The sequence below is a fragment of the Bacillus sp. P14.5 genome (assembly GCF_003316765.1).
GTDB lineage: Bacteria > Bacillota > Bacilli > Bacillales > Bacillaceae_B > Rossellomorea.
This window is the reverse complement of the sequence record NZ_NIJF01000104.1, coordinates 1-57,671: the sequence shown is the minus strand read 5'-3', so window position 1 is coordinate 57,671 and position 57,671 is coordinate 1. Positions and strand designations below refer to the sequence as shown.

Annotated in this window: 54 protein-coding genes and 1 pseudogene (1 of these 55 running past the window's edge); 22 read left to right on the top strand and 33 right to left on the bottom strand. The window is 43.2% G+C overall.

What is annotated here, in order from left to right; genetic code table 11:
- On the bottom strand, nt 1-438 hold the 5' portion of the coding sequence (locus B9Z54_RS20885; protein WP_162785313.1) for a GNAT family N-acetyltransferase. The gene continues 153 nt to the left of window position 1, outside the view; the window shows 438 of its 591 coding nt (coding positions 1-438); its start codon is at nt 436-438; the stop codon falls past the left edge of the window.
- Nucleotides 439-714: 276 nt separating this feature from the next.
- Between B9Z54_RS20885 and B9Z54_RS20880 the strand changes: the two genes are divergently transcribed.
- On the top strand, nt 715-2,049 hold the full coding sequence (locus tag B9Z54_RS20880) for an MFS transporter (RefSeq protein ID WP_113930304.1): 1,335 nt from the start codon (nt 715-717) through the stop codon (nt 2,047-2,049).
- A gap of 871 nt (nt 2,050-2,920) precedes the next feature.
- On the opposite strand, the gene B9Z54_RS20875 is transcribed toward B9Z54_RS20880, so the two are convergent.
- The 3 genes from B9Z54_RS20875 to B9Z54_RS20865 all read right to left on the bottom strand — a co-directional run bounded on the left by B9Z54_RS20875 (nt 2,921) and on the right by B9Z54_RS20865 (nt 7,981).
- The gene (locus B9Z54_RS20875) at nt 2,921-4,702 is read right to left on the bottom strand and encodes an ABC transporter ATP-binding protein (protein ID WP_113930303.1); all 1,782 of its coding nucleotides are present in this window, start codon (nt 4,700-4,702) and stop codon (nt 2,921-2,923) included.
- The gene (locus B9Z54_RS20870; protein ID WP_240190046.1) at nt 4,683-6,383 is read right to left on the bottom strand and encodes an ABC transporter ATP-binding protein; all 1,701 of its coding nucleotides are present in this window, start codon (nt 6,381-6,383) and stop codon (nt 4,683-4,685) included. Before B9Z54_RS20870 ends, B9Z54_RS20875 begins: the two co-directional genes overlap by 20 nt.
- Before the next feature lie 872 nt (nt 6,384-7,255).
- Nucleotides 7,256-7,981, bottom strand: coding sequence for a hypothetical protein (locus B9Z54_RS20865; protein WP_113930301.1), 726 nt, complete (start codon nt 7,979-7,981; stop codon nt 7,256-7,258).
- A gap of 470 nt (nt 7,982-8,451) precedes the next feature.
- Here B9Z54_RS20865 and B9Z54_RS20860 point away from each other — a divergent pair, with 470 nt between their 5' ends.
- Together B9Z54_RS20860 and B9Z54_RS20855 are read left to right on the top strand one after the other, a co-directional pair.
- Nucleotides 8,452-8,757 (top strand): hypothetical protein, encoded by a 306-nt coding sequence (locus tag B9Z54_RS20860; protein WP_481747812.1) that lies wholly within the window; start codon nt 8,452-8,454, stop codon nt 8,755-8,757.
- Between the two features lie 17 nt (nt 8,758-8,774).
- Entirely contained in the window at nt 8,775-10,037 is a 1,263-nt protein-coding gene (locus tag B9Z54_RS20855) for an erythromycin esterase family protein (RefSeq protein WP_113930299.1), read from the top strand.
- Nucleotides 10,038-10,080: 43 nt separating this feature from the next.
- On the opposite strand, the gene B9Z54_RS20850 is transcribed toward B9Z54_RS20855, so the two are convergent.
- From B9Z54_RS20850 to B9Z54_RS20800, 11 genes are all read right to left on the bottom strand, one after another.
- Nucleotides 10,081-11,499 carry a sensor histidine kinase gene (locus tag B9Z54_RS20850; RefSeq protein ID WP_113930298.1) on the bottom strand — a complete coding sequence of 473 codons (1,419 nt, stop codon included), beginning with the start codon at nt 11,497-11,499 and terminating at the stop codon, nt 10,081-10,083.
- Entirely contained in the window at nt 11,489-12,193 is a 705-nt protein-coding gene (locus tag B9Z54_RS20845) for a response regulator transcription factor (protein ID WP_113930297.1), read from the bottom strand. Before B9Z54_RS20845 ends, B9Z54_RS20850 begins: the two co-directional genes overlap by 11 nt.
- Before the next feature lie 137 nt (nt 12,194-12,330).
- Nucleotides 12,331-13,203 carry a hypothetical protein gene (locus B9Z54_RS20840; protein ID WP_113930296.1) on the bottom strand — a complete coding sequence of 291 codons (873 nt, stop codon included), beginning with the start codon at nt 13,201-13,203 and terminating at the stop codon, nt 12,331-12,333.
- Nucleotides 13,204-13,339: 136 nt separating this feature from the next.
- Nucleotides 13,340-14,224 carry a foldase protein PrsA gene (locus B9Z54_RS20835; protein WP_240190037.1) on the bottom strand — a complete coding sequence of 295 codons (885 nt, stop codon included), beginning with the start codon at nt 14,222-14,224 and terminating at the stop codon, nt 13,340-13,342.
- Nucleotides 14,225-14,287: 63 nt separating this feature from the next.
- The gene (locus tag B9Z54_RS20830; protein WP_113930295.1) at nt 14,288-15,565 is read right to left on the bottom strand and encodes a S1C family serine protease; all 1,278 of its coding nucleotides are present in this window, start codon (nt 15,563-15,565) and stop codon (nt 14,288-14,290) included.
- Nucleotides 15,566-15,939: 374 nt separating this feature from the next.
- Nucleotides 15,940-16,566, bottom strand: coding sequence for an NUDIX hydrolase (locus tag B9Z54_RS20825; RefSeq protein WP_113930294.1), 627 nt, complete (start codon nt 16,564-16,566; stop codon nt 15,940-15,942).
- 19 nt (nt 16,567-16,585) lie between these two features.
- The gene (locus B9Z54_RS20820) at nt 16,586-17,032 is read right to left on the bottom strand and encodes a threonine/serine exporter family protein (protein ID WP_113930293.1); all 447 of its coding nucleotides are present in this window, start codon (nt 17,030-17,032) and stop codon (nt 16,586-16,588) included.
- Nucleotides 17,033-17,153: 121 nt separating this feature from the next.
- Complete coding sequence (locus B9Z54_RS20815; protein WP_113930292.1) at nt 17,154-17,915, bottom strand: threonine/serine exporter family protein; 762 nt, start codon at nt 17,913-17,915, stop codon at nt 17,154-17,156.
- A gap of 153 nt (nt 17,916-18,068) precedes the next feature.
- A complete protein-coding gene (locus B9Z54_RS20810) occupies nt 18,069-18,935 on the bottom strand; it encodes a carbohydrate ABC transporter permease (RefSeq protein WP_113930291.1) in 867 nt (288 codons plus the stop codon).
- Nucleotides 18,935-19,981 (bottom strand): carbohydrate ABC transporter permease, encoded by a 1,047-nt coding sequence (locus B9Z54_RS20805; RefSeq protein ID WP_316247201.1) that lies wholly within the window; start codon nt 19,979-19,981, stop codon nt 18,935-18,937. Before B9Z54_RS20805 ends, B9Z54_RS20810 begins: the two co-directional genes overlap by 1 nt.
- Nucleotides 19,982-20,089: 108 nt before the next feature.
- Nucleotides 20,090-21,388: an ABC transporter substrate-binding protein gene (locus B9Z54_RS20800; protein WP_113930290.1), complete on the bottom strand. Its 1,299-nt coding sequence runs from the start codon at nt 21,386-21,388 to the stop codon at nt 20,090-20,092.
- 338 nt (nt 21,389-21,726) lie between these two features.
- Here B9Z54_RS20800 and B9Z54_RS20795 point away from each other — a divergent pair, with 338 nt between their 5' ends.
- From B9Z54_RS20795 to B9Z54_RS26560, 3 genes are all read left to right on the top strand, one after another.
- On the top strand, nt 21,727-22,590 hold the full coding sequence (locus B9Z54_RS20795; RefSeq protein WP_113930289.1) for an STAS domain-containing protein: 864 nt from the start codon (nt 21,727-21,729) through the stop codon (nt 22,588-22,590).
- Nucleotides 22,591-22,913: 323 nt separating this feature from the next.
- The gene (locus tag B9Z54_RS20790) at nt 22,914-23,747 is read left to right on the top strand and encodes a metallophosphoesterase (protein WP_113930288.1); all 834 of its coding nucleotides are present in this window, start codon (nt 22,914-22,916) and stop codon (nt 23,745-23,747) included.
- Nucleotides 23,748-23,987: 240 nt separating this feature from the next.
- On the top strand, nt 23,988-24,785 hold the full coding sequence (locus B9Z54_RS26560; RefSeq protein WP_345840756.1) for a CAP domain-containing protein: 798 nt from the start codon (nt 23,988-23,990) through the stop codon (nt 24,783-24,785).
- A gap of 95 nt (nt 24,786-24,880) precedes the next feature.
- Here the strand turns inward: B9Z54_RS26560 and B9Z54_RS20780 are convergent, their stop codons facing one another.
- The 6 genes from B9Z54_RS20780 to B9Z54_RS20755 form a co-directional block, all read right to left on the bottom strand.
- A complete protein-coding gene (locus B9Z54_RS20780; protein ID WP_113930286.1) occupies nt 24,881-25,456 on the bottom strand; it encodes a general stress protein in 576 nt (191 codons plus the stop codon).
- Between the two features lie 309 nt (nt 25,457-25,765).
- Nucleotides 25,766-26,995, bottom strand: coding sequence for an aminopeptidase (locus B9Z54_RS20775; RefSeq protein WP_113930285.1), 1,230 nt, complete (start codon nt 26,993-26,995; stop codon nt 25,766-25,768).
- 221 nt (nt 26,996-27,216) lie between these two features.
- Nucleotides 27,217-28,410, bottom strand: coding sequence for an MFS transporter (locus B9Z54_RS20770; RefSeq protein ID WP_113930284.1), 1,194 nt, complete (start codon nt 28,408-28,410; stop codon nt 27,217-27,219).
- Between the two features lie 278 nt (nt 28,411-28,688).
- Nucleotides 28,689-30,326: a hypothetical protein gene (locus tag B9Z54_RS20765; RefSeq protein WP_113930283.1), complete on the bottom strand. Its 1,638-nt coding sequence runs from the start codon at nt 30,324-30,326 to the stop codon at nt 28,689-28,691.
- Nucleotides 30,327-30,328: 2 nt separating this feature from the next.
- Nucleotides 30,329-31,120 carry an ABC transporter ATP-binding protein gene (locus tag B9Z54_RS20760; protein ID WP_113930282.1) on the bottom strand — a complete coding sequence of 264 codons (792 nt, stop codon included), beginning with the start codon at nt 31,118-31,120 and terminating at the stop codon, nt 30,329-30,331.
- Between the two features lie 243 nt (nt 31,121-31,363).
- Complete coding sequence (locus B9Z54_RS20755) at nt 31,364-31,615, bottom strand: sigma-G-dependent sporulation-specific acid-soluble spore protein CsgA (RefSeq protein ID WP_113930281.1); 252 nt, start codon at nt 31,613-31,615, stop codon at nt 31,364-31,366.
- 175 nt (nt 31,616-31,790) lie between these two features.
- On the opposite strand from B9Z54_RS20755, the gene B9Z54_RS20750 reads away from it, so the two are divergent.
- The 6 genes from B9Z54_RS20750 (at nt 31,791) to B9Z54_RS25040 (ending at nt 38,069) form a co-directional block, all read left to right on the top strand.
- On the top strand, nt 31,791-32,441 hold the full coding sequence (locus B9Z54_RS20750; RefSeq protein ID WP_113930280.1) for a nucleoside deaminase: 651 nt from the start codon (nt 31,791-31,793) through the stop codon (nt 32,439-32,441).
- An 80-nt stretch (nt 32,442-32,521) separates the two neighbouring features.
- A complete protein-coding gene (locus B9Z54_RS20745; RefSeq protein WP_113930279.1) occupies nt 32,522-33,247 on the top strand; it encodes a DUF421 domain-containing protein in 726 nt (241 codons plus the stop codon).
- A gap of 366 nt (nt 33,248-33,613) precedes the next feature.
- A complete protein-coding gene (locus B9Z54_RS20740) occupies nt 33,614-35,353 on the top strand; it encodes a sensor histidine kinase (RefSeq protein WP_113930278.1) in 1,740 nt (579 codons plus the stop codon).
- The gene (locus B9Z54_RS20735; protein WP_113930277.1) at nt 35,350-36,087 is read left to right on the top strand and encodes a LytR/AlgR family response regulator transcription factor; all 738 of its coding nucleotides are present in this window, start codon (nt 35,350-35,352) and stop codon (nt 36,085-36,087) included. Before B9Z54_RS20740 ends, B9Z54_RS20735 begins: the two co-directional genes overlap by 4 nt.
- 381 nt (nt 36,088-36,468) lie before the next feature.
- Nucleotides 36,469-37,920 carry a carbon starvation CstA family protein gene (locus B9Z54_RS20730; protein WP_113930276.1) on the top strand — a complete coding sequence of 484 codons (1,452 nt, stop codon included), beginning with the start codon at nt 36,469-36,471 and terminating at the stop codon, nt 37,918-37,920.
- The gene (locus B9Z54_RS25040) at nt 37,902-38,069 is read left to right on the top strand and encodes a hypothetical protein (protein WP_162785311.1); all 168 of its coding nucleotides are present in this window, start codon (nt 37,902-37,904) and stop codon (nt 38,067-38,069) included. The genes B9Z54_RS20730 and B9Z54_RS25040 overlap by 19 nt, the downstream gene beginning before the upstream one ends.
- A 265-nt stretch (nt 38,070-38,334) precedes the next feature.
- Here B9Z54_RS25040 and B9Z54_RS20725 read toward each other — a convergent pair whose 3' ends face one another.
- Both B9Z54_RS20725 and B9Z54_RS20720 read right to left on the bottom strand, forming a co-directional pair.
- Entirely contained in the window at nt 38,335-38,751 is a 417-nt protein-coding gene (locus B9Z54_RS20725) for a hypothetical protein (RefSeq protein ID WP_113930275.1), read from the bottom strand.
- 79 nt (nt 38,752-38,830) lie between these two features.
- Complete coding sequence (locus B9Z54_RS20720; protein ID WP_240190044.1) at nt 38,831-39,061, bottom strand: transposase; 231 nt, start codon at nt 39,059-39,061, stop codon at nt 38,831-38,833.
- Between the two features lie 148 nt (nt 39,062-39,209).
- Here B9Z54_RS20720 and B9Z54_RS20715 point away from each other — a divergent pair, with 148 nt between their 5' ends.
- Nucleotides 39,210-40,118 carry a ketopantoate reductase family protein gene (locus tag B9Z54_RS20715; RefSeq protein ID WP_113930273.1) on the top strand — a complete coding sequence of 303 codons (909 nt, stop codon included), beginning with the start codon at nt 39,210-39,212 and terminating at the stop codon, nt 40,116-40,118.
- Nucleotides 40,119-40,232: 114 nt separating this feature from the next.
- On the opposite strand, the gene B9Z54_RS20710 is transcribed toward B9Z54_RS20715, so the two are convergent.
- On the bottom strand, nt 40,233-41,369 hold the full coding sequence (locus B9Z54_RS20710) for a glycerate kinase family protein (protein WP_113930272.1): 1,137 nt from the start codon (nt 41,367-41,369) through the stop codon (nt 40,233-40,235).
- The gene (locus B9Z54_RS20705) at nt 41,366-41,848 is read right to left on the bottom strand and encodes an NUDIX hydrolase (protein ID WP_113930271.1); all 483 of its coding nucleotides are present in this window, start codon (nt 41,846-41,848) and stop codon (nt 41,366-41,368) included. Before B9Z54_RS20705 ends, B9Z54_RS20710 begins: the two co-directional genes overlap by 4 nt.
- Before the next feature lie 171 nt (nt 41,849-42,019).
- Here B9Z54_RS20705 and B9Z54_RS20700 point away from each other — a divergent pair, with 171 nt between their 5' ends.
- The 4 genes from B9Z54_RS20700 (at nt 42,020) to B9Z54_RS20685 (ending at nt 45,456) form a co-directional block, all read left to right on the top strand.
- Entirely contained in the window at nt 42,020-42,742 is a 723-nt protein-coding gene (locus B9Z54_RS20700; RefSeq protein WP_113930270.1) for a right-handed parallel beta-helix repeat-containing protein, read from the top strand.
- Nucleotides 42,743-42,795: 53 nt separating this feature from the next.
- Complete coding sequence (locus tag B9Z54_RS25910; RefSeq protein ID WP_240190036.1) at nt 42,796-43,425, top strand: hypothetical protein; 630 nt, start codon at nt 42,796-42,798, stop codon at nt 43,423-43,425.
- A 201-nt stretch (nt 43,426-43,626) separates the two neighbouring features.
- On the top strand, nt 43,627-43,983 hold the full coding sequence (locus B9Z54_RS20690; protein WP_113930269.1) for a hydrolase: 357 nt from the start codon (nt 43,627-43,629) through the stop codon (nt 43,981-43,983).
- Between the two features lie 198 nt (nt 43,984-44,181).
- Complete coding sequence (locus tag B9Z54_RS20685) at nt 44,182-45,456, top strand: ATP-binding protein (RefSeq protein ID WP_113930268.1); 1,275 nt, start codon at nt 44,182-44,184, stop codon at nt 45,454-45,456.
- 853 nt (nt 45,457-46,309) lie between these two features.
- Here the strand turns inward: B9Z54_RS20685 and B9Z54_RS20680 are convergent.
- Nucleotides 46,310-47,047 (bottom strand): MerR family transcriptional regulator, encoded by a 738-nt coding sequence (locus B9Z54_RS20680; protein WP_113930267.1) that lies wholly within the window; start codon nt 47,045-47,047, stop codon nt 46,310-46,312.
- Nucleotides 47,048-47,236: 189 nt separating this feature from the next.
- Here B9Z54_RS20680 and B9Z54_RS20675 point away from each other — a divergent pair, with 189 nt between their 5' ends.
- From B9Z54_RS20675 to B9Z54_RS20665, 3 genes are read left to right on the top strand one after another with little or no spacing between them, the layout of a single operon-like run.
- Entirely contained in the window at nt 47,237-48,214 is a 978-nt protein-coding gene (locus tag B9Z54_RS20675) for an ABC transporter ATP-binding protein (RefSeq protein WP_113930266.1), read from the top strand.
- Nucleotides 48,215-48,218: 4 nt separating this feature from the next.
- Nucleotides 48,219-49,031 carry an ABC transporter permease gene (locus tag B9Z54_RS20670; RefSeq protein ID WP_162785312.1) on the top strand — a complete coding sequence of 271 codons (813 nt, stop codon included), beginning with the start codon at nt 48,219-48,221 and terminating at the stop codon, nt 49,029-49,031.
- Nucleotides 49,032-49,033: 2 nt separating this feature from the next.
- The gene (locus B9Z54_RS20665; RefSeq protein ID WP_113930264.1) at nt 49,034-49,819 is read left to right on the top strand and encodes an ABC transporter permease; all 786 of its coding nucleotides are present in this window, start codon (nt 49,034-49,036) and stop codon (nt 49,817-49,819) included.
- A gap of 80 nt (nt 49,820-49,899) precedes the next feature.
- On the opposite strand, the pseudogene tnpB reads toward B9Z54_RS20665, so the two are convergent.
- The 7 genes and pseudogenes from tnpB to B9Z54_RS20630 form a co-directional block, all read right to left on the bottom strand.
- A pseudogene (tnpB, locus tag B9Z54_RS20660) lies at nt 49,900-51,041 on the bottom strand (IS200/IS605 family element RNA-guided endonuclease TnpB).
- Nucleotides 51,042-51,291: 250 nt separating this feature from the next.
- Entirely contained in the window at nt 51,292-52,224 is a 933-nt protein-coding gene (locus B9Z54_RS20655) for a manganese-dependent inorganic pyrophosphatase (RefSeq protein WP_113930263.1), read from the bottom strand.
- 107 nt (nt 52,225-52,331) lie between these two features.
- On the bottom strand, nt 52,332-52,562 hold the full coding sequence (locus tag B9Z54_RS20650; RefSeq protein WP_113930262.1) for an excisionase family DNA-binding protein: 231 nt from the start codon (nt 52,560-52,562) through the stop codon (nt 52,332-52,334).
- A gap of 181 nt (nt 52,563-52,743) precedes the next feature.
- Complete coding sequence (locus B9Z54_RS20645; protein WP_113930261.1) at nt 52,744-54,531, bottom strand: sensor histidine kinase; 1,788 nt, start codon at nt 54,529-54,531, stop codon at nt 52,744-52,746.
- Between the two features lie 25 nt (nt 54,532-54,556).
- Complete coding sequence (locus tag B9Z54_RS20640; RefSeq protein WP_113930260.1) at nt 54,557-55,564, bottom strand: BMP family ABC transporter substrate-binding protein; 1,008 nt, start codon at nt 55,562-55,564, stop codon at nt 54,557-54,559.
- Nucleotides 55,565-55,740: 176 nt separating this feature from the next.
- On the bottom strand, nt 55,741-56,091 hold the full coding sequence (locus B9Z54_RS20635) for a CHY zinc finger protein (protein WP_240190035.1): 351 nt from the start codon (nt 56,089-56,091) through the stop codon (nt 55,741-55,743).
- Nucleotides 56,081-56,419, bottom strand: coding sequence for an Mpo1-like protein (locus tag B9Z54_RS20630; protein WP_113930259.1), 339 nt, complete (start codon nt 56,417-56,419; stop codon nt 56,081-56,083). Before B9Z54_RS20630 ends, B9Z54_RS20635 begins: the two co-directional genes overlap by 11 nt.
- Nucleotides 56,420-56,720: 301 nt before the next feature.
- Here B9Z54_RS20630 and B9Z54_RS20625 point away from each other — a divergent pair, with 301 nt between their 5' ends.
- Both B9Z54_RS20625 and B9Z54_RS26280 read left to right on the top strand, forming a co-directional pair.
- Complete coding sequence (locus B9Z54_RS20625; RefSeq protein WP_113930258.1) at nt 56,721-56,930, top strand: hypothetical protein; 210 nt, start codon at nt 56,721-56,723, stop codon at nt 56,928-56,930.
- A gap of 53 nt (nt 56,931-56,983) precedes the next feature.
- Complete coding sequence (locus B9Z54_RS26280; RefSeq protein WP_275887834.1) at nt 56,984-57,118, top strand: hypothetical protein; 135 nt, start codon at nt 56,984-56,986, stop codon at nt 57,116-57,118.
- Nucleotides 57,119-57,671 lie beyond the last annotated feature (553 nt).

The following is a 57,671-nucleotide window of genomic DNA, read 5'->3' as shown; positions in this document are numbered from 1 at the left end:
GAGCACCCTGATAGAAGGATAATTTCTTGGCATAACCTCTGCTGATATCCTGTTCAGCTGCAAGGACTCTAATGCAAATGACAGAATGAGCCTTACGCTCTCCGTCCCCAGCCCTTTTCCATTCTGGCTTTGGTCAAGGCAGTACCCGATGACCCCCGATTGAAATGGCCCCCTTTTAATGTCATAAAGATTGATAATTCCTGTAAGGATATGATTTCTTTTAGTAAAAATGCCGAATGTGTAAAACTGTCCACTTTGAATTCCTGTATGGAAATAACGAATGTTTTGAAGCTGGCCTTCCAATGTATAGTAACCCTCCTGCCAATCGGGTTCCGTTTCACCCCAAAAGGTCCTATTGCGATTAACCAGTCTAACTAGTGTCTCTGCATCTCCTTCCTCAAAAGGCCGCAGGTAAATCCTTTCACCTTTTAAAATCATGATGTCTTCCCTCCTCATTGTGTTTGGTATGGTGCATCCGCTTGCTGTGTGGAAGGGCAGCGGGCAGGTTTTACTTTTCTGTTTGGGATATCTAGTTGGTGAGAGCCCCTTTCCCTGGTTTTGCTGTCTTTTACTGTCAGGAGTGCCTCAACTATTTGTGTGGCTTCTTTTGAAACTTGTTCGACAAATTCCGGGTCGTGACTGTCACTCAGCAGAGGGTTTGTGATATAGTATTTCGAGTGACTAAATATTAAATAGTGAGATGGAGGTGTCTCTATGGATAAGCCGTCAGAGTTGCAAAGCGGAAGTTATTTTAAAACGGTTATGATTTTGAGTCTGGCAATCTGGCTGGTCGTCATGAATACAACCATGTTCAATGTAGCGCTTCCGAATATCTTACGTGACTTTTCTATAACTGCTTCAGAAGGTGCTTGGGTTGTTTCCGGCTATTCTATTGTTCTCGCAATCTGCACCATTACCTATACAAGACTCTCTGACTATCTGCCAATCCGGAGGCTGATTGCCATCGGGATCATGCTGTTTGGCTTTTCATCCATCCTCGGCTTTTTTGCAGAGAGCTACAGTTTGCTGCTTTTGGCACGCTTGCTTCAAGCCACTGGCGCTGCAGCAATTCCCGGGTTATCAATGGTATTTGCCAGCAGGTTCATCCCGCTTTCCAATAGAGGACGGGCAATGGCAATGATTGCCTCAGCCTCGTCCCTCGGTTTTGGCCTGGGTCCGGTTGTCGGCGGTGTGATCACCGAGCACCTGGCATGGAATTACCTGTTTGTTGTGACGCTTTTGGTCATCCTGCTGGTCCCAGTCCTGCTGCGTATCCTGCCTAAAGAAGAAGTGCAGAAAGGAAAATTTGACTTTATCGGGGCTGTACTGACTGGCTCTTCTGTTACTGCTTTCCTGTTGTTTCTGTCTACCTTTCACTGGATTTTCTTTGCCGCTGGAATCCTTATGCTTTTCTTACTTTGGTTACGAATCAACAAGGCAGAACTTCCATTCATACAGCCGGACCTTGTAAAAGATAAGAGGTACCGCCTGCTCCTGTATATCAGCTTCCTTGGATTCTTGACACATTTCGCAATCCTCCTGCTCATGCCTTTGATGCTCGGAGATATTTTTTCAAAAAATCCTTCCGCAATCGGCTTCATTATCTTTCCAGGAGCTATGTTCTCTGCGGTGGCCGCCATTTATGTCGGCAGGCTGATCGATCGTTACGGAAATTACACAGTGCTTTTAGGCGCACATGGACTGCTTTTGATTTCGACCGTCATCTTCTTTTTCCTGTCTCCATTGAGTGAGTATTGGATCATGGCCGGCTATATGTTTACCAGTTTCGGGTTTTCAAGCCTTTCCTCCAGTTCGACGAATGAAGCTTCCCGCATCCTCTCTAAAGAATATGTAGGATCGGGGATTGGAATGAAGCAATTAACTCATTTTGTAGGAAGTGCTTCCGGTTCCGTGGCAGGCGCAATCCTGCTGGAATGGAATGGAGATGTTTTCACATCTGGAGATTTTCAGCGGGCATACCTTGCTTTGATTGGTGCAATGGCCGTTTCCCTTATCCTCCTGTTTGTTTATAAAAGACAGGAAAAGTGAGGAGTGTGGTTTATGGTAGTTCAAGTATGGATGCGCGGGGCTTTTTGAGATGAGACAGGTTCTTGTTGTGTGAAAAGAGCATTTTAAGGCTGCTGAGTTTGGTTTTTTCGGGGAGCCTTTGATGGATGGATTTTTAGATTATCAGGGCTTCTGCCCATGGTGCCTTTAGGCGGGGCTTATAGAACACATCGGCTCGGATTTGAGTTCCAAGTGTTCGTTACACGGATTCTAAGGAACACTTCACCGGGATTTTTCGGCCCAACTGGTCTTTAGACGGGATTCTATGGGACACTTCACCTGAGTTTTTCTGCTCAAGTGGTCTTTACATGGATTCTATGGGACACTTCACCGGGATTTTTCGGCCGTAGTGGTCTTTACACAGATTCTATGGAACACTTCACCTGAGTTTTTCTGCTCAAGTGGTCTTTACACGGGTTCTAAGGGACACTTCACCGGGATTTTTCGGCCCAACTGGTCTTTAGCCGGGATTCTATGGGACACTTCACCTGAGTTTTTCTGCTCAAGTGGTCTTTACATGGATTCTATGGAACACTTCTCCTGAGTTTTTCTACTCAAGTGGTCTTTACAGAGATACTAAGGAACACTTCTCCTGTATTTTTCGGCCCAACTGGTCTTTAGACGGGATTCTATGGAACACTTCACCTGTATTTTTCAACCGTAGTGGCCTTTACACGGATTCTGAAGAACTCTTAAACCCAAATATCCCAACCCAATCGGTCCTAAAACACATTTTGAAGATCACTGCAATTAGGTTTTTCGTCTTTGCAATCCATCAGATCCCCTCGCTCGGTTTCTCCCCAATCTGAAAAAACAGGATGTCCAGCACTTGCTGGACATCCTGTTTTCATTTTCAGCTGATTTCCCTCAGCTGGCTGTTGTACAGTTCATAATAAAAACCTTTTTGCTGCAGCAATTCAACATGTGAACCTCTTTCCGTGATTCTGCCGCTCTGCAGCACGAGAATCTGGTCGGCCGACTGGATGGTGTTAAGCCGGTGGGCGATGACGATGCTTGTTCTGCCTTCCATCAACCGCTGAAGCGCCTCCTGTATTTTCACTTCGGTCACAGTATCGATACTGCTGGTGGCTTCGTCCAGAATCAGAAGGGACGGGTCTGACAGAATGGCCCTGGCAATGGACAGCAATTGTTTTTGCCCCTGGCTTATCCCGCCACCATCTTGAGAGAGGACCGTATCGTATTGTTCAGGCAGTTTCATGATAAAGGAATGGGCATTCGCTTCCCTTGCTGCTCTTTCCACTTCAAGGTCACTGGCTTCCAATTTTCCGTATCGGATATTTTCCCTGATGGTTCCCTGGAAAAGAAATGAATCCTGCAGCACGAACCCCATATTTTTCCGCAGGCTTTCCCTTTTGATATCGAGGAGATCCTTCCCATCTATAGTGATGGTGCCTTCGTCATGATCATAGAACCTTGACAGGATATTGGTGATGGTCGTTTTCCCGGCACCCGTCGGTCCGACGAGCGCAATCGTCTGTCCCGGTTCCGCTTTAAAGGAAATATCTTCGACTGTTTTTGTTTTTTTATCATAGGAGAAGGTGACATGGGAAAACTCGATTCCACCATTGATTCCTTCAACAGCAACTGCCGCTCCTTCATCCTTCTCTTCTTTTTCTTCATCAAGTATTTCGAATACCCTCTCTGCACCGGCAACAGCCGATAGAAGAGTATTAAATTGGTTCGCCAAGTCGTTCAGAGGCCGTGTGAACTGGCGGGCGTATTCTGTGAAGATGACGATGACCCCGATGGTGATGATACCCTGGACCGCCAATATGCCTCCTACCCCTGCAATGACTGCAAAGCTTAGGTTATTCAGCATGTTCATCAGTTTAGGAATGAAGCCTGAATAAGTGGAAGCCCAATAGGCTGAAACCCTTAACCTGTCGCTTTTCATTAGAAAATCATCCATGACTTTCTCTTCCTGGGAAAATGTCTTGACGATCCGCTGGCCGGAAACCGTCTCCTCAATATACCCATTGAGATCTCCAAGATTTTTCTGTGTTTCTTTGAAAAGCTTTCCGGTCCTCTTTGTGATCCATTTAAGGCCAAGGAACATGGCCGGAATGATCAGCATGGTGATAAGCGTCAATAACGGGCTCAGCCACAGCATGACACCGACGGTTCCTATCAGAGTCAATATACTGGAAAATATCTGGATCACTGAGCTGTTGAGCGTGGAGCTTACATTTTCCATATCATTCGTGACCCTGCTCATCAGTTCTCCATGCTGTCTGCGGTCAAAGAATGGGATCGGCAGCTTGTGCAATTGCTGAAAAAGCTCGGTTCTCATTCGATACACTGTGTTCTGTGCAATCCCGATCATCCAGTAGGCCTGCAGCCACATCGCGGCAGAATATACGATATAGACGACGATCAATCCAAGAATGAGCTGCATCAGCCCGCTTGAGTCACGCGTTACAATAAAGTCGTCGATTGCCATCCCGACCAGGAACGGTCCAAGGAGTCCCAAGAAAGAACTGAGGACCACCATCAGAATGACAAGCCCCAAGAGCCCCTTCTCTTTGGAGAGATAGCGCCAGATCCGTCCCACTGTACTTTTCCAATTCTTGATCTTCGGCTTGCTTTTATGTTCTTTACTGTAATGCCTTGGCATGTTCGAGGTTCTCCTCTCCAAATTGAGATTGAAAGATCTTGCCGTAAAGCGGGGACTCATTTAGTAATTTCTCATGACTTCCTTCGACAATGACCTTTCCATCTTCAATCAGAAAAATTTTATCAGACTGGATGGCCGTACTGATCTTCTGCGTCACAATTAAAATGGTGCAGGAATAAGCGCCTATTGCCTGGATCAACTTGGATTCCGTTTTTAAATCCAGCGCGCTCGTGCTGTCATCAAGAATCAGGATTTTGGGTTTTCTAACCAGGGCACGCGCAATCGAAAGCCGCTGTTTCTGGCCTCCTGAAAGATTGACACCTTTTTGACCGAGTACAGTATCATAACCGCTCGGAAGGCCTTCAATTAGATCATGGATTTGTGCTGACTTGGCCGCCTCGACGATTTCCTCCATTGTCGCTTCTTCCTTGCCCCACGCAATATTTTCTTTTATGCTTCCTGAGAACAGCAGTGCTTCCTGGGGAACGAAACCTATACTCTTCCTCAGGTTTGCCAATTTGTATTTCTCGATCTCAACATTATCAATCAAGATTCTACCTCCTGTTGCCTCATACAACCTGGGAATCAGCTGAAACAGCGATGTTTTCCCCGATCCTGTCGCACCTAAAATTGAAATGATCTCTCTCGGTTCGATTTTCATATTGATTTCATCTAGCACATCAGTCTTTGTTCCCGGGTAATGAAAGGAAACATCCTTAAACTCGATTTTTCCATTTTTAACAGCAAGCTTGGGATCACTGTCTTCTGAATCAACCAGGTCAATGTCAGTCTCCAGCACTTCTTCAATCCTGCCTGCAGAAGCCCTTGCCCTTGAGAAACTCATGATAATGAAGGAAAACACAGAGAAAGCCCCTGTGATTCTAGTGGCATAGTTAACAATCGCCACGACATCACCGACTGCGGCATCACCGTTTGCCACCTCGATATTCCCCATCCACAAAATGAAAAGGATGCTTCCGTTCATCACGATGAACAGTACAGGCATGATGGTTTCCATCAACCTCAAGGCATTCACAGTTTTTTTCATCAGTGTTTTGTTTGCTTGTATGAATCGGTTGTTCTCGTGATTTCCCCTGAGGAGGGCCTTGATGATCCGCATTCCTCTAAGGTTCTCCTGGATGACATCATTCACGGAGTCAAGCTTCTGCTGAACAAATTTGAACATTGTCCATCCGCTGTTCAGCACCCATAAGAGGAAGAACACGATAAATGGGATGACAAGCAGCAGGATGATTCCCAGCTTCACATCCACAATAAGTGCCATGATGGTTCCCCCGATGACAAGAAGCGGCGCTCTCATCATGATTCTTAGGGCGGTAAAAATTGAATTTTGCAGCTGTGTCACATCATTGGTCAGCCTTGTGATCAGTGATGAAGACGGAAACTTGCTGAAGTTCGCAAAGGAGAAGTTCTGGATTTTCTCGTAGACGCTTTTCCTGATATCATAGCCGGCCCCCTGGCTTACATGAGAGGCAAAAAAGGAATTTGTCACCCCTGCGGCAAAAGCAGCCAGTGCCAGTGCAGACATGATTCCGCCCCAATACCAGACAGCCGATATATCCTTTTGCAGTATTCCTTCATCAATAATCCTCGCCATGAACAATGGCAGCAGAAGCTCCACCGCCAGTTCTATCAGCATCAATGTCCAGGCAATCCCCATTGCCAGACGGTAATTCTTCAAAAAGAAAACATTTTCTTCATCTGTGTTCCCCCATAATCCTGGATGCGCTCTTTTATTTCGGAATCCGTATTTTATTCTATTCATTATATAGGGTTTTCACTATTTTTAAAAATAGTTTGAATCTTTTTAACGCTTTAAAGCTGAACAAGAGCGGAAGCACCTTGCACAGCCCCGACAGGCTAATGTTCCTCAGAGAAAAAAAGGGCACTGACAAAGTCCAAAAATAATTTTAAAAGCGGAATCCCTCACTTCAAAGAGCGATTCTTTTTCCCTTCAGGTCCAAAAAAGAGTATTGATTTCAGTTCAAGGTGTGCGACTCCGCTGGGATGGCGTACGATGGAGTGGGCTTTACAGCGGAAGCCTCCTTGATTAATATTCCCAGTAAAATAAGGGGAGTTTTTCCCTCTAATTGCAAATTTCAGCTCATATTGGACTAAATAGGGGGAGTTTTTCCCCTTATATGAAAAAAAGAACCTATTTTCTAGTATTTTAATTCAAATAAGGGGAGATTTTCCCTCTATTTAAGCTATTTTCAGTGCTTTTCAGTAAATAAGGGGAATTTTTCCCTCTATTTATTAGGCTCTCTACGAAAAATTTTTTAAAATATAAATTTGGTAAGAGCCTAAATATAAGGAACGTAATCAGAGGCACTTATCAGCAAGGTTCTATGCATTTTAATAAATGGCTGTTTGCGTTCGAAAAAATCTCAAGAGCCGGATTTCCCTCCGCCTTAGAGTGAGTACTCTTTTCTTTCTTGCTTACCAGTAGACGAGGATATCATAGCTTTAAGTTATCCACAGAAGAATAATTTATAATACAATAAAAAAAGCAGCCTTAAAGCTGCCTAAGTTTTAACCTATTCCCAATAGCAAGATAACATAGGCAATCCCGCCTGCCGTGAATGCCCAAAAACTGCTTTGGCGCTCCTCCGGGATCTCCTCTTTCAACACGTTCAGGATAATACTTCCCGACAGGAAAGCAAACAACAGTGCCAGCAAAGCTTCCGGGATTTCTGTAAGAATCCCGATAGCCCAGCCGATCACGATGGCGGCAGCAAGGACCCAGCGCCCCTCTCTGTCATACCGGTCCCTGTGATGCTCCCGCAAGCCAAAATCAACGACAATAAAGTGAAGCGCCATCGCAGCACCGTATAAAAACAGGTTGACCAGTCCTTCTTCCTCCCGATGGACCAGAAGATATCCAATCAAACCGTTGTAAATGAAGAAGGAACTTATATGAACCCAAAACGCTGATCGTGCCGGCTTATCTTTTTCCTCAGTATTCAGCTTTCTGGAATCCTGCACCGCCTTTTCCAACCCATAAAATACAACGAGTCCCAGCATCGCTATCAAATATGCGTGGTGCTCCAAGAACGCAAGCACTTCAGCCGTCCCCGCTATCGATTCCTGGTGTTCCTTTAACTCAGGTAGGATATGAATAAAAACGTATGCCACGGACACCCCGCCCGCTATCGAAAGAAACTTGCTTCTTGGAATCGACTCCAAAAACTCCATTCTCCTTGCCGAAACATGGACCAGCGCAAGGAAGACCGCCAGCCCCAGTGACGTCCAATCCATAGAGTGACCTCCTTTTGAGCAGTGTTTTCCCTTTCTCACAGAAGAGTAACCATAAAGGAGTGCTGACTATTCATAAATCTTTATGAAAGCCTCTTTTCGTAAACTTTTGTTGCTATCCCGAAATTACACTGGTAAGCAAGAAGGAAAAGGGCTGCTCCCTCTGTTAAGAGAGTAAAACCTTAGTATCCGGGAAAAATCCGGCTCTTGGGAGTTTTCGAAAGCATCAATATATGCGAAAACAACCTAATGATAATAGTTGAATTTCTTCCTTCGTCTCCTCTCTCCTCCTTTCCACAATTACCCCGTTTACCTTTGCTGAATTTAGCCTATTTACATACTATAGACTTTTTATCTTAGGGCAATATAGAAGTATCGATATCATTAAAGGTGTGAAAAACAAAATGGAGAACCCCAGGTATGATTTATTAAGTGAAGACGAACGAGCAGATATTGACAGGCAGCTCGAGCGAATGACATTCACGAAAAACTTCCGTTCCCCCAGTGCGGAGGAATGGTACGTGTTCCTCCCGGATTTTCAGGATCCCCGGACGGGCGGAGCTGCTGGAAAGGTGATTGTCCATTATGATCTACTCGGAAACAAGGACGTCTTTGTAAATACTACGATCATTTTAGATGATCCTAAATTGCACAAACAGGAACTGCACCATCTCGTGTATGCGATCGGAGATGAACTCGTGAACAGGCTGGTCGGTTATGCGGCTGCTCTTCTTTCGATGCATGCAGGGGATAATAGCTATGATGCGAAATACAATTAAGTCTTGGAGGTTTTAAAATGAACGAGTCTGTTATTCAATCAATACAGAAACATTCAACGGCATATAAGTCCGAGCAGGACCTCGACAAGATAATCGACGACATTGGCGATTCACGGATCGTCCTTCTGGGGGAAGCTTCTCACGGGACATCGGAATATTATAAAATCAGGACAGAGATTTCAAAAAGACTGATTGAGGAAAAAGGGTTCAATATCATTGCAGTGGAAGGAGACTGGCCAGCTTCACAAAGTGTGAACAAGTATATAAAAGGATTTGAGGAAACGGTTAATCCGCGAGATGTCCTGCAGTCCTTCAAACGCTGGCCGGCATGGATGTGGGCGAATGAAGAGGTAGTCGATTTAATATCCTGGCTGAAAGAGTACAATGCCAGGACCGCTTCAAAACAGAAAGCAGGTTTTTATGGGATCGACGTTTACAGCCTCTGGGAATCAATGGAAGAGGTCATTCAATTCCTTGAAAAAACAAACTCACCACATTTGGAAAAAGCCAAGAAAGCTTTCTCCTGCTTTGAACCTTTTAATAAAGAACCTCAGGAGTATGCTGTATCCGCCGGATATCTCGGTGAAAATTGCACAGAGGAAATAACGGGGCTCCTCTCCACTATCAGAGCTGACAAGGAACATTATGCAGGCAGCCACGAACAGGAACTGAATCTTGAAGTGAATGCAATGGTTGCGGCAAATGCCGAGCATTATTACAGGGCAATGGTATCAAATGATGAAAAGTCCTGGAATATCAGGGATGAACATATGGTGGAAGCATTGAACGCCGTCATAAAATTTTACGGTGAAAATGCAAAAGTGATTGTTTGGGAACATAATACACATGTTGGAGATGCCAGGGCGACTGATATGATGGAAGCCGGGATGACCAATGTCGGGCAGATCCTCCGTGAACAGAACCCCAAAGAAGAGGTCTACATTGTGGGCTTCGGAACACATCGCGGGACAGTCATCGCCTCAGAAGAATGGGGAGTGAATCTCGAAAAAATGGAGGTTCCCCCTGCAAGAAGAGGCAGTTGGGAAGATGCCATGCACAATGCTGGAAATTACAATCAAATACTTCTTTTCAATGATGAAAATAGGAAGCTGTTCCATACACCTCTTGGCCACAGAGCAATCGGTGTGGTATACCGGGCGCAGTACGAGCAATACGGCAATTACGTTCCCTCTATCATGTCCGAAAGATACGACGCGTTCATCTATATAGATGAAACCAATGCCCTTCAGCCGCTCGATTCCAGCGAAGTCAGGTTATAAAAGATACACCTGTCAACAGGAAAGAAGGCTGATCACCTCCTGATCAGCCTTCTTCTTTTTCTTTCGGCATACGAATGACAAACTTAGTTCCCTTGCCTTTTTCGCTGAACACTTCAATGGTGCCTTGGTGCATAAGCACCAGCTGTTTTACTATGGAAAGCCCAAGCCCGAACTCACCGTAAGGATTGTTGGTGCGTGATAGATCCGCCTTATAGAATCTCCGCCAAATCGACTCGATTTCTTCAGGGTCCATTCCCATCCCTGTATCTTCAATTTCAATAATCGTTTCTTCAGGTGATGAAGAGCCTCTTAGCCAAATGGATCCGCCATTCGTAAATTGAATACTGTTTTTTGTGATATTTATCAGGATTTGAATGAAACGGTCATAGTCTGCCTGCACATAGGTATCCTGCTCGACCTCTATTATGATTTCATTCTGTTTTTCTTCCGCTTGTAAATCCAGCTGATCTTTGATCACTTCAAATACATCCAGCAGCGGAAGCGTTACTTTATTGATGCTGATTTGGTTGGAGCGGATTTTTTCGTAATCCAGATTTTCATTAACTAGCCTGATCAGCCTGCGTGTTTCCTGACTGACAAGACCGAAGCTTTTTTCTTTTTGTTCTTCCGGTATCATGTCGTTCCGGATTCCTTCCATCACACCACGGATGGTTGTGAGCGGGGTTCTGAGTTCGTGGGAGACATCTGCCATGAACTGCCTTCTTCTTTTCTCCAGACTGTCGATTTCTTCCTTCGATGCCCTCAATTTCGTAACCATGCTATTGAAGTCATCCGCCAGGTCACCGATTTCATCAAAATTCGAACTAGGAACGTGAACATCATAGTTCCCAGATGAAACAAGGGAAGTTGCATCCCTGATCCGCTGTATTCTTTTTACATGAAGCTTTGATAAAAATAAACTGAGCAAAACCGTAATCGCTAGTGAAATGAGGACAATATACAGCAAGTATTTGTTGATTTCGCTCAGCATTTCCCTCGTTCCGCTGATCGGCGATATAAGGATCAAGCCGCCAGTCAGACGATCATTGACGATTCTGGGCATGATGACCAGCGATACCGCCTGATCAAACCGGCCGAAATCCTTTTTCAAAGGCACGGTCTCTCCCCGTTCAATCATCCTCCATTCTTCCTCGCTTAACTCAATCCGGGGATAGATGTCTCCCCGTGAAAAGGATACAACTCCCTCCTGGTTGAATGTAATCAAATCTATATTCCTGGCCTGAAGCAAGTTGCTGTACTCCTCCAGGTAGCGCGGCCTTCGCGGACTTGGCCTTTCCAGATCAGATAAAATGTTTTCTCCATAGGAGCTCAGTTCCTCCACTTTGTTTTCATACACCAGGTCTTCCACATAATGAGAAAATAATGTTCCCAAAATCAAGAAGGCAATGATCAGAACACTCGTATGGGACAGAAGCAATTGATAAAGATATCTAATTTTCATCAGGCGCCGCCGTTTCATCAAATTTGTAGCCTACTCCCCAGACCGTATGAAGGTAGGGTTGTTCCTTGCTGCCAATTTTGTTGCGAAGCCGCTTGATATGGACATCCACTGTTCGTTCATCTCCATAGAAGTCGTAGCCCCAGACTCGTTCGAGCAGCTGTTCTCTGGAAAACACCTGCCGGGGATGCCGGGAAAGATAATAGAGTAAATCAAACTCTTTCGGAGTCAGGTTTGTAAGGGGAACGCCATTAAGAAGAACTTCACGGGTTTCTTTGCTGATTTGAAAGTCTGCTGTTGAGATGTCCTTATTAGCAGGAGAGTTGTTTTTGCCGCTTCCGTACCTCCTTGTTACCGCCCTGATCCTGGCCATCAGTGCAAGCGGTGAAAAAGGCTTTGTAACATAGTCATCCGCACCTAGTTCCAATCCAAGGACTTGATCCGATTCACTGTCCTTCGCCGTCAGCATGATAATCGGAACCTTTCCTCCGCCTTCCCTGATTTTCCGGCAAATGGCCACACCGTCCATACCGGGAAGCATCCAGTCCAATATGACAAGGTCCCAGCTGCCTTCCTGGTACTTTTCGTAGCCTTGTACACCATCATGAACAAATTCCCCTTGGATGCCTTCTTTTATAAAGAACATCTCCAGCATAGAGGTGACACTCTCATTGTCTTCTACTACCAGAACCTTCATCACTATCGTTCCTTTCCCTATTCAAGCTCTAGTTTTGTATCTAAATTATAGTCTTTTTTACCGTTTCTTCTATTCATTTTCCCCTAGAATAATAGCAAAAACCCCGCAAAATCTGCGGGGTTTTGCATTTCCATCCATTACAATGCATTATCTTCAAATTGACCCGGTTCCTCGTTGTTCTGTTCAGCGTCCTGTTCTAGATGTTCTCTGTGATGGCCTTTTCCATGCCAGTGTCCGTGACGGCCTTTTTTACCTCCATGGAATAGGAAGCCTTCCTTCTTATTGAAAGGGAAGATATCCAACTCCTTTGCTTCCTCTGCATGATCAGTCATGATTTCTTTCATGATCTCTTTTGTGGATTTCCCGTCAGTACTGATGCCGAGTTCTTTCGCTGCTTTCAAGATTGAAGCGTCGATTACTTCATGTTTTAATTCATGGTGGCTTTTTCCTTCAGTCTCGATTCCCAGCTTTTTCGCTTCATTCAGTAAAGCGGCTTCTCTGACCTCATACGCAAGTTCTTTCAGTTCCTTCCCTTCCGTTTCGATTCCTAACTTTTCTGCCTCTTTTTTAACTAAGGTTTCCCTGACTTCTCGCGCTAGTTCATCCTGCTCTTTTCCTTCAATTGCAATCCCAAGTTCCTTTGCTTTTGCTTCCAACTGGACTCTATGGATTTCTTTCATGATCTCCCGGTGATTCTTGCCCTCTGTGTCAATTCCTGATTCTTTTGCTTTTTTTTCTAATTCTGCTTTCATGATTTCTTTGGCTAGTTCACGTATTTCCTTACCTTCCGTATCGATGTCTAGTTCTTTCGCTTTTTCCTTTACTTGATCTTCATTAAAGTGGAATTTGCCATGGCCCTCTCCATGATGTCCTCCTAATACCGTCTCAGTGAAGGGGGATTCCGGGTGGGATTGAGCTTCTTCCTCAGCTGCGAACGCTGGAATAGCTCCGAGGATCCCGACTGTCAGTACCCCGGTCATTACGTAGGTGAGTGCTCTCTTCTTAATCATTTTTTTCCTCCTTTTATCTTTGCTATACGCTTGAATCCTGATAGGTAGAAACACTGCACAATGGGATTCAGCCGCTATGCAGTGTTAGTATCTCCAAGAGTTATTGCCAATTTATGAACAATCCGTTGCCGGTTCGTTAATTTTTCAAGAGATTCTCGATTTTATAATCTTCCTTTTTTTCCTGTAGCCAAGCGGGATATTCTGTTTGAAGTGCCTGGTCAAAGAGGATTTCCTTCACTTCCTCCTTATGGTCCTCAAGGACAGCTTCCTTCGCATTTTTCTTATCCGTTACTTGAATGATATGGTAGCCGAACTCGGTTTTAACTGGATCACTTATTTCATCGGTCTTCATGGCAAACGCCTTCTCTTCAAACTCTGCAACCATGTCGCCTTTGCTAAAGAAACCAAGTTCCCCGCCGGATTCAGCATTGGAAGTATCGGTGGAGTATTCTTTAGCCAGTTGGGCGAAGTCTCCGCCATTGTCCAGCTTTTCCTTCACTTCTTTTGCTGCGGCTTCATCTTCCACCAGGATGTGGCTTGCCTGTACCTGCTCCTGTTGTGCAAAAGTCTCTTTGTTAGTTTCAAAGTATTCTTTGATTTGTTCATCTGTAATGGTGACCCTGTCCTTCAGCAATTTTTCCGTTAAAAGATAGGATTTGATATTCTCCTTTACGCTGTCCAAACTCGCTCCGCTGGAGGCCAAGGCTTCGTTGAACGCCTCTTCATCCTCGTATGAGCTTCTAATTTTCTCTAATTCTTCTTGGATTTCACTCTCTTCCACTGCTACGTCTCGTTTGCCGCTTTCAAGTTCAACAATTTTATCGGCAATCAAAGTATCCAATGCAGCTTCTCCGTATTGATCCACCATCATGGTGTATAATTCGTCCTTGCTTATTGAATTGCTGCCCACCTTTGCCACTACTTCCTCTTTTGAAAAAACAAAGCCGGTTATGATCAGACTGACAACGGCAACACTTCCTATTAAACCTAGTAATTTGCCCAGATTCTTCTTTTTATTCACGTTATCGCTCTCCTTTAATAAATGGTGTCTGTTGTGATTAGTCAAAGCACCTGAAAAATTTAATTAGTTGATCATGCTATTGCTTGTAAGAGTCAAACTGATGGACAGTTTTTCAGAACCGCGGTAAATTGTCATGTCTGCCTCATCTCCCACTTTAAGGTCAGAATATAACTGCCTCCTTAAATCTGCCGGTGTTTCAACTGATTGTCCATTTAATTCTGTGATAACATCCCCTGCTTTGATGCCGGCTTCTGCTGCCGCAGATGTTTCGTCGATATTAGCGACAATGACTCCAGCTTTAACTCCATTCGGAAGCTCTTCTAAATAATTCCGGGGGACATCCGCAAGACTTGTCATTCCAATCCCGATATAAGGCCTCTCCACTTTTCCGGTATCGATGATTTCGTTGACAATCGGAAGGAATTCTTTACTTGGGATCGCAAATCCAAGCCCTTCTACCCCTGAAGTTTTTATCTTCAAGCTGTTGATTCCGACCAATTCGCCCTTGCTGTTGATTAAAGCACCGCCGCTATTACCTGGATTGATGGCTGCATCCGTCTGTATGACATTCAGTTCGGATTCGCCCGCAGATGTCGGAACCGAAATCGTACGATCCACAGCACTTACAATTCCTTGTGTTACGGTTCTCGATAAATCAAGACCAAGCGGATTTCCGATTGCGATGACTTGCTCACCGGCACGCAGTCCATTGGAATCTCCGACCTCCAGCAGGTTGTCTGCATATTTACTATCAATCTTCAGCACCGCAAGATCTGTCAACGAATCGGCCCCGATCAGCTCTGCCTTTGTCTTTTCACCGTCATGGAGGGACACCTCTACGTTTGAAGCACCTTCAATAACATGATTATTGGTGATGATATAGGCATGGTCACCCTCTTTCTTGAAAATGACACCTGATCCTGTTCCGGCTTGGGCTTCCTGGGACACTCCATTGTAACGGCTATTTTGCTCCTGATAGTTTACAATGCCTACTATTGCCTTTGAAGCGCCCTCTACGATGTTGGCAATATCTCCTCCTGTAGAGACATTGCTCGCATTAATTCCAGCTGTTTGTGAAGTTTCCGCCTGCTGAGTTATAGCTGCATTCTGGATACTCTCCTCAGCGAGATTTTGATAATAGTCCGTTTGCGGCAGAACCGTCAGTGTCAGGACAGAACCTATGACCCCGGCACCAACAGTGGATAGAAATCCTCTTCCTTTAGATCTCTTATTCTGTTTCTCGGATCTTTGTCTTTCTTCTTTGACGGGGTCTTCGGTTTCGGATTGTGGTGATACAGTGTGCTGTACTTCTTCATTATTTTGATTGTTTTGTTCAAACATTCTATTTCCTCCTCTATATTGTTCAAGCTATTTTATCTGCTGATTTGTAAAAGTTTATGTTAGTTAATCTGCTGTCTCTTGATGCTTGATTTCATCTTAAAGGGAAATTATTACGAAATTATTAACAATCTATGTACAGGCTGGGAAGTTTTAATGAAGAGGTGTTAATCAAACGTATGATTTCAAACCCACTGGGCTCTCTTGCTGGGAACGCACAGCCGGTTAAGATTAAAGCAAGGCGCAGGTGGTCAGCCCTAGGTTATTTGAACCCCTTTACGCTTGGCGCAGATAACATAGGTAATTGTTTTCAACAGAGTTTAATTTTTTCTGCACAAAAAAGCACCGCCAAGTGATTGGCGGTACTTAACATGTTTCTATCTGTCCAAGTAGCTGTGTATGCTTTCCAGAACTCCCTGGTAGTATGAATCCTCATGTGGCACAAAGTCTTTCTTTTCAGCTATTATGGCTGTCATTTCTTTCTTTCCGTCTGATGCAATCTGGAAGCCTTCTAAATTAACGAAATCTGCCGTGCCTTCGATCAACTTTTCAAACTGGTTAAATTCTGCCCGTAATATGCCGGATACCTCATCTTGTTGAAGTAAGAAGTCCTCCATGTTTCCCGTGAAGTCAAATAGGAAAAGGTGAGCCCTTTCTCTATCAATAAAGTTCTCTGTAATAATTTCATAAGGAATAATTCCGATGGGAACTAAATTTTCAAAAGAAATTTCTATGCCTGTCTCTTCTTTCACTTCCCTGATTCCTTCCTCAATGGTTTCATGAGAGAGTATATGGCCGGCTGCTGTGATATCCAGCAGATTGGGGTAATCTTTCTTGCTGGAGCTTCGAAGTTGAAAGTAGAGATAATTGATACTTTCTTTTCTTTGAATAAACCAGCAATGAAAAGTTTCATGCCAGTAACCCTTCCGGTGAACCTCATCACGGGGGGCAGCCCCGACGGGAACTCCTTCATCATTAAATACGGTTAGAGTTTCTTGATCCATTCGCTTTCCTCCTCTTGCTTCAGCTCTTTAAAGTGCTTAATTTTCGTTTCCTAATGACCTGGTTGATCACTTCTGAAAAGACAAGCCCAATAGCAATAGACCCTGAAATCATAAAGGCTTTGGCGGCTAAATTGATAGCCGAATTGTAGTCATTCTGCACAAAATTTCTCATCGCGTCATAAGCCATCCCTCCCGGAACAAGGGGAATGATGCCGGCTACACTAAAAATGATAATGGGGGTGCGGTAAATTTTTGAGTAAATCTGGCTCAGGACCGCCACAAGAAATGATGCTGTAACAGTTGCCAGGACGATATCCATATCGTTCATTGTCATCACTATATAAATGATCCAGCCGAACATCCCGACGCTTCCGCACTTAATCAAAGATTCCCGCGGCGCATTAAAAATGATGCCAAATGCCGCAGAAGCAATAAAGCTCGTGATAACTTGTTCTATAATATACACTTTGCCGACCATCTCCTTTTGCTAATATACTTCCCAATGGCTCAGTGTTCTTGCTTGATACAGGTACCTTGCTCATGTAACTTAGATAATGGTACTGTTAATTTCCGCCCTTGAGACATGCTCACACAAAAGTAAAAACAATCGCAATCCCAGATCCTATTGCAAAAGCCGTCAAAAAGGCTTCAGCCCCCTTGGATAACCCGGAAACCAGGTGTCCCGCCATTAGATCCCTTACTGCATTTGTAATGAGAAGGCCTGGAACAAGCGGCATGACGGATCCGATTATGATTTTATCCAGTTCAAATCCGATACCGCTCCAAATAAATCCGAATGACAGCACCCCAATTGTGAAAGATGCCAGAAACTCAGCGAAGAACTTAATCGGCACTACTTTATGAAAGTAAATCAAGCTCAGAAATCCAACTCCCCCTGTAACGACAGCCGGAAGGAAATCATGCCAGCTTCCTTGGAACATAATCAGAAAACAGCCGCTGGCAATGGCAGCCGCCAGAATCTGAATATAAAATGGAAACGGCATGGTAGCAGCGTCAGCCTCTTCCAGGAGTTCATACGCTTGATCAACAGACAGGTCTCCGCTGCTGATCCTTCTCGATATACTGTTCACCACCGTAACTTTCTTCAAGTCTGTCGTTCTCTCTGAAATCCGGATCAGTTTTGTTTTCGTTGGCTCTGATGTTTCAATAGAAAAGATGATTCCTGTCGGGGTAACATAGCTGTGGGACTCCCTAATACCGAAAGAGGCTGCAATCCTCATCATTGTATCTTCCACCCTGTAGGTTTCCGCCCCGCTCTGCAGCATGATCTTCCCGGCAAGAAGGCAAACCTCCATGATGTCATATTTAATCTCCATTTGTTTTTCCATGCATTCACTCTCTCCAATAAACACCTTAAAGTTATGTAGCTACAATTCTATAGGAAAAAGTGTTGTCTAAGCAATACTTCACGCTTTAAAGTGTTAAAGTCAGAATACAAAAAGAAGAAGCTGGCGTGGCAGCTTCTTCTTTCTGTTCTATTATTATTTGATTCCACCAGATATATTGGATCCTTCAATAAAGTGCTTTTGGAAGAAGAAGAATAACAATACTACCGGTGCCAGAACCATGACAGACATGGACATCAAATAGTGCCACTGTGTCTGCATCTGCCCTTTGAAAGTCTGCAGCCCTATCTGCAGGGTGTACAAGCTTTCATCGTTTAGGTACAACAGCGGCCCGAGCAGGTCATTCCACGCTCCATTGAAGGAGAAAATCGCGACGGTTATCAATGCCGGCTTCGTCAGCGGCACCATGATATGCCACCAGATTTGCAAGTGGTTGGCTCCATCCAAAACGGCTGCGTCAAGGAGCTCATTGGGAATGGTAAGTGAAAACTGCCTCAGCAGAAAGATGAAAAACGCACTTCCCAAGAAAGAAGGCACAATCAATGGAAGATAGGAATTGATCCAGCCAAGCTTTGAAAACAGGATATACTGCGGCACCATAGTAACAAATCCAGGAATAAGCATCGTGGTTAAAACCAGCACGAATAATGTATTCCTGCCTTTGAATGGAATCTTGGCAAATGCATAAGCGACCAGTGAGTTAATGAATACACTTCCAACCGTTCCTATGGCAGCGACCATCAATGTATTAAGCGTCCACCTGGTAAATGGAGCAGTCTGCCAGGCTTTCACATAGTTGGAAAACTGGAAGGTTTCCGGCATGAATGTCGGCGGATACTGGGCAATTTCCTGAGGTGTCTTCAGTGAGGTTGAAATCATCCACCACAGTGGAGAAAGAATGACAACGCTCCCCGCTATCAAAATGAAAAGAATGAACAATTTATGCGCTTTTTCCCTGAATTTTTTGGATTGATGAAATTTCAGCTTTTCTGTATTTTCCATTACTTCCTGTCCCCTCCTTCATAATAAACCCACTTCTTCCCAAGTTTCAGATTGATGAAGGTCAAGAATAGGACGATAACAAATAGGAACCATGCCATGGCTGTTGCATAGCCCATATCGAAAATTTCAAATGCATTGTTCCACATATGAAGATTATAGAATAACAATGAATTAGCCGGGCCGCCGCTGCCGTTATCCGTCATGACATAAGCTTCCTGGAAAATCTGGAACGAACCGATTGTACTTGTCACAATATCAAAGAAAATGATTGGCGTAATCATCGGCAATGTTATATATAAAAACTTATGAAAAATATTAGCTCCATCTAGTTCTGCCGCTTCATACATTTCTTTAGATACCCCTTGAAGCACCGCCAGATAAAGGAGCATTCCTCCTCCTACACTCCAAAGCTTCATAATGATCAGGGAAGGCTTGGTCCATTCAGGATCAAACAGCCATGCCGGTCCATCTATGCCAAACCAGGCAAGGAACGTATTGATCATTCCAGTGCTTGGACTCAGAAGCTGCATCCATAGGAAATACACAGCTACTCCCGAAAGAATGGACGGCAGATAAAAAATCGTCCTGAAAAATTTCATCCCCCTGACCTTCTGATTCAGCAGTACTGCGAGGAGAATGGCTCCCGCCGTTGTTGCCGGGACAGAAAAGAGAACAAAATAAAGTGTGTTCCACAGCGACGTCATAAACATTTCATCGATTGTGAACATCTTTTTATAGTTATCAAATCCGATAAAATTCATTTTTGAGGTGATATTATAATCGGTAAAGCTTGCCGCCAGGGAAAATAACATCGGCCCCAGTGTCAACCCAAAGAATCCCAGCAGCCATGGACTGATGAATAAATAACCAAAAAGATTATCCTTCGTTTTTTTGGACATGATTTTTTTCTTTACCGGCTTATCGGCTGCCCTGATGATGCCGGCCCATTCATTCTTCCTCTTTAATTTGACATTGCCGGAGTGCAGGCCGGTCGGTTTGCCTGATTCAGCTGAGTCTGATACTGCTTCTGCGTTGGACCCCTTCATAGGAATACCCCCCTTTTTATTAACCCGAGTGCTGGAGCATTATAAAAAATGAAAATAATTTTTCATTGACCAAAAGAGAGAAGGAAAACCTTCTCTCTGGATGGTTAATTACCTTTTCATTTTCTCAACGGATTCCTGAGCAGAGTTCAGTGCTTCTTCTGCCTCAAGAGAGCCCATCATGAACTCGTCGATCTTTGGATTCAGGAGATTTTGATAATCAGGGTATTCAACCGGCATTGGATGCAGTTGAGTGAACTCCAGATTATCGATGGTCGCCTGGTAAACTTCTTTATCTTTTCCTTCTAACTCTTCAGCTGCTTGTTCGGCAGCTGCAATATTTGCTACATTATCAAAATTCTGCATTGCCCAATACTTCTGAGCTTCTTCGCCTGTTAAATATTTAATGAATTCTGCTGCAGCTTCCGGATTGTCAGCCCCCTTAGGGATTTCAGCAACAAATCCGCCGCCGTCACTCCATGGCTTACTGCCTTCATCAAAAGCAGGTACAGGTGCTACACCAAAATCCATATCCTGACCAAATTCCTTGATCTCGGTATAGAAGTTACCTACATTGACCCACATCGCCACTTTACCGCTGATGAAAGGATTAGACTGCTGGCTTCCAAATTCAGCCTGATAGCTTTGAACTGTTTTATCACCGATTCTGTCTTTCCAGCTCTTAATCCATTCAATGGCCTCTACTTTCCTAGGCGTGTTGATATTTACTTCTCCGTCTGCAACTAACTTTTGGCCTTCATCGGCGTTGACCATCCATGAATTCGGTCCGATGCTTCCCCAGAGCGGGTAGAATCCGACCCGTTCATAGCGGTCGCCGTCTTTGATATCCAATTTCTCTGCATATTCCTCAAGCTCTTTCCACGTTTTAGGAGGCTGTTCAGGATCCAGTCCGGCTTCCTTGAAAGCTTCCTTATTGTAGAAAAGCATGCGTGTGTCCGTATTGAATGGCACTGCATATGGCTTGCCTTCATATTCAACCGTATCCCACAGGTGAGGATAGTATTGATCCTTGATATCCTCTCCAAGGTATTCGCTTAAATCTTCGACCTGGTCATTTTCAGCTCTCTGGGCAACCGAGTTGATATCGTTGATGACAACATCAGCAGGATCACCCGCAGCGATAGAGGCAAGGTTTTTAGTCCAAATATCTCCCCAAGGCAGATATGTATGTTTCACTACGATCTCGTCTTGAGATTCATTAAAGTCCTTAATAATCTTCTCTATCATAGGCTTTCTTGTTTCTGATCCCCAGAATGTCCAGAAATCCACTACTTTTTTACCGTCTTCCGTGACATTTGCAGTTGCTCCCTCATCGTTACCGCAGCCGGCTAAAAAGCCAGAAATCAGCAGAACAAGAGAAAGAAGCATAGCTAAACTTCTTTTCTTCATTTGTTACTCCCCCTAAACATCATAAATATTACAAAAAACTTACAAATTACTTCTGCTTCTTCTTCTACCCCGCTTCTTCTTCTTCTTAAACATTTATCTACAAAAAAATTCGAAAAATGTTCTGACATTGTCAATTGATGTCTAAATATGCATTTCTATCAGCTAGCAGAGAAGCGCTTTGCATCAAGCTAGGAAAGCACATCGACCAAACAAAAAATTTGACTTACTGCTGCATTATTTTACACAAATTCCCACTAAACTTTTCTAACATGTATTCATTGACTTTGATTCCTCTTTTCATGAAAATGAGTATATACCTATTTATATAAGGAGTACTTATGAAAACAAAAACCGAAGCACTATATAAATTCCTGATAGACAATATTTCTTCCTTCACTGAAGACTGGTTGAAATTCCAGAATGTAAAAACCGGTTCGCATTACTCGCCAGATGCACCTCCAGAAGTAATGGAAAAAATCAAAGTGCAAAACGGCAAGTATGTGAAACTAGTTGCTGATTCCCTGTTCCAGGAAGAGGAGGAAATGAAAAAGAGCATTTCGGATTGGACCTTCCAAACAGCATCAGACAGAGCGAATTCTGATACCTCTTTGACGGAAGTAACGAGAAACGGGGGGTGCTTCCGCTCCATCCTCATTGATTATGTCGAGAAATTCGCCACCCAGACAGAACTCGACGTGAACATCAAGGATGTATTTCACTGGGTCAAAAAAATTAACACAACCTTTGACTACGTCATGGAAACTTTCACCGATAATTTTCTGAGCATCCTTTTGGACAGACTCTCTTCTCAATCCATGTTGATCAATGAACTGAGTGCTCCAGTCATCACTCTTACTGAAGACATCGGTCTTCTGCCTATCATCGGGGATATCGATACAACAAGAGCCAAGAGTATCCTGGAGACTACTCTGCAGCAGAGCGTTGATTCCGGAATTTCGTATTTGATCATTGATTTATCCGGTGTAGTCATGGTCGATACAATGGTCGCTCATCAAATTTTCCAGCTTATAGAATCACTTAACCTGATTGGGGTGGAAACAGCTCTGACAGGCATTCGTCCGGAAGTCGCAATGACAGCTGTTCAGTTGGGAATTGACTTTTCTGATGTGAAAACAGAAAGCTCCCTGCAGCGAGTCATATTGAATTTAGCTAAGCAACTTGATAAACATTTGAACATCTAGATTCTTTAATTGGAGGTGCGGTCATCGGGATCGCACCCTATTTAGTTATCCTTCCTGCGCGGCCGGCTTAGGAAAAGGTCGGAAAGCCTCTAATAAGAACCCGGAAAACTGGTTTACGGGCCAGTGAGTTTATTTTTCGTGCAGGATAGCGGACCGAAATAGGGAGTTACGGGCCAATTAGATTCACTTTTTGGCAGGATTACGGACCGCATAATGGAGTTACGGGCCAGTGAGACTCACTTTTTGGCAGGATAACGGACTGGAAGAGCAACTTAAGGGACAGTGAGTTTTACTTTTGGTGAACAAAACAGCCCCGAAATTGTATGAAGGATGGAGGAAAGATTTTGCGAAAATGGCTTTCAGCCTTTGCTGCAATTATTTTGTTGATCTTATTTTTATATTGGCAGAACAATTCTATAGTCACGACTGAAATGAATATCTCCTCTAATGAAGTCCCTGCTGAATTTGATGGATATAAAATCATTCAGCTATCTGATCTCCACAGCAAATTCTTTGGGGAGAATCAACAAAGGATAATTGAAAAAGTGCAGCACACCCAGCCTGACCTGATTGTTTTCACAGGAGATTTAGTGGACGGAAAGAACTATGATGAAGAATCAAGCCTTACACTAATGGAAGGTTTAGTAAAAGCAGCTCCTGTGTTATTTGTGACCGGTAACCATGAGTGGTGGTCAGGGAACTTTCAGGAACTGGAGAAAAAACTTGCGGGCCTGGGAGTTACAGTGCTCAGGAATGATTTTACCGTAATTGAAAAAGATGATACCAAAATCATAATATATGGCATCGATGATCCAGCGGCTGGAATGTCCACTGAAGAAAGTTTGGATTATGTACCATTGGAAGGTTCGAGTGGTTTTCAAATCCTTCTCGCTCACCGCCCAGAGCATTTTCAGCTTTATCAGGAGAAGCAGTTCGACTTGATTTTCTCGGGCCACGCCCATGGCGGCCAATTCAGGCTTCCCTTTTTCGGCGGAATGATTGCACCTGACCAGGGATTCCTGCCGAAGTATGATGCCGGCAGATTCCATTCGGGCGGCTCTGTAATGATCGTGAACCGCGGATTGGGCAACAGCATCATCCCGCAGAGACTTTTTAACAGACCAGAAATTATTGAAGCGACGCTTCTTTCCAAATAGCAATTGTTAAAGAGCCCTGCGGTGCGCATCCGTATGGCTCTTTTTTTGACGGGAAGTCCTGTGAGAACTTGCTGAAGCGGCATTCACGCGCTCCCAAAAGCCGTTTTTCTATATATAAATCCTGCCTCCACCCACTCACCATTAAAAAAAGGTCATATTGCAGTTTTTACCTCTTTTAAAAACAGGTCTATTGCACATATTAAATAATGGTCAATGGACCTAAAAAAGGAGGTAATGACAATGAAGATTAAACTCAAATCTTTTCTTATATGCGCAATCGCTCCCTTGTTGATACTGACTGCTTGTAATGGGAACGGGAATGGAAATAATGAATTGGCGGAACCACAGGATGTGAATTATGATCCGGTAAGCTTCAATGGTGAAAATCCGAATATGAATGAAAATGGCAATGGAAACGCACTTACCGACCGTGATCCTGGAGACCCTGCAGTTCAGCGTCAGGGACGCAACCTTTTCACACAGCGTTACCTGATTCCAATGGATCCACGTAATGGCGGACAGAGGTTTACACAAGAAAATGGCCAGGGCAATCAGGGTAACCGTGGAGACGGGCAGCAAGCTGCTCAAGAACCAGAAACTCCGCAGCAGCCTGCAGAAAAGAATGGCCAGAATGAAGAAGCACAAAGCGGGAACATGGATGAATATGTTCAGCAGGTCATCGACTTAACTAATGACGAACGTAAAAAGAATGGTTTGCCGGCATTAAAACCACATGGAGAATTATCTAATGTCGCCCGCATCAAATCTGAGGACATGGTGGATAAGAATTACTTCTCCCACACGTCTCCTACTTATGGATCTCCATTCGAAATGATGGAGAACTTCGGGATAGAGTACAGCACTGCAGCTGAAAATATTGCTGCTGGCCAGAACTCACCAAAAGAAGTTGTTCAAGCATGGATGGAAAGCCCTGGACACCGTAAAAACATTATGAACAATCAAGTGACCCATATCGGAGTCGGCTATGCTGAAGACGGCGGGATGGGGATTTATTGGACACAGATGTTTATTAAGTAATCTAAGGGCTGCAGCCTGAAAGAAAATGGCTGCCCCTTTAACAAGCTAAAAAAACCCCGGCGGAAAATTTCCGACGGGGTTCTTCAATCACCATATTATAGGTTGGTATTGCTTCCGTTATTTACACGTACCCTTTCAGGATATGTGTGGGTATTCATTGCATTGTTATTGGAGAAATGACCATATACTTTATCTTCACGGTCTTCATCCGCTTCAACCAGAACAACGATATTACCCTTATTTAAATAATTTTCATATTCCTTGGCATGTTCTTCCGGAATACCCGCTCCTGTTAAAGCACCAACAAGTCCGCCGCCGCCGGCCCCAATTGCCGCACCGCTCAACGCTGTTGCTAACGGCCCTGCTGCAGCCAGAACACCAACACCAGGAATGGTCAGCAAACCGACCTCCGCAATAATACCAGCGATACCGCCGAGTACACCGCCCGTTCCGGCACCAATACCGAAACCTTTTCCTGCATTCTTGCCGCGTCCACTGTCTTTTTCAGTCACTTTACTGTCCGTTTCATGTTGGATCCCTTTAACATCGTCATTATCTTTTGCAAAAATCGAGATATCTTCTTTGGTATAACCCATGTCATGAAGAGCTTCAATCGCGCGAACAGCTTCATCTTTGTTTCTGAAAACTCCACCGATTATAGACTTTTTCATTCATATCCCTCCTCAAAAGATTTCTACATAAGGAGTAATTCCCTTATTTAAAGCTGTTAAACGTGGATTTCTATAGAGACCCAATTTTATGGAAGGAATATTTAGTTTGACCACACCGGCCAGTTATGTAGTCCCGCGTGTAGGTCTTCATCTTTTGTAAGGACTGCTGTAAAAGAAATGACCATTCGGACATCAAGGGAAGCATATCAACAAAACACTAATTCAGTCGCACAAAAAAAGCCAAGGGGTAATAGATAACCCCTTTGGCTCATAATCAATTAATTATTGGCTCCGGCGTTTTAACAGCCCTTAAAACGCCCAATTCCCTTTTCTGAAGAGGGGTTCAGTTGAACCGTCTTTATGTATACCGGCTATATCCATCTGTTCGGAACCGATCATAAAGTCCTCGTGAACGATGCTGTCATTCAAACCAGCGGCTTTTCTCTCATCCTCGGATAGTGACTCTCCTCCTTCATAACAGGTTGGATAGGAAGAGCCGATTGCTAAATGGTTGGATGCATTTTCATCAAACAGTGTGTTAAAAAACAGGATTCCGGTTTCGGAAATGGGCGATTTGTGCGGCACCAACGCAACCTCTCCCAAGTATCTTGCCCCTTCATCTGTATCCATCATTTTCTCAAGCAGTTCCTGTCCGGTCTTTGCTTCTGCTTTGATGATTTTCCCATCCTCGAAGGTCAGCTTGAAATCCTCGATTACATTCCCCTGGTATGCGAGCGGCTTTGTGCTTGTAACAAATCCGTTCACCCCAATTTTTAACGGTACAGTGTACACTTCTTCTGTTGGCATATTTGCAATGAATGTGGTTCCTTCTATATTGGTGGAGCTTCCAGTCAGCCACAAATGCTTCTCGGGAAGTTCAATCGTCAGGTCCGTTCCCGGGGCAGTATAATGAAGCTTCCAAAAGCTTTTCTTATTCAGTTGAGAAGCTTTTGCTTGCAGCGTCTCGATGTGACTGCGCCATTCATCAACAGGATGCTCCTTATTAATCCTGACAGCATCAAATATTTTATCCCACAGAGCAGGCACTCTTTCACTTTCAGGGAGACCCGGGAATACCTTATCTGCCCATTTTTGTGAAGGCATCGCGATGATGGACCAGCTGATCCGGTCGGTTTCAATGGCTTCATAGAAGCTTTCAAGGGCATTGCCCCTCGCCTTTTCAAAAGATAACAATCTTTCAGGAGGAATTCCTTTCAACAAGTCAGGGTCATCTGCCTCAACCTGCAGGAAAGCACCGCCTTTTTCGGCGATAGAGTCAAATGCTGAAGCCATCCATTCAGGGAACTGCTCAAATGTACTATCAGGAGCAAGTTCGTAATGTGTCCTTTTCACCTCTTCGTCATACCATTGAACATGCACTTCACATGCTCCGGCAAGATAAGCCTGCTTGACGATTTTCCTCACAAGGCGTTCAGTCCCCATGGGAGCAGAAACCCAAAGATACTGCCCTTTTTGTATATTGACGCCGGCCTTTACAGCAAGTTCAGCATATTTATCCAAATTTCGTTCAAAGTCCATGTCTGTTCCTCCATTTCGCGTTAATCCTTTTCATTATAACTCTTATCTTTTGAGAAGGCTGTTTTCACATATATTGGTGCTTTCGGAAAAATCCCAAGAGCCGGATTTTTCATCGGATACTAAGAATTCCCTCTCGGTTCCCTTTCGATGCTTTAAAGTGCTAAAAGGGACAGTCCCTTACAGCGCGTAAAGCGGTGTAGAACTGCCCCCATTGATCATCATTATGCTGATGGTGATATTTGTGTTTGCTGCTGCATTTTCTTTCCTCTTGCTTCTTTGATGGTCAGGACCATCGCAATCAAGAGGAACGCACTTGATATCTGGAAGAGTGTTCCTGTTCCAACAAATTGAGCAAGGATCCCAAAGACCAGGCCGCTTAAGCCTATTCCAAGGTCAATTGACGAGAAGAACATCCCGTTAGCAACCCCTCTTCGGTTTGCAGGCGTTTTGGAAAGCACCCACGATTGCAGCGTTGGAATCAAAGAACCGAATCCTACCCCGAACAGGACACCGGCAATGATGATCGGCAGGTTTGAATGAGCGAATGACAACACCCACATACCGATAAAGGTTACTCCTGTACAGAATAATATCAATCCAATCGGCCCTTTTTCGTCAAACCACTTTCCAGCAATAGGACGGGAAAGAGACGCCATAATGGCATTGAACAAATAGAAAAGGAAAATCTGATCGATCCCCCGCTCCTCTCCGAAAATCACGATAAAAGTCACGATGGAGCCATAGCCGAAAGTAGCAATCATCGTAATGATCGCTGGATAAATACTCGATTTTTCAATGAGAGAACCCATATAGGAAAACTTCAATTGCTCTTTCTGCGTCTCTTTTACAGCCTGTGGAGTATGGTAATGCACAGTTGAAAGAAGAATGAGCGCAATGATTCCCAGGCCAGTGGAGATATATATGAGATTGCTGAATGAAGTCACTTGGAACAAGTAGATTCCCAAGCTTGGTGCGACGATCATTCCTATTGTTATCGATAATCCATAATACCCCATTCCTTCACCAAGTCTGGAGTTTGGCACAACATCCACGGCCGCGGTTCCGTTAACTGTTGTCGACCAGCCCCATGCAAGCCCGTGAACAAAACGGAACACCAGGAAAATCACGACGATTTGCGACAGCGGATAGATGATAGTAATCAAAAGCAGGGAAAGTGCTCCGATTAAAACGAGCGGCTTCCTCGTTTTATATTCCAGCATAAAGCCGATAAAAGGCCTGCTCAATACAGCACCTATAGAAAATAAAGTGGTGACAAGCCCTATCTCCAATCCAGAAGCTCCAAGGGATTTAATATAAGGAGGCAATGTAGGGATCAGCATTTGAAAGGACATGAAAACAAACAAATTCCCCACCATGAGCATGATGAATGATTTGGTCCAGAGTGTTTCTTTCACTTGAATTCCTCCTGTAACGGCCTATGATTTCAGGCCTGTTTTCCACAAAAATAAAGGCAGTTTTCCGAAAGGCGCCTGTTGTGAAGTGAAAAGAAAACGACAAACAACAATGCTTTCAAAAACAGCCAAAATAAAAACAACCTTCACAGAGGAAGATTATTTATTCATTTAAATAATATTTCGGATTACTAAATAATAGCACATGTTTATTGAAAATGGAATGATAAAAAAGAAGCCTTTGCCTGTAAAAACTGGCAAAAGCCTCCCTCTTTCCTTATTTATCGTAAGTCTTCCCAATCCGTCCTGAATGAAAGCCTCCACAAAACAGGAGCCAAAATCAGCAGGATCCCCAAATATAAATAGCTTCCATAATCAATTCCAAGGGCAAGGAAGTGAATTCCCACAAACACACCGATTAACAGAAAATAAGGGATCAGCTTCCACCCATCGCTGTCCTGGGCCGCTTCGAATGAACGTGAAAATGGCAATGTCCCTTTTATCACGATGAATCCGAAAATGACGTAGACAATGCTGCTCAGTAAGATGATCACCACATCATCAATAATCCGCAGTCCAAACAGAAAAACAAAGATGAGGCTGATAACCAGATATACAGGCAGGAAAAGCTTCACCATTACCGCCTTAATGGTTCCTGTATAAATATTTCTGAGTTTTCCAACAGGAGCAGTCCTATAGATCCAGGACGCCTTATGTTTTCCTGAATATTTCAGCATCATCAACACATTCGGAATCATCAGCATGGTGAAATACAGGGATAAATACCACTTACTGTCCCTAATATTACCAAAGGAATCCATCTGCAGCTGATTGAAGATAAAAATGAACGGAAATATCAGAGAAAATCCAAGCGAAGGATAAACCTTAAGCTTAAAATCCCTTTCCGTTTTGATCATCGATCTGGCAAAACGGAAAAATGCCCGCTCTTCTTTATTCCGGCAGAAAAATTTAGCTTCCCAATTAAAGTAGCTCTGCATCCCTTTTTTCTCTTTCCCGCTGTGACTGGACAGCTTCTGGAGATTCCTCTCAAACGAAGGCATCATTTTAGAGTAGATAAGAAGCGCTATAACCGGGACAACAAACGTCAATACAGTAAATGCTATGATATAGGTGCCGCCTTCTCCTTGTAGAAATAACTGAAACGGGCCCGCAAACCAGACCGGGGGAATAAGGAATTGCCACCATGCCGGAGAAAATTCAACCCCAAATTCAACAAGTTCAAAAGATCTGGCGACAAACTGATAACCGACAGCCAATCCAATGGAAAGACCAATTTGGACATAGTTGATGATATCCTTCAGTTTTTCTCCATCAAAAAAGCGGAGAATAGTAAAATACAAAATCGCTGTAATCACAACAATCAGGAAATCCATCAAAATAATTTCCACTAAAAACAGCAGGAAAAATAACGGTCCATGAGTAAAAAGGCTGACCACAAGGGGAATCGCCGCGATTGCTGCTGTCAGGAAAAATAGATAGATACAGACATGCAGTGTTTTAGCAAGACTGATGGTCCTCTTATCCACAGGCTTCGTATGTAATATATTTCGATCCCGAATATCAAGCAGAACCGAGGAAAAATCAGAAATCATAGAGGTCATGACAATGAACATCAGAACTCCGAATGTGATGCTCATTTGAAATAGATAATTGTCTCCCATAAGCATAAATGGCACAAGAAATAATCCATACAAAGCGTAAATCCACAATGACTTGATGAATCGGTTGTTATCATCCTTTTGTTTCTTATTCGACTGATTGAATATCGTCGGCACCCTTCTGCCGTCCATAGTCAATTTGACTTGCAGGATTTTACGGAGCAGCTTGTAATCAATACCCTGCTTTGTGAAAAACCAGCGGAAATAATCTAAAAACCGAAGTGTAGGAAAGTCCTTCATCCTTACACCCCGCCTCTGACAATCTCAACAAACCGCTCGGCGATCTCTCCATGCTCATTGAATCCAGTAAGTTCATTGAAAATTTGTTCAAGGGTACCATCCATGTTCTGCCCCTTTAGTTCCGCAAAAGTACCATCGGCAACAATCCGCCCATCATGAAGCAGTATGATCCGGCTGCTGATTTTTTCAACCACATCCATGATATGAGAAGAATAAAAGATGGTCTTCCCTTCCGCTGCAAGCTTCGCAAGAATTTCTTTGAACACCATGACACTATTTGCATCCAGACCATTGATTGGCTCATCAAAGAACAACAGCTCGGGATCATGAAGAAGGCTGGAAATGATCAGCACTTTTTGTTTCATCCCTTTTGAATAAGAAGATATCTTAGAGTGAAAAACACCCTTCAGTCCAAAGATATTCATCAGCTTGAATGCTTTATCCCCGGCTTCCTCAGCGGTCATTCCATATAGCTCTCCAATGAAGGTCATATATTCATTTGCAGTCAGATTTTCATATATCTCAGCAATCTCCGGAACATAGCCAATCTTTCTCTTATAATCTATGTTACTATCAGAAACTTTTTCGCCAAACACTTCAATCTCTCCACTATCTGCCTCCTCCAATCCCAGAAGGATCTTGACCGTCGTGCTTTTTCCTGCACCATTCGGACCTATGTATCCAATGATCTGTCCCTTTTGAACCTCTAAATCGATTCCTTTCAGGACATGCTTCGTACCAAAACTCTTTTGAAGTTCCCTTATCAACAGAACCGTCTCTCCCTGAACTCCCAAAACGTCACCCTCTTTTTTGGGTTAATTGTAACATATTGGGCAGGGAAAATGTTCCTATGCGTGACAGTCACCACCCGGAATTTGTCGAATCGAGGTGTCCATCCCTGCTGAGAATGGTCTTATCTCATTCACAAAGAGGGATGGCCAAAGCTAGAACAAGATCTTTAAGCCCGCCATCCCTTACTTTTAATTTTTCCAAGTTCCAAGTGAAAATATCTTTTCTTCGTGCAGATACGCTATCTGTCAGAATAATAATTCAAATACTTCATTTAGCTGATAACCCCGCTCCAGGTCACCAGCTTCGTTCGCATGGTGGATTTCATTGTCAAGGATGCTTTCAAGCGAACGGATTTCTTCCTCACTGAGATCCCTTACGAAAGCCCCCTCGGATGCATATTGACCATTCTCGATTTTCCGGTTGATTTCACTCATCAGATCATTCTCATCTGTGTAGTTGGATAGCACTTCCCGCAAATACGCTAAATTCTGATCCATTACCTAACCTCCTTTTACTTCACTGCTTATAGAATTAGGATGAGTAATAATGACAGAATTATGCGGACTCCCAATTTGAATAAATATGTGAATTTCGACAAATGTCGGGGCGTGACTGTCACGGAAGAGAGTATAATAGAAGAAAAATTCAACCAGGAATAGGAGCGATTAAAATATGTGGGTCAATTTATCGCATGCATGGAAGGAATGTTTTGAGCAGGCTTGGATTTCGTATTGCAACGGTTCCTTTCCGATCGGTGCAGCGATTACGGATGAGAATGGCAGGGTGATTTCGGCAGGCAGGAATAAGGTGTATGAAAAATCACAAGAAAACGGACAGGTCTGCAACAATAAGATTGCTCATGCTGAAATCAATGCCATCCTGAAAATCGATAATCTGGAAACAAACCAAAACAGAAAGAGATACAGCATCTATTCTACAATGGAACCCTGCGCCTTATGCTTCGGTGCCATCGTCATGTCGAGCATAAAAAATATACACTATGCTGCGGGAGACGGACTTGCCGGTGCCACAAACCTTGTAAACGGGAATGACTATATCACTGGGAAATCCATCTCGGTACATGGTCCTCATAAAGAACTCGAAATTGCTCAACTGGTTTTAAAAACCGATTTTGTCTTGAGAAGAGGGCATGATGTGGAAAGGATTATCACTCCATGGAGAATGGACTGCCCCATTGGTGTCGAACTCGGGGAAAGATGGTTCAGCAATGGAACACTTCAGACAGCCAAACAGGATGGCAAACCTTTCGGAGAAATTTTTGAGGACATAAAGAAAGAAGCCAGAAGAACCTTGAAAATTTAATCCTCTTCTCCTCCCTGCATAAATCCTTTCCTGCAGGAAAGATTATCACTAACTGGAGATATAGTGCAGGAGGAAAAGAAATGATTGAAACAATAAAAGAAACACTGATTGTCCTTGGCAGGATTGTCACCATTTTGCCTTTGCTTTTATTTATCACCATTTATATGGGAAAACGGGCAATCGGCGAACTGCCTGTTTTTGATTTTCTGATCATCTTGGTATTGGGCTCAGTTGTCGGTGCCGATATCGCCGACCCGGAAGTCCAGCACCTTCAGACAGGGATTGCTATTATTGCCATCGGAATTCTTCAGAAAGTAGTATCCAAGCTGAAAATCGCGAATAGATTCATTGGGAGGCTTTTGACCTTTGAACCGACTGTTGTCATTCAGAACGGAAAACTTTTGAGAAGAAATATCAAAAAGATTAATTACTCTGTGGATAATGTTCTTCAAATGCTGAGAGAAAAGGATGTCTTTTCTATCGACGATATCGAAACCGCCATAATTGAATCAAGTGGAGCTCTAAGTGTCTACAAAAGGGCACAGAAGCAGACTGCGACTGCAGGAGACCTTGGGATACTCCACTCTTCCCCCGGTATATCCGTACCAGTCATTATGGAAGGGACGGTGTACCCCAACGTCCTTCAGCAGTACGACCTCGATGATCAATGGCTGAAACAGGAGCTGTTGAGGAAGGGAATTCATGACACAAATGAGATTTTTTATGCTTCCATTAATAAAAATCTTGAGCTGCATATTTCCTTAAAGAACGAAAATCCTCGGAACCTTCCTTATTTGTATCATTAAAAGTTCCTTCAGAAAAGCTTGGGTGGATAACAGAATCCGCCGAATCAATGGATATTTCAGAATCAATCTCAGTGACGAAGAGCCGTCATCCTATTGATTTCATACCTGTCTCTACATGATTACTTTTAAATAAGAGCTTCATCTTAGACTGCTCAGCACTCCGACTATTCTGTTCTCTCTCCTAATCACCAATCATTGAACTGGTGTTTCCTTTGCTGCAGCACCGGACAGAAAATTCCGTTTTCGTGAGTTCTTGTGGGTCATCCCATGCCCTGCGCCCAGAGCTTCCCATTTAAACTCCCCTGCTAATCATTTTCCCCTTTTGATATAATAGAAGAACTATTGCCTCTTAAAGGAGCCTCAGCCATGTTCGACTTACTTTTCACCATGCTTGAAAGACTCGGAATCATAGTGACGATTGCCTTTATCTTAACAAGATTCCGATTCTTCCAAAGCATGATTTATCAGGATAAATTACGCGGCCGGCAGCAGATGGTCGCCATCCTTTTCTTTGGTTTTTTTGGCATCATTGGAACTTATTCAGGCTTGTCCTTCAACACGGAAACACTTGATTTTAACCGCTGGGCCATGAACCTGGGATCTGATGAGGCAATTGCAAATTCACGGGTGATCGGGGTAGTTCTTGCCGGCCTTCTCGGCGGGTACCGGGTTGGAATCGGGGCAGGATTGATTGCCGGGATTCACCGTTTCACGCTTGGGGGATTCACGGATATTGCCTGTGGAATCGCCGCCATTGCAGCCGGGATTATTTCTGGTATTTTCCATCAGCGGAACAAGCATGTGAAGCTGCCGGTAGCTTTCCTTATAGGAGCACTGGCCGAAACGATTCAAATGATCATCATCCTCATGGTGGCCAAGCCGTTTGAAAAAGCCCTGACACTTGTCGAAATGATCGGTGTTCCGATGATTCTTGCTAATGGTGTCGGCTGCGCATTGTTTCTGTTAATCATTAAAAATGTGGTGAATGAAGAAGAAAAAGCCGGTGCCCTGCAGGCACAAAAGACACTGAGAATTGCTGACCAGACACTGGCCTACCTAAGAAAAGGGATGAATACCGACTCTGCCAAGGCAGTCTGTGAAATCCTTTTTAAAGAAATCAATCCTTCTGCCGTTGCGATGACCAATAAGACCAGCATTCTTGCCCATACAGGAAGAGGAGATGATCATCACCGGGCAGGCAGTCCGCTTCAGACCCACATTACCAAGGATGTTATCAAACACGGTAAACTGGTGGTCGCAAATGATGAAACGATCCACTGTGTGAACAAGGATTGCCCGCTTGGCGCAGCTGTCATAGCGCCATTAAAGCATCGAGGGGAAACCATCGGCACATTGAAATTTTATTTTTCTTCTGAAAAAGAGATAACCAATGTCATTCTCGAATTGATTTCCGGTCTGAGTGTCCTTCTCAGCAACCAGCTTGAGATTGCTGAAGCGGATAAAGCCCTGCAGTACGCAAAGGAAGCTGAAATCAAGGCACTTCAGGCGCAAATCAGCCCGCATTTTTTATTCAATTCCATGAATGTCATCGGTTCCTTGATACGTATTGATCCTGCCCAGGCACGGAAACTGCTGATATCCCTTTCCAATTTTTTAAGACAAAACCTTACGGGGACCACAGCGGAGATCACATCTTTAGAACAAGAACTGAAACATGTGAAAGCCTATCTAGCCATTGAAGAAGCGCGCTTTGTTGATAAGTTGAAGGTAGAGTACGACATTGAAGAACAATCATTATCTCGAATGATTCCGCCCCTCACCCTTCAGCCAATTGTCGAAAATGCCATTAAGCATGGAATTAAAGATAAGAATGAAAACTGCGTGGTAAAAATCACTGTCGCCCATCAAGAGTCAGGTGTGACGATTACTGTTGAGGATAATGGCCAGGGAATTCCTGAAGACCGGCTGGCACTGCTCGGGGAAAACAGTCTCGATTCAGAGACAGGAACCGGGTTCGCCTTATATAATATCAATCGCAGGTTGACCATGATGTTCGGCCGCAAAGCTGCATTAAAAATCAACAGCGAATATGGTGAAGGAACAAAAATCTCCTTCTTCATCCCTGAAATGGAGGAATCGCAATGAAAAAAACAATAAAAGCATTAGTCGTTGATGATGAGCGGTACAGCAGGGATGAACTAAAGCATCTGCTGGGCGAGTATTCCTCCATCGAAATTTCGGGAGAAGCGGACTCGGGTGAAAGTGCTATCCTGCAATCCATCCAGCACTCTCCTGATGTTGTATTCCTTGATGTCGAAATGCCAAAATTGAATGGTATGGAAGCTGCAAAATCTCTTATGGAGCTAAAAAAGCCGCCGCTGATCGTTTTTGCCACTGCCTATCCTCAATTCGCCGCGGAAGCATTTCGTTACGAGGCTGTGGATTACCTGTTGAAACCTTATGATGAAGAACAATTGGCTCAAACAGTCTCGAGGATTGAGAAGCTGCTTCTTCCGTCCTCTTCCTCAGATTTTGACACTTCACGGCAGCCAGGCAAACTTGCGGTGGAAGGGGAAGGTGAAATCCTGTACCTTGACCCGTCCCATATACTCTATATGTACAGAGAAGAGAAAGTATCCAAAATCATTACAAAAACAGCCCAATACGAAGTCAAAACACCTTTAAAGGATCTCGAAAGCCGTCTTGGAGCCTATTCTTTTTTCCGTATCCATAAAAGCTATATCGTCAACCTGGATTATGTCTCGAAGCTAACCCCCTGGTTCAACGGCGCTTATCAGCTTGAAATCATGGGGGCCAAAGAAAAACTCTCCGTCAGCAGAAATTATGTGAAAGCACTCCGCCAAAAGCTGGAGCTCTAATATCTACAGGGTTGCACCTTATGCATCCCTTTTTTCGGTCAAATAACCCCGAAGGAATAAAAGGATAGACCGGCTTTTTTTTCGGGCCGCTTCCGCTTTTTATGCAATCCAGCTCCAGCTCCCAGCCCCTCGGGGTCAAATAACCCCCGAAGAATAAAGGGATAGACCTCCTTTTTTTCTCCGGGGAACATTTACCTGTCGGGGCTTATCGGGGCGCTTCCGCTTTTTATGTAAAGGCTCCCAAAGTTCTGCATCTTAATCCTTCCTAAATACATCTTAATCCTCCTTTTTTGCATCTTGCTCTAAAAATTCACCATTCTGCCACAATCAATCTTATAATCTATGTAAACGCATTCATAACACTCTTAAGGAGGATTTATTATGTATACATTTTTAGCGGGGATTGCCTTATTGATTGTTGGTTATTTCACGTACGGCAAGTTCGTCGAAAAAGTTTTCGGCGTTAACGAGGGCAGAACGACACCTGCCTACACGCATCAGGATAGTGTCGATTATCTCCCAATGAACACACCTAAAAACTCTTTGATCCAGCTCTTGAATATCGCTGGTGTGGGACCTATCTTTGGTCCGATCATGGGAGCACTTTACGGACCGGTTGCTTTCATCTGGATTGTCATTGGATGCATCTTTGCTGGTGCTGTCCATGACTACCTTACCGGAATGATTTCCATTCGCAACCGGGGCGCTCACCTTCCTGAGCTTGCGGGTAAATTCCTGGGCAAGTTCATGAAGCACGTGGTGAACGCATTTGCTGTCTTACTTTTATTATTAGTCGGTACCGTTTTCGTTTCAGCACCAGCTGATTTACTGTTCAATCTAATGGACGGCTGGGCTGCAATGGGATTGATCTTGGGTGCCATCTTTATTTACTATATCCTGGCTACCCTTCTTCCAATTGATAAGATCATTGGCCGTTTTTATCCAATTTTCGGTGCTCTTCTGCTGATCAGTGCTTTGGGAGTCGGCGGTATGCTTATTTTCACAGGAGCTCCTATTCCTGAATTGTCCCTTTCGAATTTTCACCCTGACAATGCACCAATCTTCCCATTACTATTCTTGACTATCTCTTGCGGAGCGTTATCTGGATTTCATGCCACACAGACTCCAATTATCTCCCGTACAACGCAAAACGAGAAGAATGGACGCAAGATTTTCTATGGCATGATGATTGCAGAAGGTATCATTGCCATGATATGGGCAGCAGCTGCAATGAGCTTGTTCGATGGTTACTCAGGTTTAAATGATATTCTGGCAAATGGAGGACCTGCTGGAATTGTTAGTGAAGCTTCCACTCTTATGCTTGGAGCGGTTGGAGGAACACTTGCTGTCCTGGGAGTAATCATTCTGCCAATCACTTCAGGTGATACAGCATTCAGAAGTGCGCGTATGATCATCGCAGACTACTTCAATTTTTCTCAAAAGAAAGTCTCAAGCCGTCTATGGATCGCTCTTCCATTATTCGCGATTTCCTTTGCTCTGACAAGAATTGATTTCACGCTTCTATGGCGTTACTTCTCTTGGGCAAACCAGTCAACGGCCGTCATCGCCTTGTTCGTTGGTGCAATGTATCTCTATGTGGCCAAGAAGAACTTCTGGATTCCGTTGGTTCCTGGAATCTTCATGCTGATGGCTACTACAACGTACATCTTGAATGCTCCTATCGGATTCGGCATGGCACTCAGCACTTCTTATATCGGAGCTGCAGTCATATCTATCATCCTGACAGCCATCTTCTTCGTATCAGCCAAGAAGGCAAGGGCTAACAACATCCCTCTTGAGGAAGACGTATCCAATTGGAAGCCGGCTGCCTGATGGGCTGCTGCAGTCCCAATTATCGTAAAACAGTGAACGAGGAAGAAGAAAGAATTAATGAGAAAGGGAGCGATACGCTCCCTTTCTCATTGAAAATACTATTGATAGCAGCTGCTGCAGTTTCCCTGATTTTTATTATATTGATTTAACCAAGCAAACCCCGGGAGCTGTTTTTCCCGGGGTTTTGTGTTTGGTTGGGTTTGTTTGGGGTTGATTTTTGGTGCCTGGGATAGGTTATGAGTTTTTGAGCCAGGGTCAAATCCACCTTTTTGAGCCTGGCTCAGATTTATCCTTTTGAGCCTGGCTCAGATCCACCTTTTTGAGCCTGGCTCAGATTCACCTTTTTGAGCCTGGCTCAGATCCACCTTTTTGAGCCTGGCTCAGTTCCACCCTTTTGAGCCTGGCTCAGCACAATTACAACTTGTTATAAAAGCTGCCTTTACTTAAATTTAGTTCCACATAACTCTTGTAAGTTTTTTTAGATCCACCGCAAAGATTCTCAATGATTTTATTACTGTTTATTATTGGCTCTTCATAGTTTGCTATGAAAGTTTTATAACTGCTCCAAGGATATTTCTCTGGATTTTTTACCATTCCCGCTTTCACTGGGTTTAAGTGGATATACCTGCTTGTATCCATCATGTGCTTCCAATCTTTAATGATTTTATCGTCAAAGCGGTTTTGGAACAGATGTCCAATATATTTATATATGTTATTAAAATACCTGGCATAAAGGGAGTGGATGTAATGGATAATTATTGAGGGTGAATGTTTTTCCGTTTCTATTAGGCTCTTTTCGTAAACTTTGTTGCTATTCAATATGAATTCCAAAAAAAAACGTCCTCTTTCACCAGAAAAATCCTGGTTAGTATATAAGAAAAGAGCTTCTCTTCCTGTTCAGAGAGAGAACCTAGTATCCAGGGGAAAAATCCGGCACTTGGGATTTTTCCGAAAAGCAACAATTTATGCGCAAACAGCCTTCTATCAATAAGTGGATATGGTTAGGCATGAGGCAATAAGAGTGGAGTTTAAAAGGAAAACGTTTTTGAGCTTTTTCAAGCAGATGGAGATAATAAATGTAGTCATCTTTCTCATGAAAGATAGTATCTTTTCGGTTCCCGCGTGATGTTATGTGATACATTGCTCCTGGAAACCATATTCTCTTTCTTCTTGGCATTGGATCATCCTCTCAATTTTAATCTATTAACTATTCTATAAAAAGAGCAGCAATCCTGCTTTTGAATTTATTTGGATCGTAACCTGGATCTTATAAAAAGGAGACTGAAATTATGAAAATATTAGTAGTAGGAGCCGGCGCGGTCGGCGGTTATTTCGGCGGACGTCTTGCAGAAAAGGGCGAAGATGTGACGTTCCTTGTACGTGAAAGACGCAAGAGTCAGCTTGAGCAGACTGGGCTGTGTATTCAGAGTGTACATGGGAATACTGATTTGAAACCGAAGACAATTGTATCCGGTGCTGATCCCGTTGCTTATGATGCAATTATTTTATCCGTTAAGGCTTACCATTTAGAAAGTGCAATGGACAGCATTGCACCGTACGTCGGCGGGGAGACAATGATTCTGCCTCTGTTGAACGGGATGTCGCATGTAGATAAGCTGGTTGGCAGGTTCGGTGAGCAGCGTGTTATTGGCGGGCTTTGTTTTGTGGAGTCCACTTTGGATTCTCAGGGGCGTGTTGTTCAATCAAGCCCAATTCATGATGTGGTTTTTGGTGAGCGAACAGGCGGGAAAACGGAACGAATTTTAAAGCTGCAGGAGACATTAAGCGGCACGAAAGCTAACTTCACCCTCTCTGAATCTATTGTTCAGGACATGTGGCATAAGTACTTGTTTATAACGACTCTTTCCGGGGTTACTTCGCTCTTCCGTGCCCCGATTGGTCCGATCCGAGAAAACAAAACTGGTTTGTCTTTTATTAAAAACACTCTGAGTGAAACCTCGGCTATCATGAGGAAACTAGGTGCTCCTATTGCGGATGATGTGGAAGCAAAACAATTGGAAAAACTGAACAGCATGGGCTTTGAGATGAAATCCTCCCTTCAAAGGGACATGGAAAAGAAACTCCCAATTGAAGTGGATCATTTATATGGATTCCTGCTGAACGAGGCTAAGAAGTATGATATCCCTGCTGAGACTTTGCAATTCATTTATGCAAACCTGAAAATATATGAACGCTAAAAGAAAGAGCGGGGCACTGCATATGCTGCCCTGCTCATTTTTGTTTAACATTTTATCCTTCAGGCTCTTTTTGTTTTTTCATTTTTGAAAGTAAACTTTACAGGGAATATCTCGCTACAACCTCTTAATGTTTAGCAGCCTCGCAATATTTTCTGCTGTTTTTTCAACATTTTCAGGTCCTTTCCTAAATGCGTCTTCCAAACTCATTACACCTGTAATAATGCTGAATGCACTGTCTATTCCATGATCATATATCTTTTCAAAATCTTTTCCCAGTTCCCCGGCTATGGCAATGACCGGTTTATTATATTTCTTGGCGCAGCGTGCTACACCGATGGGAGCTTTTCCATGAATGCTCTGTCCGTCGATTTTCCCCTCCCCAGTTATGACGAGATCTGCATCGGACACTGCCTCCTCAAACTGGACCGTGTCCAGCACCAATTCAACGCCAGGTCTGAAATGTGCTTTCAGAAAACCTTTTGCCCCGGCTCCCATTCCCCCAGCCGCACCTGCTCCCGGGAAAGCGGCTGCATCTATTTTTGCTGCCTCACTAAGCTTCTGCCCGAAATGTCTCAAGTTGGCATCGAGCAAACCAGCTATTTCCGGAGTGGCACCTTTTTGCGGTCCATATACATGGGAAGCCCCTTGAGGACCTGTCAGAGGGTTGTCCACATCACATGCCACTACGAACTTTATGCCTTTGAGGGATGATTGCAGGGAACTCATCGATATTGAAGCTATTCTATCAAGTGTCCCCCCGACGGGAATGAATGTTTCTCCATTATCATTGAAAAAATCCACTCCCAGGGCTGCCGCCATTCCTGCTCCGCCATCATTGGTAGCCGATCCACCCAATCCGAGGATAATCTTATCCACTCCTCTGGCAATGGCATCCCTTATCAATTCTCCTGTTCCAAAAGAAGTCGCAGTAAGCGGGTTTCTATCTTTAATGGGGACATGCTGGAGACCGGAAGCAGCCGCCATTTCAATAACGGCCGTCCTGCCATCTCCAAGAATTCCATAATACGCATTTACCGGTTTTCCAGCCGGACCTGTAACCTCCAGATCAACTATCCCGCCTTTCGTTGCTCTGATCAGGGAGTGCACGGTCCCCTCCCCTCCATCCGCAATAGGCATTTTGTGGACAGAAGCTTCCGGAAAGATTTTCTGGAAACCCTTTTCTATAGCATCACAGACTTCCATTGCTGTCATGCTTTCTTTAAATGAATCAGGAGCCGCCACTATTTTCATATATTAGTCTCCGAGCTGCATCGAGAATTTCTTTTCTGCAAAAATTCGTCGAGTACTTCACGATGGCTCTTTACGATATAATCGGGGAACTCATCACTATGAAAATATTTACACTGAATCGATTCTGCCTCGTCCACCTTGAGGTCCCCGCTAACATCAGCAGTATTGTAAGCAGCGGTCACAGAATAGAACTGGTCGCCGTTTGCTGCTACTATAAAATATTTTTTTCCGGAGTACACATTTATCAGTTCGAGATTTCCAACCTCCAGCCCTGTTTCTTCCAAGACTTCACGGCGGGCAGTTTCTTCTGTGGATTCGCCCAGCTCCATTAGTCCTCCCGGCAGCCCCCATGCGCCTTCCGGATGCCTTCTTTGCTGAAGCAATATCCTTCCTTCCTCATCTGAAATAACCACCACTGAACCAGTTAAGATCAACGGTACCTTGCCAACCAAGGCCCTGATTTCTTCTATGTATCCCAATCAATAATCACCCCGTAATAGCCTTCTTTTACTTTCACTATCATTTTACAGGAAACCTGAGATTAATGGTAAATCCTCCATTTATAAGAGAAAGGATAAGGGAAATCTAGCAAAAGTCCAAGCAGCCTTTATCTATTTTCATATATTGAAATTGAAGGAGTGTGATTAATCATGGCTGTTATTGAAGTAAACCCTGGAGATTCCATCCAGGCTGCAATAGACGAGGCCAATGCAAATGATACAATCTTAGTCAATCCTGGAACTTACACCGAACCCATTCAGGTCCAAGGGCCGTCACTTATCAGAATTGATAAGCCGTTGACAGTCCGGTCCAGTGAAGGTCCTGAAGTAACAATTTTAAATGGAGCCAGTGCAGAAGAAAGATATTATGCAGTGGATATCGCATCCAGTGATGTGACCCTGGAAGGTTTCACGATAAAAAACCCCGATTTCATAGGCAGTGCAGATGCCTCAGGAATTGTCACCAGCGTAACAGGAGACTTCCCTTTTTCCAACATTACAGTAAGAGAAAATATCATCACTGAAATTGGAAGTCCCGAGCGGATGAATGTGGACTTTGGCTCCTTTGGCATCAACGCAGGGCCGGTAAATAATTTGAGACTTTCAGGAAACCGCATTTTTGATATTGGGCATATAGATCCTGCAGGTTGGGCCATCGGAATTTTTGTATATGGAAATGATGCTTTAAATCTCGCTGAAAATGTAACCATTGAGGACAACCGGGTATACGATATCCGTACACCTGGACCAGTCAGCGAAGCAATTACTGTAGGCGGTGACACAAAAGATTTCTTTGTTCGCGGAAACAGGGTGGAAGCACCTGATGAACAAGCTGCTAAGTTAAGCGCGGTATCAGAACCTTTTCGACTGTAACAGGACCGGTCGAGATATCAGAGAATACTGTCAGAGGCGCTGCAGAATTTGGAATGAGACTGGCAAGCCCTGCAGCTCAAACAGTTGAAAGGAACAGAATTATTGGGAATTCAGTTGGAATCTCCATCGCAAGTCCCGTTGTAGTCCCTCCCCAAATCAGGTACAACACGTTTATCGCAAATGGGACAGCAATGGTTAATAATTCTGCTGTTGCAGTAGATGCCGAGAACAACTTCTGGGGTTCAGCTGCAGGGCCAACTCCCGGAGTGGACATTGTAGGACCCGTTGATTTTACCCCATTCTTGCAGGTGCCGCCCGGACAACCTTTTGTCACAACAGGGCCAATCGCCAACCGTCCGCCATCGGCACGTCCGACAAGACAGCTGTATGTGGTAATTGAAAATCCTAATGATACTGCGGTGTCAGTCCAAATACAAGGTTATTATCTGACCAATACCCAAAATCTATATGTTTTAGAGCAGATTAACCTTGCTGCAGAAAGTTCCCCGGGTTCAAAAGTCTCAAGAACGTATTTCGCGAATTTCGACGAATTTGAATTCAGGTTCCTGCCATCAGATGACAGGGTCCTCATTTCTGTATGGGGACTGAACGCCAATGGACAGCTGGTTGACCCTCACAGACTTGTAAACAGTGAATTGAGCAGATTTGAAGGAGATATTTAATCTCAACAGGCAAAAAAAACAAGAGCCCGCTCCTGTGAGCGGACTCTTATTTTTATTGACTGAGGGGGTTGTTCAGGTGATTCTGTTTAATCCTAAGGCAAAAGAGGTATTTATACATAATAAGTAATCTATTTGGGTTACCTTCCCTAAAAAGTGCTTGAAATAGATACAAAAATAGATGAATTCGAGGAGGCAAAAAAAATGGAAGCTAAAAGATCTTATTACGTGGATATGAGAAGCGGGGATATCCTGGAGGAGCCTTCCTTTGAAGAAAGTGCCGGCCTGCATATTCTGGCTACACCAGAAGAAAGGGAAGATTTAAAGAGATTCTTCGATGACAACTACGATGATGATGTTTCTACCTTCTTCCGTTCCCACATCCCATTCAAGCAATATCATGATGATCCCCAAGACGCCAATTATGATAAGTCCCTGCAGCAAGTTTATGCAAGGATCTATCAATTGGGCGACACTGAGACAAAACGGCATATCGAGAAAATCGGGGTGCTTGATGAGCACAAACCGCATGTGCGGGATGATATCGAAAATTTGAAATAAGGAAACGCCCGGGGCTGATCAGCCTGGGCGTTTTTGCATTTGTTCATCTTGTACTAGTGCAAACAAAAATGATTGTTCAAATCCTCAATGATTGATATGCTAAACAACAAACAAGTATAGATTCAAGCGGCCGCCGCCCATTATCGGCTGCTGCTTGCTTAGCAAACTGCAAGGATCTCTATAGGTGGAGGATAGTACTTGATTATTCTAATTAAGACTTTATTGGTCAACATAACAATCCTATTTTCATTTACCTTCAATGCAAATATCTTCTTTCCCTTTCAGCCACTGCAGCAGCTGCAGCTGAAACAGAAAATCTCATATGGTTTCATCGGTTCTTTGGGTGCCTTGTTTTGTATGTTCTACCCAATTGAAACCCTAGGGGCCACCCACTTTGATTTACGGATGATCGCCATCATGATTACGACAATCTATGGAGGGCTGCTCTCGGGCAGTATGGTCCTTGTGGTCGTGTGCTTTACACGGTATCTTATCGGAGGACCCTTTGTCGTCATCGGGCTGGCTGTTTCAATTATCGCTTTCATCGTCGCGCTGGCATTTCAAAAAATGCTCTTAAGGTCGCAGCATAAATTGTTGGTCAGCGCCTTGATACTATCTGTTTATTCTGCACTTTATATTATTATTATTCACTTTACTATCACTATGCTGGAGCTTCCTTTTTATATCATTTACTTCAGCACATTCTACTTTACTTTCCTCTCCCTGGTCATGATCATTGAGAGACTGATCAAAACGAATGCACAGATTGAGGAAATGGTCTATCTTGATAAACTGAACATGGTCGGGCAGATGGCTGCTTCCATAGCACACGAAATCAGAAATCCGCTCTCCACTGTCAGAGGGTTCATCCAGCACCTAAGCGAAGATACTAAAGATGAACAATTCAAGAGGTTTTCTCCGCTTATACTTGATGAGCTGGACCGGACTAACAAAATCATCACTGACTATCTGAACATTACCAAGCCGGAAAAATTCCACTTGTCAGCCATCAACCTGACTAGAGCCATCCAGACAAGCGTGGACCTGCTCAGACCTTTTGCCGCCTACTCTAATACTTCTATTTTATTTGAGATGGAAAAAGAATACTTTATCCTTGGCGATGAGCATCATTTAAAGCAGGCCGTAATGAATGTCATCAAAAACGGAATCGAATCTACTGAAAATGAACGGGGCACAGTAACGATAGATATCCGTTCCGGCATGACATCCGATACCATTGATATACTCATTTCCGACGATGGAATTGGCATGACTCAGGAGGAACTTAGCAAAATCGGCCTGCCTTTTTATACAACAAAATCTAAAGGGACCGGTCTTGGCAGTATGGTCACAAACAAAATCATCCGTGAAATGCACGGCAGAATTGAATACGAAAGCCAGTTTGCAAAAGGGACAACAGTCCGGATCTCCCTTCCCTTACATGAGGACGGCGAAAAAGCGAATTCTGAGTGAATTCGCTTTTTTTTTGGCCTCATTTCATAAATTTTGCTGCTACTTTATATGAACCACAGGAAATATTTTTGGTATGCAAGAAGAAAAGAGTATTCGGGGAGAAATTGAGATATTTCCGAAAGAGCATCAATTAATTTGAAATACAAACTTCTAATTAGCAGCCGAAATGGTTGGCTAGTTTACAGCCAAAAAACAATGGTAACATGTTTAAAAACGGTCTGTGGCTGATTCAAAGGAAGGTGAAATGATTTCCACTCCAGGTGCGTGACTCCGCGGGGCGTGCGGTGAGCCTCCTCGGCTTTCGCCTGTGGGGTCTCACCTGTCACGCTAGTCCCGCAAGAGATCACGCACCTTCCGTTCCAATCAAATCATTGCTAGCTTCTTTATAGTTAACCGCATCTCATTTACATTAACATTATTAATAAAAGTGTATAGGAAATGGTCCCACAAATTTTGTAGAACAAAAAGTTTGTCATTTGTTGTTTAGCGTGCATTTTTGTATTACCAATTGAACTGATTCATCGGAAAAAAATACCATAAAGTGAATAAAAGAGAGGTGTCAAAATCGATGTGATTTGGCACGCCTTTTAATGTGTGATTTTTGTTTTGCACTAGAAAACAGATTCCGTTACTAACTTAAAGGCTTTTCTCTATAGAAATATTGGTTTAGAATTCGATTTCACCTTCATTCCCCTTTACGTAAAAGGATTGGAGCGGAAATCCATTACTTCTCAAAGCCACAATTTTTGCGAAAAGAGCGTTATATTAGCTCTATTATCTATCTAGTGTTCACTAAAAATATATCGAAAAATTCTGACGCAAAATAATCTTCCATCTCTTTCATTTTTAAATTCTAATGGCTTTCATTCTGGTACTCAGTTTCCTCAAGGAAAAGGACGAGATCATTGAGATAGCCTAATGCTTTAAGCCCGCTGTTTATTTCCCTTTTCAATTCAGCCGCCCTATTTTCAAGAACAGTGATGGTTTCCTTATAATTCTTTTTTTCTATCTCTTTCAAAATCTCCTGACATCTTTCAAATCCCAGTCCTGATAGACGGAGAAGTTTAATGATAAAAAGAAGATTTACAAGTTTTTGATTGAAGTACCGGTAATTATTGTCCCCTCTGATCGGACTGAATAACTGTTTATCTTCCCATACTCTGAGTGTTGATACCGGTATGTTTATGATAGAAGATACTTCACTGATCGTAATGGGACGTTCTATGCGTTTTATGTAGGATTGATCACTTCCTTGCTGGTTATCGAGGGTTTCACGTATTCGAGAAATCACTTTTTGACTCTCTTTATAGTTTTCTACAAGAACCGCTTGGAATTCAATTGCTGACACTGCTGCCCCCTCATAATCTCCTTTGACCAAACCATTCATCATCTTCGCAACTTCTAACCAAGCAAATCCCATTAACATTTTTCTTGAAGCTTCGAAAAAACGTTTATGTGTCTCAGTGTACAGGCGGTAGTTGTTTTTTCCACGGCTTGCATGTGGAATTAACCCCAGCGATTCATATTTACGCAATAAATCCGGGCTTAGTTTAAACGGCCGTGTAATATCAATTCCTCGATAGAAATTCATTCCCAAAAACCCCTAACATTAATTTTAGACATTGAAGTCTGGTTCCACCCTTTTTAAATATTCTAACTATAAAATCTTGATTTGAATAGGCCAAAAGCAGTGAACCCTTGAACCTTGCGTTAGAGTGCTATCATAAAAATATAAGTTATAAATTGGAATAGTCAGAAAAACATTTTTAGGAGGGATTCCATGATTTATGTGGATAATGCGAAAAAGAATTATGTCGTTCCAGTCAGAGAATCAGGACTTAAGGGGGCGATGTCCAGCTTTTTAAAACGGCAGAAAAAAGAGATTTCAGCAGTAAAAACTATTTCCTTTGAAATTGCTAAAGGAGAAATGACCGGATTTATAGGATCGAACGGAGCTGGCAAAAGTACGACTTTAAAAATGCTGAGCGGCATTCTGCATCCAAGTTCGGGAACGATTTCGGTGTCAGGGTATACCCCTTACAAGAGACAGCCTGATTATTTAAAAAAGATCGCCTTAATAAGAGGCAGCAAACCATTATTTTCTCCAGCAGACCTTACAGCCCTGGATGCTTTGGAAATGCAGCGCATCATTTATGATATGGACTACAGTGAATTCAGGAAGAATTCCAATCAAATTGTGAGTTGGCTGGGAATTGAGCCTTACTATAAGAAGCCTCTTCGAACGCTGTCTCTTGGGGAACGGATGAGATGCGGACTCGCCTGTTCATTAGTTTACAACCCGGAAGTCTTATTCCTTGATGAGCCGACAATTGGATTGGATAGTAATGCACAAAATCGTATCCGTCATTTTTTAAAAGAATACAACCGGGAAACCAATGCCACGATTATGTTGACCTCTCATTACATGGAAGATGTCACACAACTTTGCGGAAAAATCATGGTAATTGATGAGGGAAAATTGTTATTTGATGGGAATATGAACCATCTCATAGAAAGTCTTACCCCTTACAAACTTATCATCTTCACTCCTGAGCAAGTTTCCACTGAGATTGCCTGGGATTTATATGGTGTCTTAGATAATGAAATCGATGGAAAGATCACTTTACGAGTTCCCAGCGAGAGAGTCCCTGCCATTACAGCCAGATTGCTCTCCGACCATTCCATCCTTGACCTTACCGTTGAAAATCCATCCTTCGATAGTACGATTGAACAACTATACAAATCGGAGGTGGTATAAACTCATGAATAGCAGCGGGGTACTGAATTCACTTCGATTGATAAAAGGATACGCAGTTTGGAAAACAATGGATGTTTTCAGCTGGAGGTCCTTCATGTATCTATTGGTCTTTTCGCAACTTATCACTCCTCTGGTATCTTTACTCGTGTGGCAAGCTGTTACTGCCCAAGAACAGACAGTGAATGACTGGAGTTCCGCTGAATTTTTAATCTATTATTTAGCCATTATTATGGTTCGCCAGCTGACGGTGTCTTATGAGCATCACATGCTCGGGATGAATATTTACAGCGGGGAAATCACAAGTCTCTTATTAAAACCGCACCATCTTTTGTATTCCGTAATAGGGGAGAATCTAGCCGTCAAGATAGTCTCCTATACCGTTTCGATTCCATTGATCATTCTGCTTTGGATAAGCTTCTCCCCAACAAGTCTGCCTTCTCTATCAAATATAATGTTGTTTATCTTAACGGTTATCAATGCTTCGATTCTTCGGTTCTTATGGCTGTACCTGCTGACATTAACTGCTTTCTGGACAGAAAAGACTCATTCCCTTGTGAATGCGGGTGAAGTGGTGATTTTCTTAATCGGGGGCGAGGTCGCTCCACTATTCCTGATTAACGGTGTTTTCGGGGAAATTGCTTACTACCTTCCGTTTTACGGGATGTTAGGGTTTCCTGCCGAAACATTAATAGGAATTAAAGGTGTTTCCTTAAGTCATGGTTTATTACTTCAATATGGATGGATGTTCATCCTTTTACTGTTATGTACGTGGGTCTATAAAAACGGAATTAAAAGATATTCTGCGCTCGGAGGGTAATCATGAAAAAAATCGCATTAATACTATTGTTTTTCAAGACATCTTTAATGACTCAGCTCCCTTATCGAATCAATTTTGTCACGCAAGCTGTTTCCACCCTTTTTTACTTTGGAAGCGGCCTCCTTGGACTTAGTATTGTGTTTAACCATACCGACTCTCTCGCCGGCTGGACCTTTTCTGAAATCGTAACGTTGTTAGGCGTTTATCAGCTTGTCGCCGGAATCCTAGGATTCTTTGTCATGGAAAACGTCCAGATACTACCGGATAAAATTGTAGACGGGAACCTGGATGAAACCATTCTCATGCCGGAAAACACACAATTTTTATCAAGTTTTGGGAGCTGTAACGTTTGGGCGGTAAATGATATTTTGCTGGGTTTAACCATCATCTGCGGATCTATCTTATTCAACTTTATTCAATTTACAGCCATTCAAATCGTCCAGTTTTTTACCCTGATGGGGTGTTCATTGGTACTCAGTTACTCTTTCCGCATGTGGATTGGCACGCTGGGCTTTTGGCTGGGGAGAACTGGAGGAGGATTTGTTCTTTTCACGAGCATTTGGACGATGGGAAAATATCCTGTTGATATGTATCCTCCCTTCATCAAATGGATCCTTTATACATTAGTGCCAGTAGGTGTAGTCGCATCCGTTCCCACTTATGTTTTATACAATGGATTATCGATCATGCCGTTCACCGGGCTTATCATTCTGACTCTGGGTATTTTACTATTCACAAATTTTCTATGGAAGATGGGCATCAGGAGATATTCAAGTGCCACCTCTTGAACTACCCACCACTTACCGCCCTTACAGGTCGCTTGAAGCGGGGGATTCCTAAGAACACAAACCTATTGGTTCATTTTTGGTTAGGCTATCCCCGCAGTCCCTGCGGTTAATCGCAAAGCTTCATTGCGAAGATTTATACTTGCGTTAAAATCCCTTTGATGGTTGCTTTTACAGTTTGGACACGTCCATTCACGCAACGCAAGATCTTTAACGGCTTTATACTTATGATTACATACAGAACATAGCTGGCTGGAAGGGAAATTTTTCGCTGCGGCTATCGCCTGTTTGCCGTACCATAATGATTTGTATTCCAACATAGACCTGAATTGGGCCCAGCTTACTTCGCTGATTCCTTTTGAAAGGTCTTGGTTTTTTAACATTTTTTTGACGGACAAATCTTCAATGCCGATAATGTCGTGGTTTTTGACTATTTCGGTAGAGATTTTATCCAGCATATCTTTTCTTGCATTAGCGATTTTTTCGTGCAGCCGGGCAACTTTCTTTTTTGTTTAGTCCAATTCGAAGAACCCAATTGCCTCCTTGAAAGAATGCGTTGGGCATTAATTATTTTCTTTTCTAGTGTACGGAAAAAGCGGGGGTTTTTATAAGTTGTGCCATCTGAAAGAGTTGCGAAATCCTTCAAACCTACGTCGATTCCGACAGAGGTGCCGGTTTTCTTATAGGGTTGAACTTCTGATTCAGCCAATATCGAAACGAAGAACTTACCTGAAGGGTTTCGTCTAATGGTGGCGTTCATTATTCGCCCGTCGACCTCACGACTTTTGGCAATGCGAACCAGGCCGAGTTTTGGCAATTTGATGTGTTTATCTTTCACTTGTATATTCCCGTTCACAAACTTTGTGGTATAGGATTGAACGGGGGTCTTCTTCGATTTGAAGCGAGGTAAACGATTTTGTTTTTTGTAATACCGTGTGTAGGAATCATGAACGATTTCAACTGATTTCTGAAGGGCAATACTATCGACTTCTTTCAAGAATGAATAGGTCTTCTTGAGCTCTCGAACAGCTTTGATGGATTGGTTCTTGTTGAAAAATTCACCTTTCCAATTGTTCTGTGAAAGCTGCCCATTCTGTACCATTTCATTTACGATAGACCAATAAGCGTCTTTCTTCTTTTGTTTCCCAACAAAATAGTTGTAGATGAACCGGGAACAACCGAACGTTTTATTGATTAATTCAATCTGTTCGTGATTTGGATAGATCCTGAATTTAAAGGTTTTTTAACATTCAAATGGTTTCACCTCCTTGTAGTAATTATACCAAGAAAGATGGTACCTTGGGAACATATGTTTCTTCCAAAGTTTTTTTAATAGAGACCATAGGCAGGCGATTCATCTCCCCCTTACCGTTGGGCTATACCCTTCACACGCTTGAAGAGGGAGTTTTCTCACCATTTTTTAGATAAAAACGCATTAAAAGAACCGGCAGACTCCTTCTGCCGGTTCTTTTGTATTACATATTCTTCAATGTGTCTGTCAGTACAGGAACAATTTGTTTCTTACGTGAAACGACGCCCTTTAGTACCGCAGTGTTGTTGTTCAGCTGAACATTATAAGCTTTTTCCACCGCTTCGGTTTTTTCTCCTAATGCCAGCGCAACTGAATCGCTGTTAAGGATATCCGTTGTCACAAACAGGAAAAGATCCAAGCCTTTATCAGAGATCGTTTTGGAAATAGCTTCCTCCAGCTCGCCCTGGCGTTGAAGGACTTCATCTGTGTCAACCGCATTTACTTGTGCCACTTCAACTTTATAGCTTCCCATTTGAAACTCTTTCGCATCAAGGGAAATCAGGTCTGCCGACGTCTTATCACCTAAGCTCGCTCCTGCTTTAAGCATTTCAAGCCCGTACTCATCAGCATCCACGCCTGCAATTTCAGCAAGCTCCCGTGCTGCTTCCACATCTTCGTCTGTGCAAGTTGGAGATTTGAACAAAAGGGAATCAGAAATAATGGCAGACAGCATCAAACCTGCCATTTCTTTGCTGATGCTCAAGCCTTTTTCTTTATAAATTTTATTCAAAATCGTCGCCGTACAGCCAACTGGCTCCGCACGGTAGTATAATGGATCGCTTGTTTCGAAGTTTGCGATTCTGTGGTGATCGATTACTTCAAGGACCCTTACCTCATCAATGTCATCAGCGCTTTGCTGGCGCTCATTATGGTCAACAAGGATAACTTCCTTTGCTTCTGCTGCCACTTTCTCAACAAGACGGGGAGCTTCGACTTTGAAATGGTCAAGAGCATATTGCGTTTCGCCGTTGATTTCTCCAAGGCGGACCGGTTCAGCTTTCATACCCAATTGTGTTTTCAAGTCTGCGTATACCAAAGCAGAACAGATTGTATCTGTATCAGGATTCTTATGTCCAAAAATCAATACTTTTTCCATCATGACTCTCCTTTTAACTTTGTTATGCGGTGGAATAAATTTACCAATAAAACTATACCATACGTCAGTATTTTATCATATTTGAGATGGCGTGTCCCTAGGTGCCTTCAATCCTCATCTTTAATATCAGGGTCCTCAGGAATCGGTTCATTCTGCCACTGTTCAAAAAGCTTTTTATAGGTTTCCAGCTGTTCATGATAATTTTGAAAATTGTCTTTGTTGACAAGATACTGCTCACCATCATGAACGGCTCTGATTTTTTTCTGCTCTATTAACGCTTCGATGTATACCTCTGGAAGCGACAGATAGTCTGCCAATTCTTTCACTGTTAAATACATGATTTCACCTCTATGGCCAAAATTCACTGAAACCTCATCACAGTTCCGGCACTTCTTTTATCAATTTTAACACAATGGAAAGACAAAATATTTGAGCCAGGCTTATTTCCTGCGATTTGAGCCTGGCTCATATGCATTCAACAGGCTTTCAAACCACCAAAACCGCAAAAGCCTGCTCTTATTAAAGAACAGGCAATGTAATGATGAACAATGTTCCTTTTTCAACCCTTGGATCTGCTTCTATTGTTCCTCCATGATTTTCAATGATTCTTTGGACAATCGTCAACCCGAGGCCTGTGCCATTGACCTTTGTACTATAGAAGGGCTGGAAGAGAGAATTATAATCCTGTTTTGGTATTCCCGGTCCATCATCTTTAAAGTAAATGACGTAGTGATTATCTTTTACTTGGGAAGTGATACTGATGGTCCCCTCGCCCTCCATTGCCTCCACGCTATTTCGTATCAAGTTGTGGAACACCTGTTTAACCTGGTGAACATCTGCCGCAATCGAAACTTTTTCCATATGGATATCATACGAAACCCTTGCTTCTGTCTGCTTCCTGATCAGAGGGAGAATTTCACCGAGAATATCTTCGAGAAACACTTTTTGCCTAATGGGTGCTCCCGGTTTTGAAAGCATCAGCATTTCTTCAATGATAAAGTTGATTCTTTCAATTTCCTTCATTAATAAAGGAATACGAAACTGTTCTCTTTTATCGCTGGAAATGGAACTTCCCATCAGAGATATAAATCCGTGTATGACTGTTAAAGGATTACGAATTTCATGAGCTGCACCCGCAGCAATCTCCCCAATTGCAGCAAGCTTTTCTGATTGATGGATTCGCTTTTCCAGTTTTTCTGTATCAGTAATATCCACGAAGTAAAAGATCCGCCCGGCCTCAATCTCTTCTTTATTCAAGAAAGCTGTCTGTGATACTAATAGTGTGTAGTCGGCATTATTCTTTGTGTATATGACTTTCTTATTCCTGCACTCTTGTTCCGAAAGGAAGATAGACCAAAATGCTCTATTTTCAATTCCCCTGCTTTGCGAACTGAGCTCGTCCTCATCAATCAGCAGCAACTTCCGGGCCCAATCATTAAGAGTGCTGTTCTTCCTTTCATCTACCGTGATGATTCCGACAGGCAGAGTATTCATAATTTGCTCCCGATAGGATTTATCCTTGATGATTTTTTGAAAGGAAGATTTCAATTGTACTGACATTTCATTTATGGAAGAGGTCAAATCCTCAAGCTCCAGCTGGCTGTTATCTTTTAAAAGAAGGCCATACTTTCCTTGCTTGATCTGCCTCACCCCGTCCGTCAATTTCTCTAACGGATTCGTCAGGCTTGCACTGATTCTATAGGATGCCATGAAAGATATAGTTACGGCCGCTGAAGTAAGAATGATGAGCAGCCATAAGGATTTTTTGATTATGTCAGGAATTTTTTCTGATTGTTCATTCAACGAGGCCAGGATAATCGTCTGCTCATTGCTGATTTCTGCACGCAGCCCTCTGATAAGCGGAAGATGTTCATGCCGTATAAAATCTTCCGCCCCTCTTTCATTATTGTAGAGGATGAGACCCTTGAACTTGTTTTCCACATTAAAATCGAGCAGGCTGATCTCATTCCTGAGTTCTGTTAATTCTTCAGGAATATCTCCATATTGAGAAATCAGCTCCTGATCGCTCTTTTCCTGAACTTGGTCATAAGATTCCAGGAAGCCGCAGCATAAACTGTCCAGCAAATAACCTTCCGCCAAGTGCTCTTTTACAGCCAGTTCCTTTTCCCAATGGGTAAGCCAGAGCACTTCCGGAAGACTCTCCGATCTGATGGCCGTACCGATTTCATTCACCTGATCGATCGATTCCACAAGCACAAGTGAATAGCCGCTTAGCAGCAGGGTGATGAAAAGGAGAATGGAAGTAATCTTGTTCCGGAATGATATTTTTCCAAGCATCTTATTCATCGATTTCCCTCCCGCATGAACTTTTTCACTTCAATTTCTGAAATGTAAATTCTCCATCTTTGTATCTTTTCATTTCTGTCTCTATAGATTCTTTTTCACGGTTTGTAAACATGGGGCCAAATGGAGCCAGCTTGTAGACGCCGTCACTCTCATCAAGCATTACAGTTCCAGAGGCGATCCCTTCTTTACTGAGAAAGTCATCGATGATAGCAGTATAAGCTTGAGGAATATCATTCAGCACAGATGTGAGCACTGTTTTCCTGCCCATATAAGACTGGTCGTCCAGGTATCCAATCACATAGATGCCCTTCTCTTTAGCGTACTGAATTACATCGCGATTATAGGAGTTGCCTTTTGCATAAATGACATCCACCCCGTTTTCGGCCATCATGCCAGCTTGCTTTACTGCCTTTTCTCCATCATCCCGGCTGCCGACTGTCTCATAAAAAAATTCAGCCTCCGGCATATAGTGCTTCAACCCCATTTCAAAACTTTGGTTTCTCTTTCTAGCTTCATAAGGATCCAATAGTCCAATCTTCCCTGATTTGGTGATCATTGAAGCAGACAAAGCAGCGAAATATTCAACTTCACCCTGATCAAAAGTATAAACCGTCTGGTTCGGCACCTTAGCTTCTCCGTGCAGCGTAACAAAACGGACACCGGGAAATTTTGGCGCCATAACGGCAAATACCCCCGAAAATTCACGGCCATGACCGATGATGAGCTTTGCACCGCTCTCCGCGGCTTCCTGAATCGCTGCCTTCGTTTCAATTTCTTCCGTCAGTTCGCTGATTAAATTTACCTTTACAGGGAACTGTTCTTCCACCTTCAATTTCCCTTTATAGGCAAGACTTCCCCAACTTTGATCCGTGACCACATCAGAAGTGAGGATTGTCACCGGCTTGGCATGTTCGGAATGTTCTATGGTACTTTTCAAAATCGCTTTCGCTTTAAGACCGACAATAAGTATAAAAATCAAAAAGACGGTTCCGGCAATGATTGAAATCATCTTCAATTGCTTGGCTTGATGCATTTTCCAGAACTCCCTTATTTAGTTATCTCTTTTTTCATAGCGATTTCCTATTCATAGAGCTACATATTTTTGCAAAATTCGACATGAATCAACAATGCTGCAACTGTTAATTCAGCTCCCTATTATTAGGTAACTCAACGTTAAAACAAAAAAGACTGAGACCTGCTGGCACGGCCTCAATCGTGTATTTCAAAATATAAATGATAATGAAGAGAACAGCCCGAATTGAAAACAGCGCTGCATTCCGGACAGCTTGATCCACAGTTCATATACTCATCGATGGTGAGTTCATGCCCGCACGACCCGCAAAGGATGGCTTTCTCGCCTCTCTGCTCCACTCCCCAAACTTCCGCTGGATGACCTGCTGTTTCTTTGTGACATAAGTGGCACGGATAATAAGTATTACAGCATTTAAATTTTATGGCAATGATGTCTTTATCGGTATGATAGTGTCTGCATCTGGTTTCAGTATCCACGTCGGTCCCTTTTACCCTGTGTCCTTTGATCAAGATTGAACTATTTTGCACTTGTTCTCAGTTCCGGGTTCTTATCCAGCTCTTTTTGAAGCTGGCCAAATAGAATCAATCGGTACATGCGAAAGTCCGCTCTCAGTGACCAGACAGGATGTCCAAAAGTGGCCGGCTTGTTTCCTTCTATGAAAAAGTGGCTGACCCACGCAAAAGCGTACGCGGTTACCGGCGCCAGCAGAAGAAGCCAGAAATTCATGGTGAAAACAGTTAAAAGGATAAAGACGAACACAAAGCTAGTACCGACAAAATGCCATGCCCGGGTTGACGGTTTGCTGTGCTGTGAAAGGTAAAACGGCCAAAACTCTTCATAACTTTTAAAGTCCAATATAAACTCCCCCCTTAAATGTAAGCGATTACTTTATCAATTCGACAAAAACACATCTATACCTTTTTCTTAAACTTTTCTGCTCTTTAATATCAGTGTTCATAAAGTTCCCTTCATTACCGTGAACCACCCCTGGCAAGAATGAAAAGAGAGTAGTTTATATCCCGGGGGAAAATTAGGAATTTGGAAAGTTTACAAAAGCGGAAATTATAACGAAACAGTTTACCCATTATACCAAATATCAAACTCAGGAATATCTATCTCGCTATATTCGAATCCTAGACAGAAAGGAGATGAATCTATGCCAAACGAAAATCAGAATCAACATTCACAAACAACTCCCCACTTTGACGGCCAAAATGAAACTGTCATCAATGACAGCAGCGGTACCCAAATGGGTGTAACCATTGATACAAAACAAGATTTTGCACGTCCGGAAAATTCTTTGCCTGTCCACCTCAATGAAGACAAGGAAATGAAAAAGCTGGATTCCTTGATAAAAGGTGAATAACAACATAATGTTTGAGCTGTCCTTCCTCACCGAATGAAAGGATGTGTTACTCCATGACTGACTGGAATGAGCAGGCTGCTCCCAATAATAATCTGGGCTCAACTGCTGCCAAAAAAGCGTTATCCGCAAACCCAAAGACAAATTCACTTAAAGAACAGAAAAACCAGAAGAAGAATGATCTGCATTAGAATGAAGTTGGGAATTTTAATATCTGGGTACATGTCTCTTCTCAACAGAGGCCAATTGTGTACCCAGGCTCTATTTCTGGGAAGATATTCGGCTTCAAAAGAGATCACTGGTGTATCCACTCTACCCTTCTGGATACATATCTCAACTAAAAACGAGCACTAATGTATCCACTCTCCCCTTCTGGATACATATCTCACCTACAAACGTTCACTCATGTATCCACTCACCCCTTCTAGATACATATCCCTCCTCAAAAGAGTTCACTCATGTATCCACTCTCTTCTTCTGGATACATATCTCGACTCAAAAGAGATCACTCATGTATCCACTCTCTTCTTCTGGATACATATCTTACCTAAAAAGCGACCACTCGTGTATCCACCCTCCCCTTCTGGATACATATCTCTCCTCAAAAAGAGATCACTCATACACCCACCCTTCCCTTCTGGATACATATCTCACCAAAAACGTTCACTCATGTATCCACTCACCCCTTCTGTATACATATCTCTCCTGAAAACGATCACTCATGTATCCACTCACCCTTCTGGA

Bases quoted from the DNA above. Each gene is read 5' to 3' on its own strand.
- B9Z54_RS20850 (WP_113930298.1), bottom strand. From the start codon at position 11,499: ATGAAAATTAGATATCTTTATCAATTGCTTCTGTCCCATACGAGTGTT.
- B9Z54_RS20735 (WP_113930277.1), top strand. From the start codon at position 35,350: ATGAAAAAAACAATAAAAGCATTAGTCGTTGATGATGAGCGGTACAGC.
- B9Z54_RS20855 (WP_113930299.1), top strand. From the start codon at position 8,775: ATGAACGAGTCTGTTATTCAATCAATACAGAAACATTCAACGGCATAT.
- B9Z54_RS20645 (WP_113930261.1), bottom strand. From the start codon at position 54,531: ATGAATAAGATGCTTGGAAAAATATCATTCCGGAACAAGATTACTTCC.
- B9Z54_RS20655 (WP_113930263.1), bottom strand. From the start codon at position 52,224: ATGGAAAAAGTATTGATTTTTGGACATAAGAATCCTGATACAGATACA.
- B9Z54_RS26560 (WP_345840756.1), top strand. From the start codon at position 23,988: ATGAAGATTAAACTCAAATCTTTTCTTATATGCGCAATCGCTCCCTTG.
- B9Z54_RS20800 (WP_113930290.1), bottom strand. From the start codon at position 21,388: ATGAAGAAAAGAAGTTTAGCTATGCTTCTTTCTCTTGTTCTGCTGATT.
- B9Z54_RS20715 (WP_113930273.1), top strand. From the start codon at position 39,210: ATGAAAATATTAGTAGTAGGAGCCGGCGCGGTCGGCGGTTATTTCGGC.
- B9Z54_RS20700 (WP_113930270.1), top strand. From the start codon at position 42,020: ATGGCTGTTATTGAAGTAAACCCTGGAGATTCCATCCAGGCTGCAATA.
- B9Z54_RS26280 (WP_275887834.1), top strand. From the start codon at position 56,984: ATGACTGACTGGAATGAGCAGGCTGCTCCCAATAATAATCTGGGCTCA.
- B9Z54_RS20775 (WP_113930285.1), bottom strand. From the start codon at position 26,995: ATGGACTTTGAACGAAATTTGGATAAATATGCTGAACTTGCTGTAAAG.
- B9Z54_RS20640 (WP_113930260.1), bottom strand. From the start codon at position 55,564: ATGCATCAAGCCAAGCAATTGAAGATGATTTCAATCATTGCCGGAACC.
- B9Z54_RS20875 (WP_113930303.1), bottom strand. From the start codon at position 4,702: ATGCCAAGGCATTACAGTAAAGAACATAAAAGCAAGCCGAAGATCAAG.
- B9Z54_RS20860 (WP_481747812.1), top strand. From the start codon at position 8,452: ATGACATTCACGAAAAACTTCCGTTCCCCCAGTGCGGAGGAATGGTAC.
- B9Z54_RS20810 (WP_113930291.1), bottom strand. From the start codon at position 18,935: ATGGAAAATACAGAAAAGCTGAAATTTCATCAATCCAAAAAATTCAGG.
- B9Z54_RS20670 (WP_162785312.1), top strand. From the start codon at position 48,219: ATGAATAGCAGCGGGGTACTGAATTCACTTCGATTGATAAAAGGATAC.
- B9Z54_RS20750 (WP_113930280.1), top strand. From the start codon at position 31,791: ATGTGGGTCAATTTATCGCATGCATGGAAGGAATGTTTTGAGCAGGCT.
- B9Z54_RS20680 (WP_113930267.1), bottom strand. From the start codon at position 47,047: ATGAATTTCTATCGAGGAATTGATATTACACGGCCGTTTAAACTAAGC.
- B9Z54_RS20805 (WP_316247201.1), bottom strand. From the start codon at position 19,981: ATGAAGGGGTCCAACGCAGAAGCAGTATCAGACTCAGCTGAATCAGGC.
- B9Z54_RS20880 (WP_113930304.1), top strand. From the start codon at position 715: ATGGATAAGCCGTCAGAGTTGCAAAGCGGAAGTTATTTTAAAACGGTT.
- B9Z54_RS20830 (WP_113930295.1), bottom strand. From the start codon at position 15,565: ATGTTTGAACAAAACAATCAAAATAATGAAGAAGTACAGCACACTGTA.
- B9Z54_RS20795 (WP_113930289.1), top strand. From the start codon at position 21,727: ATGAAAACAAAAACCGAAGCACTATATAAATTCCTGATAGACAATATT.
- B9Z54_RS20650 (WP_113930262.1), bottom strand. From the start codon at position 52,562: ATGTATTTAACAGTGAAAGAATTGGCAGACTATCTGTCGCTTCCAGAG.
- B9Z54_RS20765 (WP_113930283.1), bottom strand. From the start codon at position 30,326: ATGAAGGACTTTCCTACACTTCGGTTTTTAGATTATTTCCGCTGGTTT.
- B9Z54_RS20730 (WP_113930276.1), top strand. From the start codon at position 36,469: ATGTATACATTTTTAGCGGGGATTGCCTTATTGATTGTTGGTTATTTC.
- B9Z54_RS20825 (WP_113930294.1), bottom strand. From the start codon at position 16,566: ATGGATCAAGAAACTCTAACCGTATTTAATGATGAAGGAGTTCCCGTC.
- B9Z54_RS20710 (WP_113930272.1), bottom strand. From the start codon at position 41,369: ATGAAAATAGTGGCGGCTCCTGATTCATTTAAAGAAAGCATGACAGCA.
- B9Z54_RS20690 (WP_113930269.1), top strand. From the start codon at position 43,627: ATGGAAGCTAAAAGATCTTATTACGTGGATATGAGAAGCGGGGATATC.
- B9Z54_RS20720 (WP_240190044.1), bottom strand. From the start codon at position 39,061: ATGTATCACATAACATCACGCGGGAACCGAAAAGATACTATCTTTCAT.
- B9Z54_RS25910 (WP_240190036.1), top strand. From the start codon at position 42,796: ATGAGACTGGCAAGCCCTGCAGCTCAAACAGTTGAAAGGAACAGAATT.
- B9Z54_RS20840 (WP_113930296.1), bottom strand. From the start codon at position 13,203: ATGATTAAGAAGAGAGCACTCACCTACGTAATGACCGGGGTACTGACA.
- B9Z54_RS20780 (WP_113930286.1), bottom strand. From the start codon at position 25,456: ATGAAAAAGTCTATAATCGGTGGAGTTTTCAGAAACAAAGATGAAGCT.
- B9Z54_RS20665 (WP_113930264.1), top strand. From the start codon at position 49,034: ATGAAAAAAATCGCATTAATACTATTGTTTTTCAAGACATCTTTAATG.
- B9Z54_RS20870 (WP_240190046.1), bottom strand. From the start codon at position 6,383: ATGGGGATTGCCTGGACATTGATGCTGATAGAACTGGCGGTGGAGCTT.
- B9Z54_RS20845 (WP_113930297.1), bottom strand. From the start codon at position 12,193: ATGAAGGTTCTGGTAGTAGAAGACAATGAGAGTGTCACCTCTATGCTG.
- B9Z54_RS20865 (WP_113930301.1), bottom strand. From the start codon at position 7,981: ATGGATTGGACGTCACTGGGGCTGGCGGTCTTCCTTGCGCTGGTCCAT.
- B9Z54_RS20755 (WP_113930281.1), bottom strand. From the start codon at position 31,615: ATGGATCAGAATTTAGCGTATTTGCGGGAAGTGCTATCCAACTACACA.
- B9Z54_RS20815 (WP_113930292.1), bottom strand. From the start codon at position 17,915: ATGGAAAAACAAATGGAGATTAAATATGACATCATGGAGGTTTGCCTT.
- B9Z54_RS20745 (WP_113930279.1), top strand. From the start codon at position 32,522: ATGATTGAAACAATAAAAGAAACACTGATTGTCCTTGGCAGGATTGTC.
- B9Z54_RS20790 (WP_113930288.1), top strand. From the start codon at position 22,914: ATGAAGGATGGAGGAAAGATTTTGCGAAAATGGCTTTCAGCCTTTGCT.
- B9Z54_RS20625 (WP_113930258.1), top strand. From the start codon at position 56,721: ATGCCAAACGAAAATCAGAATCAACATTCACAAACAACTCCCCACTTT.
- B9Z54_RS20675 (WP_113930266.1), top strand. From the start codon at position 47,237: ATGATTTATGTGGATAATGCGAAAAAGAATTATGTCGTTCCAGTCAGA.
- B9Z54_RS20740 (WP_113930278.1), top strand. From the start codon at position 33,614: ATGTTCGACTTACTTTTCACCATGCTTGAAAGACTCGGAATCATAGTG.